53 protein-coding genes and 1 tRNA gene (1 of these 54 running past the window's edge) are annotated in these 56,502 nt (G+C 73.0%); 43 read left to right on the forward strand and 11 right to left on the reverse strand.

Annotated features, from left to right (window positions below):
* The 5 genes in view from ACIQVD_RS06900 to ACIQVD_RS06920 are tightly spaced (at most 14 nt apart) and all read right to left on the reverse strand, a layout consistent with a single transcriptional unit that may run on beyond the window.
* On the reverse strand, positions 1-656 hold the 5' portion of the coding sequence (locus tag ACIQVD_RS06900; protein WP_400681834.1) for an STM4011 family radical SAM protein. The gene continues 205 nt to the left of window position 1, outside the view; 656 of the gene's 861 nt are visible here — the first part of the coding sequence; its start codon is at positions 654-656; its stop codon lies beyond the left edge, outside the window.
* The gene (locus ACIQVD_RS06905; RefSeq protein ID WP_402286501.1) at positions 653-1,996 is read right to left on the reverse strand and encodes an STM4012 family radical SAM protein; all 1,344 of its coding nucleotides are present in this window, start codon (positions 1,994-1,996) and stop codon (positions 653-655) included. Before ACIQVD_RS06905 ends, ACIQVD_RS06900 begins: the two co-directional genes overlap by 4 nt.
* Positions 1,993-2,814 (reverse strand): STM4013/SEN3800 family hydrolase, encoded by an 822-nt coding sequence (locus ACIQVD_RS06910; protein ID WP_400682646.1) that lies wholly within the window; start codon positions 2,812-2,814, stop codon positions 1,993-1,995. Before ACIQVD_RS06910 ends, ACIQVD_RS06905 begins: the two co-directional genes overlap by 4 nt.
* Positions 2,815-2,822: 8 nt before the next feature.
* Positions 2,823-3,962 carry an STM4014 family protein gene (locus ACIQVD_RS06915; protein WP_402286504.1) on the reverse strand — a complete coding sequence of 380 codons (1,140 nt, stop codon included), beginning with the start codon at positions 3,960-3,962 and terminating at the stop codon, positions 2,823-2,825.
* A gap of 14 nt (positions 3,963-3,976) precedes the next feature.
* Positions 3,977-4,927 (reverse strand): STM4015 family protein, encoded by a 951-nt coding sequence (locus ACIQVD_RS06920; RefSeq protein ID WP_402286506.1) that lies wholly within the window; start codon positions 4,925-4,927, stop codon positions 3,977-3,979.
* A 216-nt stretch (positions 4,928-5,143) separates the two neighbouring features.
* On the opposite strand from ACIQVD_RS06920, the gene ACIQVD_RS06925 reads away from it, so the two are divergent.
* The 3 genes from ACIQVD_RS06925 to ACIQVD_RS06935 all read left to right on the forward strand — a co-directional run bounded on the left by ACIQVD_RS06925 (position 5,144) and on the right by ACIQVD_RS06935 (position 7,725).
* Positions 5,144-5,470, forward strand: a complete 327-nt coding sequence (locus ACIQVD_RS06925; protein WP_100836368.1) for a hypothetical protein — start codon at positions 5,144-5,146, stop codon at positions 5,468-5,470.
* Between the two features lie 79 nt (positions 5,471-5,549).
* Positions 5,550-6,659, forward strand: a complete 1,110-nt coding sequence (locus tag ACIQVD_RS06930) for a DUF6745 domain-containing protein (protein ID WP_400681825.1) — start codon at positions 5,550-5,552, stop codon at positions 6,657-6,659.
* A 226-nt stretch (positions 6,660-6,885) separates the two neighbouring features.
* Positions 6,886-7,725 carry a fumarylacetoacetate hydrolase family protein gene (locus tag ACIQVD_RS06935; protein ID WP_402286510.1) on the forward strand — a complete coding sequence of 280 codons (840 nt, stop codon included), beginning with the start codon at positions 6,886-6,888 and terminating at the stop codon, positions 7,723-7,725.
* A 32-nt stretch (positions 7,726-7,757) separates the two neighbouring features.
* On the opposite strand, the gene ACIQVD_RS06940 is transcribed toward ACIQVD_RS06935, so the two are convergent.
* On the reverse strand, positions 7,758-8,516 hold the full coding sequence (locus ACIQVD_RS06940) for a TetR/AcrR family transcriptional regulator (protein WP_400681819.1): 759 nt from the start codon (positions 8,514-8,516) through the stop codon (positions 7,758-7,760).
* A 107-nt stretch (positions 8,517-8,623) separates the two neighbouring features.
* Between ACIQVD_RS06940 and ACIQVD_RS06945 the strand changes: the two genes are divergently transcribed.
* The 5 genes from ACIQVD_RS06945 (at position 8,624) to ACIQVD_RS06965 (ending at position 14,849) form a co-directional block, all read left to right on the forward strand.
* Positions 8,624-9,304, forward strand: a complete 681-nt coding sequence (locus ACIQVD_RS06945) for a rhomboid-like protein (RefSeq protein WP_402286513.1) — start codon at positions 8,624-8,626, stop codon at positions 9,302-9,304.
* Positions 9,305-9,360: 56 nt separating this feature from the next.
* On the forward strand, positions 9,361-11,073 hold the full coding sequence (locus ACIQVD_RS06950) for a DUF885 domain-containing protein (RefSeq protein ID WP_402286516.1): 1,713 nt from the start codon (positions 9,361-9,363) through the stop codon (positions 11,071-11,073).
* A 203-nt stretch (positions 11,074-11,276) separates the two neighbouring features.
* Positions 11,277-12,773: an MFS transporter gene (locus ACIQVD_RS06955; RefSeq protein ID WP_400681812.1), complete on the forward strand. Its 1,497-nt coding sequence runs from the start codon at positions 11,277-11,279 to the stop codon at positions 12,771-12,773.
* A gap of 202 nt (positions 12,774-12,975) precedes the next feature.
* Positions 12,976-13,953 (forward strand): trypsin-like serine peptidase, encoded by a 978-nt coding sequence (locus ACIQVD_RS06960; RefSeq protein WP_402286518.1) that lies wholly within the window; start codon positions 12,976-12,978, stop codon positions 13,951-13,953.
* Between the two features lie 140 nt (positions 13,954-14,093).
* Positions 14,094-14,849, forward strand: coding sequence for a hypothetical protein (locus ACIQVD_RS06965; protein WP_402286520.1), 756 nt, complete (start codon positions 14,094-14,096; stop codon positions 14,847-14,849).
* A 7-nt stretch (positions 14,850-14,856) separates the two neighbouring features.
* Here the strand turns inward: ACIQVD_RS06965 and ACIQVD_RS06970 are convergent, their stop codons facing one another.
* The 3 genes from ACIQVD_RS06970 to ACIQVD_RS06980 all read right to left on the reverse strand — a co-directional run bounded on the left by ACIQVD_RS06970 (position 14,857) and on the right by ACIQVD_RS06980 (position 18,784).
* Positions 14,857-15,237, reverse strand: a complete 381-nt coding sequence (locus tag ACIQVD_RS06970) for a hypothetical protein (RefSeq protein WP_400681807.1) — start codon at positions 15,235-15,237, stop codon at positions 14,857-14,859.
* Between the two features lie 1,405 nt (positions 15,238-16,642).
* A complete protein-coding gene (locus ACIQVD_RS06975; RefSeq protein ID WP_402286523.1) occupies positions 16,643-18,163 on the reverse strand; it encodes a peptide deformylase in 1,521 nt (506 codons plus the stop codon).
* 231 nt (positions 18,164-18,394) lie between these two features.
* A complete protein-coding gene (locus ACIQVD_RS06980) occupies positions 18,395-18,784 on the reverse strand; it encodes a GntR family transcriptional regulator (RefSeq protein ID WP_402286525.1) in 390 nt (129 codons plus the stop codon).
* A 178-nt stretch (positions 18,785-18,962) separates the two neighbouring features.
* Between ACIQVD_RS06980 and ACIQVD_RS06985 the strand changes: the two genes are divergently transcribed.
* The 5 genes from ACIQVD_RS06985 to ACIQVD_RS07005 are packed head-to-tail and all read left to right on the forward strand — an operon-like array spanning position 18,963 to position 22,315.
* A complete protein-coding gene (locus ACIQVD_RS06985; RefSeq protein ID WP_402286527.1) occupies positions 18,963-19,283 on the forward strand; it encodes a hypothetical protein in 321 nt (106 codons plus the stop codon).
* Positions 19,280-19,498 carry a hypothetical protein gene (locus ACIQVD_RS06990; RefSeq protein WP_402286529.1) on the forward strand — a complete coding sequence of 73 codons (219 nt, stop codon included), beginning with the start codon at positions 19,280-19,282 and terminating at the stop codon, positions 19,496-19,498. The genes ACIQVD_RS06985 and ACIQVD_RS06990 overlap by 4 nt, the downstream gene beginning before the upstream one ends.
* Positions 19,495-20,919 (forward strand): replication initiator protein RepSA, encoded by a 1,425-nt coding sequence (repSA, locus tag ACIQVD_RS06995; RefSeq protein ID WP_402286532.1) that lies wholly within the window; start codon positions 19,495-19,497, stop codon positions 20,917-20,919. Before ACIQVD_RS06990 ends, repSA begins: the two co-directional genes overlap by 4 nt.
* Complete coding sequence (locus ACIQVD_RS07000; RefSeq protein ID WP_402286534.1) at positions 20,904-21,110, forward strand: excisionase family DNA-binding protein; 207 nt, start codon at positions 20,904-20,906, stop codon at positions 21,108-21,110. The genes repSA and ACIQVD_RS07000 overlap by 16 nt, the downstream gene beginning before the upstream one ends.
* The gene (locus ACIQVD_RS07005) at positions 21,110-22,315 is read left to right on the forward strand and encodes a tyrosine-type recombinase/integrase (RefSeq protein WP_402286536.1); all 1,206 of its coding nucleotides are present in this window, start codon (positions 21,110-21,112) and stop codon (positions 22,313-22,315) included. The genes ACIQVD_RS07000 and ACIQVD_RS07005 overlap by 1 nt, the downstream gene beginning before the upstream one ends.
* A gap of 76 nt (positions 22,316-22,391) precedes the next feature.
* Here the strand turns inward: ACIQVD_RS07005 and ACIQVD_RS07010 are convergent.
* A tRNA-Arg gene (locus tag ACIQVD_RS07010) sits at positions 22,392-22,466 on the reverse strand.
* A gap of 181 nt (positions 22,467-22,647) precedes the next feature.
* Between ACIQVD_RS07010 and ACIQVD_RS07015 the strand changes: the two genes are divergently transcribed.
* The 26 genes from ACIQVD_RS07015 to ACIQVD_RS07140 all read left to right on the forward strand — a co-directional run bounded on the left by ACIQVD_RS07015 (position 22,648) and on the right by ACIQVD_RS07140 (position 50,622).
* A complete protein-coding gene (locus ACIQVD_RS07015; protein WP_400681806.1) occupies positions 22,648-23,148 on the forward strand; it encodes a response regulator in 501 nt (166 codons plus the stop codon).
* Between the two features lie 117 nt (positions 23,149-23,265).
* Positions 23,266-24,921 carry an arginine--tRNA ligase gene (gene argS / locus ACIQVD_RS07020; RefSeq protein ID WP_402286538.1) on the forward strand — a complete coding sequence of 552 codons (1,656 nt, stop codon included), beginning with the start codon at positions 23,266-23,268 and terminating at the stop codon, positions 24,919-24,921.
* 97 nt (positions 24,922-25,018) lie between these two features.
* Positions 25,019-26,410, forward strand: coding sequence for a diaminopimelate decarboxylase (gene lysA / locus ACIQVD_RS07025; protein ID WP_402286540.1), 1,392 nt, complete (start codon positions 25,019-25,021; stop codon positions 26,408-26,410).
* A 133-nt stretch (positions 26,411-26,543) separates the two neighbouring features.
* The gene (locus ACIQVD_RS07030) at positions 26,544-27,836 is read left to right on the forward strand and encodes a homoserine dehydrogenase (RefSeq protein ID WP_400681799.1); all 1,293 of its coding nucleotides are present in this window, start codon (positions 26,544-26,546) and stop codon (positions 27,834-27,836) included.
* A 10-nt stretch (positions 27,837-27,846) separates the two neighbouring features.
* Positions 27,847-28,944 carry a threonine synthase gene (gene thrC / locus ACIQVD_RS07035; protein WP_402286542.1) on the forward strand — a complete coding sequence of 366 codons (1,098 nt, stop codon included), beginning with the start codon at positions 27,847-27,849 and terminating at the stop codon, positions 28,942-28,944.
* Positions 28,945-29,224: 280 nt separating this feature from the next.
* Positions 29,225-30,166, forward strand: a complete 942-nt coding sequence (gene thrB / locus ACIQVD_RS07040) for a homoserine kinase (protein WP_402286545.1) — start codon at positions 29,225-29,227, stop codon at positions 30,164-30,166.
* 515 nt (positions 30,167-30,681) lie between these two features.
* A complete protein-coding gene (gene rho, locus ACIQVD_RS07045; RefSeq protein ID WP_402286547.1) occupies positions 30,682-32,823 on the forward strand; it encodes a transcription termination factor Rho in 2,142 nt (713 codons plus the stop codon).
* Between the two features lie 142 nt (positions 32,824-32,965).
* Positions 32,966-34,129 carry an LCP family protein gene (locus ACIQVD_RS07050; protein ID WP_402286549.1) on the forward strand — a complete coding sequence of 388 codons (1,164 nt, stop codon included), beginning with the start codon at positions 32,966-32,968 and terminating at the stop codon, positions 34,127-34,129.
* A 124-nt stretch (positions 34,130-34,253) separates the two neighbouring features.
* Complete coding sequence (rpmE, locus tag ACIQVD_RS07055) at positions 34,254-34,478, forward strand: 50S ribosomal protein L31 (protein WP_033214688.1); 225 nt, start codon at positions 34,254-34,256, stop codon at positions 34,476-34,478.
* 135 nt (positions 34,479-34,613) lie between these two features.
* Positions 34,614-35,690: a peptide chain release factor 1 gene (gene prfA, locus ACIQVD_RS07060; RefSeq protein WP_400681789.1), complete on the forward strand. Its 1,077-nt coding sequence runs from the start codon at positions 34,614-34,616 to the stop codon at positions 35,688-35,690.
* A 24-nt stretch (positions 35,691-35,714) separates the two neighbouring features.
* Positions 35,715-36,581 (forward strand): peptide chain release factor N(5)-glutamine methyltransferase, encoded by an 867-nt coding sequence (gene prmC, locus ACIQVD_RS07065; protein WP_111554252.1) that lies wholly within the window; start codon positions 35,715-35,717, stop codon positions 36,579-36,581.
* A gap of 75 nt (positions 36,582-36,656) precedes the next feature.
* Complete coding sequence (locus ACIQVD_RS07070) at positions 36,657-37,304, forward strand: L-threonylcarbamoyladenylate synthase (protein ID WP_100836350.1); 648 nt, start codon at positions 36,657-36,659, stop codon at positions 37,302-37,304.
* A gap of 14 nt (positions 37,305-37,318) precedes the next feature.
* Positions 37,319-37,975 (forward strand): protein-tyrosine-phosphatase, encoded by a 657-nt coding sequence (locus tag ACIQVD_RS07075; protein WP_400682643.1) that lies wholly within the window; start codon positions 37,319-37,321, stop codon positions 37,973-37,975.
* Positions 37,976-38,140: 165 nt separating this feature from the next.
* Complete coding sequence (glyA, locus tag ACIQVD_RS07080; protein WP_400681785.1) at positions 38,141-39,403, forward strand: serine hydroxymethyltransferase; 1,263 nt, start codon at positions 38,141-38,143, stop codon at positions 39,401-39,403.
* Between the two features lie 162 nt (positions 39,404-39,565).
* On the forward strand, positions 39,566-40,960 hold the full coding sequence (locus ACIQVD_RS07085; RefSeq protein ID WP_402286554.1) for an MraY family glycosyltransferase: 1,395 nt from the start codon (positions 39,566-39,568) through the stop codon (positions 40,958-40,960).
* A 354-nt stretch (positions 40,961-41,314) separates the two neighbouring features.
* A complete protein-coding gene (locus tag ACIQVD_RS07090; protein WP_282202552.1) occupies positions 41,315-41,668 on the forward strand; it encodes a hypothetical protein in 354 nt (117 codons plus the stop codon).
* A 279-nt stretch (positions 41,669-41,947) separates the two neighbouring features.
* Entirely contained in the window at positions 41,948-42,760 is an 813-nt protein-coding gene (atpB, locus tag ACIQVD_RS07095; RefSeq protein WP_402286557.1) for a F0F1 ATP synthase subunit A, read from the forward strand.
* An 80-nt stretch (positions 42,761-42,840) separates the two neighbouring features.
* Positions 42,841-43,068 (forward strand): ATP synthase F0 subunit C, encoded by a 228-nt coding sequence (gene atpE / locus ACIQVD_RS07100; RefSeq protein WP_014138091.1) that lies wholly within the window; start codon positions 42,841-42,843, stop codon positions 43,066-43,068.
* Between the two features lie 41 nt (positions 43,069-43,109).
* Positions 43,110-43,667 carry a F0F1 ATP synthase subunit B gene (locus ACIQVD_RS07105; RefSeq protein ID WP_100836344.1) on the forward strand — a complete coding sequence of 186 codons (558 nt, stop codon included), beginning with the start codon at positions 43,110-43,112 and terminating at the stop codon, positions 43,665-43,667.
* Positions 43,664-44,479 carry a F0F1 ATP synthase subunit delta gene (locus ACIQVD_RS07110; RefSeq protein WP_402286561.1) on the forward strand — a complete coding sequence of 272 codons (816 nt, stop codon included), beginning with the start codon at positions 43,664-43,666 and terminating at the stop codon, positions 44,477-44,479. Before ACIQVD_RS07105 ends, ACIQVD_RS07110 begins: the two co-directional genes overlap by 4 nt.
* A 154-nt stretch (positions 44,480-44,633) precedes the next feature.
* Positions 44,634-46,208, forward strand: a complete 1,575-nt coding sequence (gene atpA, locus ACIQVD_RS07115; protein WP_033252986.1) for a F0F1 ATP synthase subunit alpha — start codon at positions 44,634-44,636, stop codon at positions 46,206-46,208.
* 33 nt (positions 46,209-46,241) lie between these two features.
* Positions 46,242-47,156: a F0F1 ATP synthase subunit gamma gene (locus ACIQVD_RS07120; protein ID WP_111554258.1), complete on the forward strand. Its 915-nt coding sequence runs from the start codon at positions 46,242-46,244 to the stop codon at positions 47,154-47,156.
* A 2-nt stretch (positions 47,157-47,158) separates the two neighbouring features.
* The gene (atpD, locus tag ACIQVD_RS07125; protein ID WP_111554259.1) at positions 47,159-48,613 is read left to right on the forward strand and encodes a F0F1 ATP synthase subunit beta; all 1,455 of its coding nucleotides are present in this window, start codon (positions 47,159-47,161) and stop codon (positions 48,611-48,613) included.
* Positions 48,614-48,829: 216 nt separating this feature from the next.
* Positions 48,830-49,213, forward strand: a complete 384-nt coding sequence (locus tag ACIQVD_RS07130) for a F0F1 ATP synthase subunit epsilon (RefSeq protein ID WP_100836339.1) — start codon at positions 48,830-48,832, stop codon at positions 49,211-49,213.
* 123 nt (positions 49,214-49,336) lie between these two features.
* On the forward strand, positions 49,337-49,837 hold the full coding sequence (locus ACIQVD_RS07135) for a DUF2550 domain-containing protein (RefSeq protein ID WP_199528111.1): 501 nt from the start codon (positions 49,337-49,339) through the stop codon (positions 49,835-49,837).
* A 212-nt stretch (positions 49,838-50,049) separates the two neighbouring features.
* Complete coding sequence (locus ACIQVD_RS07140) at positions 50,050-50,622, forward strand: cob(I)yrinic acid a,c-diamide adenosyltransferase (RefSeq protein ID WP_100836337.1); 573 nt, start codon at positions 50,050-50,052, stop codon at positions 50,620-50,622.
* Between the two features lie 16 nt (positions 50,623-50,638).
* Here the strand turns inward: ACIQVD_RS07140 and ACIQVD_RS07145 are convergent, their stop codons facing one another.
* Positions 50,639-51,169, reverse strand: coding sequence for a hypothetical protein (locus tag ACIQVD_RS07145; protein WP_402286566.1), 531 nt, complete (start codon positions 51,167-51,169; stop codon positions 50,639-50,641).
* Between the two features lie 123 nt (positions 51,170-51,292).
* Here ACIQVD_RS07145 and ACIQVD_RS07150 point away from each other — a divergent pair, with 123 nt between their 5' ends.
* The 4 genes from ACIQVD_RS07150 (at position 51,293) to ACIQVD_RS07165 (ending at position 56,366) form a co-directional block, all read left to right on the forward strand.
* Complete coding sequence (locus tag ACIQVD_RS07150) at positions 51,293-52,483, forward strand: sensor histidine kinase (RefSeq protein WP_402286569.1); 1,191 nt, start codon at positions 51,293-51,295, stop codon at positions 52,481-52,483.
* Positions 52,480-53,145, forward strand: a complete 666-nt coding sequence (locus ACIQVD_RS07155) for a response regulator (RefSeq protein WP_402286572.1) — start codon at positions 52,480-52,482, stop codon at positions 53,143-53,145. The genes ACIQVD_RS07150 and ACIQVD_RS07155 overlap by 4 nt, the downstream gene beginning before the upstream one ends.
* Before the next feature lie 436 nt (positions 53,146-53,581).
* On the forward strand, positions 53,582-53,917 hold the full coding sequence (locus ACIQVD_RS07160; RefSeq protein ID WP_100836334.1) for an STAS domain-containing protein: 336 nt from the start codon (positions 53,582-53,584) through the stop codon (positions 53,915-53,917).
* Between the two features lie 172 nt (positions 53,918-54,089).
* Entirely contained in the window at positions 54,090-56,366 is a 2,277-nt protein-coding gene (locus tag ACIQVD_RS07165) for an ATP-binding protein (RefSeq protein WP_400681771.1), read from the forward strand.
* The last annotated feature ends 136 nt before the right edge of the window (positions 56,367-56,502 follow it).

Consider the following 56,502-nt stretch of genomic DNA (forward strand, 5'->3'; position numbering starts at 1 on the left):
TCCACCGACACCACGCTCTCCCCGGTCCGGCACGGCAGCCCCGCGCTGCGGTGCGGGTGGCGGCTGTAGCCGAACAGCGGGTCCAGCTCCGCCCACCCGGCCGCCTCGGCGTCGGTGTACGTCAGCCCGTCGGCCGCGTTCACCCACAGGTAGACGCCCGCCGGCAGCGCCGCGCGCAGCCGCCGGGCCGCCGCCAGGTGCTCCGGCTGCCCGACCACGCCGACGCTGAACCGCACGCCCAGCGCGGTGAGTTCGGCGCACTTGGCGAGGAAGCGCCGCTCGCTCACCTGCCCCGGGTGGTACGTCACCCAGAGCGCCAGCTTCGCGCGGTCCGCCTCGGCCAGCCAGCCCGTCCGGCAGCTCGCGTTGGTCTGGATCGCCACCCGCTCCAGGTGCGGCAGCCGGCTCAGCTCCACCATCGCCCGCCGGTACCAGCTGCGCACCAGCCCCTCGCCCCACGGCGTGAACAGCACCGACAGCCGGCCGTGCCGGTACGCCGCCGCCCAGGCCGTGAACCGCTCCAGCGCCGCCCGGTCGGCGCGCAGCAGCTCCGGGGTGTCCCGCCGCTTGGCGAACGGGCAGTACGGGCAGTCGTAGTCGCAGGAGGACAGCGGGCCCCGGTACAGGATCGTCAACTCGCTCGTACGGTCGGTCACTTCGCCTCGTACTCCGCCATGTTGGCCCGCACCCCGGCCGAGAACAGCCGCGGCCCCACCGCGTCCGACCAGGCCAGGCCCTCCGGGCTCAGCAGCAGCCGCGCCGGGTCGTCCGCCGCCAGCCAGCCGCGGGCGGCGAACTCGGCCAGCTCGGCCGGGAAGTCCAGCTCCGGGGTACTGCCGAAGCGCTCCCGGTAGGCCGCCAGGTCGACGCCCTCGCCCTGGAGCAGCGACTGCACCAGGTGGCGGCGGCGGGTCTCCTCGTCCGTCATCACCCAGCCCAGCTCGGCCCGGGAGAAGTCCGACGCGGCCACGTAGTCGTCGATGATCCGGCGCACCTCGCGGGCGTCCACCGCGTAGTCGAAGGAGTAGTGCAGCCGCGAGGTGTACGAGCGGGCCCCGCAGCCCAGGCCCACCATGCCGTCGGTCTGGCAGGCGTACTCGCCCGCGCTCGCGCTCGCGGCGCCGGTCCGGCGGAACATCCGCATCGACACCTGCCGGTACCCCTCGGCCAGCAGGTGGTCGCGGCCCGCCCGGTACAGCGCCAGCCGCCGGGCGTCCCAGGCGGGGTTCGCCGCGGTCCCCGCGTGCCGGCCCAGGCCGGTCAGCGGGCGGACGTACAGCGGGTACAGGTACAGCTCCTCCGGCCGCCAGGCCAGCGCCGCGTCCAGGGACGCGATCCAGCTGGCCGGCGTCTGGCCGTCGATGCCGTAGATCAGGTCGATGTTCAGCACCGGGAACCCGGCGTCCCGCACCCGGCCCAGCGCCGCCTCCACCGCCGCCCGCTTCTGCGGGCGCACCGCGGCCCGCGCCTCCCCGTCCAGGAAGGACTGCACGCCCAGGCTCAGCCGGGTCGTCCCGCGCTCGGCCAGCACCCGCAGCCGGTCGGCCGTCGCGGTGTCCGGCGACGCCTCCACCGACAGCGGGACCGCCCGCAGGTCCGCGCCCGTCCCCGACTCGGCGATGTCGCAGAGCCGTTCCAGCTCGGCCGCGGTCAGGTAGGTCGGCGTCCCGCCGCCGAAGGCCGCCAGCGCGAACCGGGCCTCCGGCGCCAGCGCCTCCCGCACCTGCCGGGCCTGCCGCTCCAGCGCGTCCAGGTAGGCGGTGGTCAGCCCCTCCGGGCTGCCGATCCGGGTGAACAGGTTGCAGAACCCGCACCGCACCTCGCAGAACGGCACGTGCAGGTAGAGCGAGAGCGCGTCCTGCTTCTCGCCCCGCCACAGCTCCGCGAGCCGCGGGCGCTCCGGCAGCGGGCGGTAGGCCGTCTTGTGCGGGTACGCGTAGACGTAACTCTGGTACGGGGACTCGGTGCCGACGGTGGTGGCGGCGACGGTGCTCATCGGGGCTCCTGCGGGGTGGCCGGGAGGGTGAAGTGCGCGTAGGGGACGGTCCAGACCACCTCGTGGCCGATCCGGTGGCCGGTGTACCCGTCCTCGCCGTACGCGGTGCCGTGGTCCGAGCAGACGATCGCGAAGCACGGGCGCCGGGCGGTCATCGCCGCGAACAGCCGCCCGACGTGCGCGTCCACGTACTCCAGCGCGGCGGCGTGGGTGGCCCGGCTGTCCCCGTCCGCGCGGGTCGCCCCCGGCAGGTGGAACCAGTTCGGCTGGTGCAGCGCCGAGACGTTGACGAACAGGAACAGCGGCTGCCCGGGCGGCTGTTCGGCCGCCACCCGCTCGGCCACGGCCACCTGCGACTCGAAGGAGGTCGGCGACGGGACGCCCAGCTCCGGCGCCCAGTGGCTCTCCTGGAACAGGCCCGGCAGGACGGAGCCGAGCGGCCCCTGCTTGTTGAAGAACCCCACCCCGCCGACGCAGACCGTCCGGTACCCGGCCTGCGCCAGCCCCGTCGGCAGGTCGGGCGCGTCGAACACCCAGGTGCGCGGCTCGGTGCTCTCCGAACCCGCGAACCGCGCCGCGAACAGCCGCGGGTGCGGCCCGTCCGGCGAGGCGGGCGTCGGCAGGAACCCGGCCAGGATCGCCTGGTGCGCGGCGTACGTGAAACTCCCCGGCGAGTGCCGGCGCTCCCAACCGGTGGGCGGGAGCACCTTCGCCAGGTGGGGCAGCCGGCCGGCCGCGAGCAGCTCCGCGGCGACGTCGAAGCGCAGCGTGTCGAGGGTGACCAGCAGCAGGTCGTGCGAGCCGACCACCTCGTTCATGTCGGGGATCACCGCGCCTCCAGGATGCGGGGCAGGACGGCGGGCTCCCCTTCGCCCGCCGGAGGGCCGAACGCGTACGCCGGGGAGGCGAGTTGGGCCGCGTAGGTGTCGAGACCCGGGGCCGGTCCGTCGGGCAGGCCGGGGAGGTTCGGGAGCAGGTCGCCGAAGGCGTTGACCTCGCCGACCAGGGCGCGCCGCCAGCGGGCGTGCGGGAGGAGGTCGACGCCGACCATCGGGGAGCGGGGGAAGCAGCGCGCGGCGGCCTCCGCGGTGGCGAGCAGCCCGGGCCAGCGCTCCCCGGCGGCGGCCCGGACCGCCGCCGGCTCGCCGCGGACGCCGCCGAGGTGCAGGTTGGTCATCGGGTGCCGGCTGGTGCGGACCACCACGTGGGTGGCCCGGCCGCCGACCACCAGCACCCGCAGGTCCGCCGCCCGGCCGCCCTGCTCGGACTTCGGGACCCAGCGCTCGACGTGCAGCCCCTCGGGGGCGAGCCGGTCGACCAGCTCGGCGACCTCCGCCGCGGAGCGGTAGCGGCGCACCGCGAGCGAGTTGTGCAGCCCGTCCGGGGCGAGCTCCACCGAGGTGGTCGCCTGGACCCGGCCGCGCGGGCCGAACTCCAGGGCCACCACCCCGGAGGCGGACGAGCCGTGCACCGGCTTGAGGAACACCCGGCGCATCCCGGCGTCCGCCAGCCGCTCCCGCAACTCCCGCCAGGAGCCCGGGAGTCCGCCCGGCAGCGCGGGCGGCACCGGCACCCCGGCGGCGGCCAGCCGGGCGTGCGCGCGCCGCTTGTCGAACATGACGGCGATCTCGTCCGGATCGCCCAGCAGCCGCACCCCGGGCCGCTCGGCCAGGGCGCGCAGCGCCGCGGTGACGCCCGCGTACCAGGCGGGGCCGCCCTCGACCCGGGTCGGGGCGTAGCCCGCGCCGAGGACGGGGCCGCGCAGCAGCCGGTCGGCCGCCGGGTCCTCCCCGGGCGAGTCGATCCGGACCACCGCGCCGGGCGGCAGCTCGTACCGGCCGCGCAGCACGGCGGACCAGGGCAGCACGGCGGGCTCCGGCCGGCCGGCGGCGCGGGCCGCGGCGGCGAACAGGGTGGTCCGGCGGTGCCCGGGGGAGCCCAGGACGACCAGCTGGTGCGAGGTCACGTGCGCCGTCCCGCCTACTCGGAGATGGCGACGTAGCGCCAGTTGTCGCCCGGGTCCTCGGCGCCGGAGAGGTCGATCTCGACGCCGGGCAGGGCGTCCCGCAGGCGCTGCTGCATGCCCTCGGTGAGGTAGTGGTGGTGCAGGTCCAGGGTCTTCAGGTGGGTGAGCGGCTGGCCCTCCAGCAGCGCCCCCGCGCCCTCGTCGGTGAACGCGCCCATGGACAGCGACAGGCCGGTCAGCCGGGGCACCACGGGGGCCCGGGCGACCAGCGCGGCGATCTGGTCCTGGAACACCGAGTCCTGCAGGCCCAGGTACGTCAGCGCGGGCAGCTTGGTGCCGGACAGGAACGGGGCGAGGTCGTCCAGCGTCCAGTCGCCGCCGTAGTTGTCCACGCCGAGCCACAGCTCCAGCCGCTCCAGCGCCGGGAAGTCGCAGGCGCCGACCGCGCGGACGATGCTCGCGGGCAGGCCGCCGGACTCGAAGCGCAGCGCCTTCAGCGCCGCGTGCTCCACCGGCTGGAGGCCGAGCCGCTCGTTGTCCTCGTAGTCCTCGCCGGCGCCGCGCACCACCAGTTCCTCCAACCGCGGGAACGCCGCGAACACCGGGGTGATGTCGCACATCTGGATCCAGGAGATCTCGCACTCCTCGAAGGTGATGTCGCCCAGGAACAGGCCGCGCAGCGCGGGCAGCCGGTCGGCGGCGGCGAGGATCTGCGGCAGCGCCTTGGAGAGCGGCTCCGGCTCCTCCGGGAACCAGCGGCCGAGCACCAGCGCGGTGACCCGCTCCGGCTCGACGGTCTCCAGGAACTTCTGCCAGAGCTCGTCGAAGCCCTGCTCGTCGTCCCAGTCCAGGGCGATCCGCCAGGCGGTGGCGTCCGCCGCCGGCAGCTTCCCCTCCGCCGCGGCCGCCCGGAAGTCGGTCACCGGGAGGCCGTGGAACGCCTCGGCGTGCTCGTTGATGGTCATGCGCTGCTCCTCGTCGCTGGTCGCTGCTCGTCGTCCGTGGTGCTCGGCCGCCGTGCCGGTGGTGCTCGTGCGCGTGATGGCCGAGACCTGTCTACCAGCCGCCCGTGACGTTCACCCGCACGAAGGACCCGGCGGGAGCGGGGTTGTCGGTGGCGCGGCCTAGTTTTCCTGACGTGGCGTTCGGCAGCGGGCCGGACCCGACCACCGGGAGGCCCCGTGTACCGCCAGGGAGACGTACTGATCGTGCCGGTCGCGCAGAGCGCCGTGCCGGCCGCCGTCGCGCACATGGCCCGGCAGCCGAGGGACGCCCGCGGGCGGCTGGTGCTGGCCCTCGGCGAGGTCACCGGGCACGCCCACGCGGTGGTCGGCCCGGGCGAACTCGTCCGCGAGGGAGGCCCGTTCGGCTTCTCCTGGCTGCACCTGCCGGAGGGCGGCCGGGTGGTCCACGAGGAGCACGCCGCGATCGCCCTGCCCGGCGGCTGGTTCCGGGTGGTCCGCCAGCGCGAGTACACGCCGAACGCGGTCCGGGTGGTCGCCGACTGATCCCCCCGGGCCCCCGCCCGCGCGCGTACCCGCCACCGCACCCGACCCGCCACCCGCACCGCACGAGGACAGGAAACTGATGAGCAGCCAGCTGACGGGCCGACCGGCCGACCTCTCGGTGGCCCACTGGCGGGCCGTCGCCGCCGCGACCGGCCCCGCCGACCGGGCCACCGTGGAGCAGGCCGTCCGGGACGCCTACCGGGCCGCCGGCCTCGCCGAGCCCGCCGAGTTCCGCTGGTGCCCCTCGCCGCGCGCCGCCGTCGCCGAACTCCTTTCGCGCCGCGAGGAGTTCGGGGCGAGCGTGCGCGAGCAGGTGCGCACCGCCGCCTGGGAGCGGGCCCGCACCGCCGCCCTCGCCGCGCTCGGCCCCGGCGGCTGGGGCGAGCTGTGGGCCACCACCGGCGCCGAACTCGCCACCACCACCGCGCTGCCCGCCGAACGCGTCCGCGCCGCGCTGCTCGACCACTTCGCCCCCGAGCCCGAGCCGATCGACGACTGGACCGAGGCCCGCAAGCCCGAGAACCGGGCGGCCCGGCTGGCCGCCGCCGAACAGCGCGGCCGGGTCCGCCTGCTCCTGCTGGACGCGGTGGCCGGCCAGCACGACGCCGCCTGGCTCGCCGCCTTCGACACCGCCGGCACCGGCGACCCGGCGCTGGCCGCGCTGGCCGGCATCGCCCGCCAGACCGGCTGGTGGTGGCCGTACGAGCGCACCGTGCTGCTCAGCGAGCGCCCCGTCGCCCTGCACCGCGACGAGGCCGGCCGGCTCGACCGCGCCGACGGCCCCGCCCTCGCCTACGCCGACGGCTTCGCGCTGCACGCCTGGCGCGGCATGCCCGTCCCCGCCGACTTCCTCGACCGGCTGACCGGCCTCACCCCCGAGCGCATCCGCGCCGAGGACAACGCCGAGCTGCGCCGCGTCATGCTGGAGCACTTCGGCTACGACCGCTACCTGGCCGAGTCCGGCGCCGAACCGCTGCACCGGGACGAGACCGGCACCCTGTGGCGGATCCAGCTCCCGAACGACGAGCCGGTGGTGATGGTCGAGGTGCTCAACTCCACCCCCGAGCCGGACGGCACCCACCGCACCTACTACCTGCGCGTCCCGCCCGCCACCCGCACCGCGCGGGCCGGCGTCGCCTGGACGTTCGGCGTCGAGGAGGCCGAGTACCGCCCGCAGCGCGAGACCTGAGCGGCCGCCGGGCCGCCGTCACGGCTGCGGGCGGGCCGCCGTCGAAACTGCGGGCGGGCCGCTGTCAAGGGTGCGGGCCACCGAGCCGGTCCCCGCCCGAGCCCTCCGATCGGGAGGAATTCGCCGAATCGGAACCACTGTTCCGCAGGTGAGCGCCGCTGGTATACCTCGATGTCCCGGGGCGGGGGACCACCCGCCCCCGAGACGAATCAGGTGGTGACAGGCAGTGAAGCTCCTCCGTGTGGGCCCTGCGGGCGCGGAACGACCGGTCGTCCTCGCCCCCGACGGCACCGCCCGCGACCTCCGCCCCCTCACCCCCGACCTCGACGGCGTGTTCCTCGCCCGGTTCGACCCCGCGGCGCTCGACCCCGCCGACCTCCCCGTCACCGACCTCACCGGCGAACGGACCGGCCCGCCGGTCGCCCGCCCCGGCAAGATCGTCGGCATCGGCCTCAACTACCGCGACCACGCGGCCGAGGCCGGCGCCGCGATACCGGCCGAGCCGGTGGTCTTCCTCAAGCCCGCCAACACCCTGGTCGGCCCGCACGACCAGGTGCTCGTCCCGCGCGGCAGCCGGAAGACCGACTACGAGGTCGAACTCGCCGTCGTCATCGGCCGCACCGGCCGCTACCTCGACTCCGCGGCGGACGCCGCCGCGATCATCGCCGGCTACGCCGCCGCCAACGACGTCACCGAGCGCGCCTTCCAGCTCGACCGCGGCGGCCAGTGGGACAAGGGCAAGTCCGCCGAGACCTTCACCCCGCTGGGCCCCTGGCTGGTCACCCCCGACGAACTCGGCGACCCCCAGGCGCTCGGCCTGCGGCTCTGGGTCAACGGCGAGCTCCGCCAGGACGGCAGCACCGCCGACATGATCTTCCCGGTCCACGAGACGGTCCGCTACCTCACCCACTTCATGCGCCTCGACCCCGGCGACGTCGTCATCACCGGCACCCCCGCCGGCGTCACCCTCGGCCGCCCCGGCACGCCCTTCCTGCGCCCCGGCGACCGGCTCGCCCTCGAAGTCACCGGCCTGGGCCGCCAGGAGACCACCCTCGGCCAGGCGTAGGGGCCCCGCCGGGGCCCGAACACCGGCCCCTCCTACAGCCCCAGGTCGCGCAACCGCGCGATGAGCACGCCCGCCGGGCTGTCCGCCGTCTCCAGCTCCAGCCAGCCGTGCAGCACCTCCGCGGTCTGGTCGTCGCGGATCGCGGTGGCCGCGGCCATCACCACGAACTGGTCGACCAGCCAGGCGCAGAGCGAGTCGGCCGGGATCTGCCGGCCCTCGTCGAGCCAGCTGATCGCCGAGGCCTCGACCACCGAGATCCAGGAGCGCACCAGCAGGGTGAGCCGGGGCCCGGCCTCCCGGACGCCGAGGTGGCGCAGGGTGCGCCTCAGCGCCGCGCGGCGGACGTCGTCGACGATCGCCGAGGTGCGCGCGGTCTCCACGACCGAGCCGCCGCGCAGCAGCGCGCCGTAGCCGGCGGCGTGCTGGTCGACGAAGTCGAAGTAGCGGTGCAGGACGGCGCCGAGCTGCCGGGTGGGGGTGCCGTCGGCGGGCTCGACGGTGAAGCGGGTGGTGAGTTCGGCGGCGGCGCTGCGCAGCGCCGCCTCGTACAGCTGCTGCTTGCCGCCGGCGAAGTACCGGTAGACGAGCGGCCGGGAGGCGCCCGCGGCCTCGGCGACGTCGTCGAGGGAGACCTCCTCGGGCGGGCGGGCGGCGAAGAGTTCGAGGGCGACGGCGATGAGCTGGTCGCGCCGTTGCTGGACGGGCAGTCGCCGGTAGGCGGCGCGGCGGGGCCGCTCCGCGGCGGGGGAGTCGTCGACGGGCTCCTCGACGGGGGAGGGGGTCGCTGCCATGCGTGCCAGGGTAGACCTCGGGCGGGTCGGCGGACCCCCTCCGCACGGCCGCGACCGGCGGGTCCCCGCCGGGCGGGGCGCGGGGCGCGGCCGCAGACTGTGACCAGGTGCGGGTGGAGCGCGACGAGGAGCGGCCGGTGCGGTGGGTGCGGGCGGCGGGTCGGTGGGTCGGGAAGTCCCCGGGGACGTACGTGTGGCTGCTGCTGCTCGCGTTCACCAGTTTCGTGGTGGCCCGGATGGACCCGGCGACGCTGGACTACTTCCTGCAGAAACGCTCCACCAACCTGCACCAGCTCTCCTCGCACCCGGTGCACGCCCTGCTGGCCAGCCTGATCTGGACCGAGCAGGCGAACTTCCTGTTCTACTTCGTGGTCTTCCACGTCTTCCACGTGCCGGCCGAGCGCTGGCTCGGCACCCGCCGCTGGCTGACCGTCGCGCTGACCGCGCACGTGCTGGCGACCTTCGTCAGCGAGGGCGCGGTCGCCTGGGGCGTGCGCCACCACGTGCTGCCGGCGAACATGTCGACCACGGTGGACGTCGGCGTGTCGTACGCGCTGGCCGGGGTGGAGGGCGTGCTGACGTACGCGCTGGCCGGGGCGTGGCGCTGGGTGTACGGGTGCGGGCTGGTCGTCTTCTACCTGGTGCCGCTGCTGGTCTCGCACACGTTCACCGACCTGGGGCACTTCTGCTCGGTGCTGATCGGCCTCGCCTTCCGCCCGATCACCCGGGGCCGGCCGACCTGGGACCCGCGGCGCGGCGTCCGGCGCCCGGACCCCGTCCGGGGGTGACGACGCCGATACCTGACAGGGGTTGAATTCGCCTGCGGCTACGACAGGATGGCCGGATGGCTCATGAACTGAACACCCCTCACCCGAGCGGCCCCACCCCGCGCCGACTCGCCGACTCCTACGTCCACGCGCTCGCCGAGGCCGACCCGCTGACCGCGGTGTACCTCGGCCTCAACCCGGAGGACGACCGGCTGACCGACCTGTCCTCCGAGGGCATCGAGGCGACCGCCGAACTCGCCCGCCGTACCCTGGCCGCCCTGGACGCGCTGGAGGCGTCCGGCCCGGTCGAGGACGAGGCCGAACGCCGCTGCGCCCGGCTGCTGCGCGAGCGGCTGACCGCCGAACTGGCCGTCCACGACGCGGGCGAGGGCTACCGCAGCGTCCGCAACCTGGGCTCGCCGGTGCACAACACCCGCGAGGTGTTCACCCTGCTGCCCACCGACACCGACGAGGACTGGCAGCGGCTGGGCCGCCGGCTGGCCCGCTTCCCGCTGGCGATGGCCCAGTACCGGCAGAGCCTGGAGGAGGGCGTCCGGCGCGGCCTGCTGTCGGCGCCGCGCCAGGTCGAGACGCTGGTCGGCCAGCTCGGCGAGTGGATCGAGGGCGAGCTGCCCGGCGGCTGGTTCGGCGAACTGGTCTCCACCGCCCCCGCCCACCTGCGCGAGCCGCTGACCGCCACCGCCGTCGAGGCCACCGCCTCGCTCGCCGACCTGCGCGACTGGATGCGCGACGTGTACGGCCCGGCCGCCCAGGGCACCCCCGACGCGGTCGGCCGGGAGCGCTACACCCGCTGGGTGCGGTACTGGACGGGCGCCGAGCTCGACCTGGACGAGGCGTACCGCTGGGCCTGGGGGCAGTTCCACGACCTGGACGCCCAGATGCGGGTCGAGGCGGAGAAGGTCCGCCCCGGGCAGACCCCGATGCGGGCCATGAAGTGGCTGGAGACCGAGGGCCCGGCGATCCGCGGCGAGCAGCAGGTGCAGGAGTACCTGCAGGACCTGATGGACCGGGCCATCGAGGACCTCCAGGGCGTGCACTTCGACCTGGCCGAGCCGCTGCTGAAGGTGGAGGCGCGGATCGCCCCGCCCGGCAGCGCCGCCGCCCCCTACTACACCCAGCCCTCGCTGGACTTCTCCCGCCCCGGCCGGACCTGGCTGCCCACCCTGGGCCGGGAGGCGTTCCCGGAGTGGGACCTGATCTCCACCTGGTACCACGAGGGCGTCCCGGGCCACCACCTGCAGCTCGCGCAGTGGACGTACGTCGCGGACCGGCTCTCCACCTACCAGGTCACCCTGGGCGGGGTCAGCGCCAACATGGAGGGCTGGGCGCTGTACGCCGAGCGCCTGATGGACGAGCTCGGCTACCTGACCGACCCGGGCCACCGCCTGGGCTACCTGAACGCCCAGATGATGCGGGCGCTGCGGGTGATCGTCGACATCGGCATGCACGCCGAGCTGGACTTCCCCGCCGACTCGCCGTTCGCCCCGGGCGAGCCGATGCGGCCCGAGCGGGCCCGGGAGTTCTTCGGCGCCTACTGCGGCCTGTCCGCGGACTTCCTGGACAGCGAGCTGGTGCGCTACCTCGGCCTGCCCGGCCAGGCGATCGGCTACAAGCTCGGCGAGCGGGCCTGGCTGCGCGGCCGGGCCGCGGCCCGGGCGGCCGCCGAGGCGCGCGGCGCGGAGTTCGACCTCAAGGGCTGGCACATGGCGGCGCTGTCCCAGGGCTCGCTTGGCCTGGACGACCTGGTCACCGAGCTGGGCGCGCTGTAGCGCCGTCGCACGGACACGCGGACAGAAGCCGTGTCCCGGGTGGCCGATGCGGCCGGGCACCCGGGACGCCGTCCCCCTCGCGGGCCGTCCCAAATCTTGACAAGCACGACAATTCGCCTTGCCGCCGTCCCGTCGCGGGGTTTCCCTGGGAGGAGCGCCGTACGCGCCCAGCCCCACTCCCGATCGGCGGAAGGCGGCCCACGGTGACCTCCCGGAACGCCCCCGAAACCCCAGCGGCGGACCCGCGCCGCTGGTGGGCCCTGGCGGTCATCGCCATCGCCCAGCTGATGATCGTCCTCGACGCGACGATCGTGAACATCGCCCTCCCGTCCGCGCAGCACGACCTGGACATCTCCAACGGCAACCGGCAGTGGGTGATCACCGCCTACACGCTGGCCTTCGGCGGACTGCTGCTGCTCGGCGGCCGGATCGGCGACCTCTTCGGCCGCAAACGCACCTTCATCGTCGGACTGCTCGGCTTCGCCGCGGCCTCCTGCCTCGGCGGCTTCGCCACCAGCGGCGGCATGCTGTTCATCGCCCGCGCCCTCCAGGGCGCCTTCGGCGCGCTGCTCGCCCCGTCCGCCCTGGCCCTGCTGTCGATCACCTTCCGCGACCCGCGCGAGCGGGCCACCGCGTTCGGCGTGTTCGGCGCGCTCGCGGGCGGCGGCGCGGCGATCGGCCTGATCACCGGCGGACTGCTCACCGAGTACCTCGACTGGCGCTGGTGCCTGTACGTGAACGGCCCGATCGCCCTGATCACCGCGCTCGCCGCCTTCCGGCTGCTGCGCCGCGACCACATCGACCGCTCCCACCGGGTCCGGCTCGACCTGCCGGGCGCCGTGTTCGGCTGCGGCGGACTGCTGCTGATCGTCTACGGCACCTCCGAGGCGGTCAGCCGGGGCTGGAGCGACTGGCTGGTGCTCACCGCGCTCTGCGTGGGCGCCGCCCTGCTGGTGGTCTTCGCCCAGGTCGAGCGCCGCACCCCGCACGCGCTGCTGCCGATGCACCTGGTCCGGGACCGCAACCGGTCCGGCGGCGCGCTCTCGGTCGGCCTCGCGGTGATCGCCATGTACGGCCTGTTCCTGTTCCTGACCTACTACCTCCAGGTCATCAAGGGGTACTCGCCGATCCGGGCCGGCGTCTCCTTCCTCCCGATGACCGCCGCGATCGTGGTCAGCTCCGCCGGACTCGGCTCCCGGCTGATGACCCGGGTCCCCACCCGCGCGCTGATGGTCCCCGGACTGCTGCTCGGCGCCGGCGGCATGGCCTGGCTCACCCAGCTCCAGGTCGACAGCCCCTACACCACCCTGGTGCTGCCCGCCGAAGTGCTGCTCGGCTTCGGGCTCGGCCTGGTCTTCATGCCCGCCATCAGCCTGGCCACCCTCGGCGTCGCCCCGGAGGAGACCGGCGCGGCCTCCGCCATCATCAACAGCGCCCAGCAGGTCGGCGGCTCGATCGGCACCGCGCTGCTCAACACCATCGCCGCCAGCGCCACCGCCACCTACCTGGCCGCCCGCAACCCCACCGACCCGCTGGTCCAGGCCCAGGGCGCGGTGCACGGCTACGCCGTCGCCACCACCGTCGCGATGGGCATCCTGCTGCTCGCCGCGGTGGTCGCCTTCCTGATGATCAACCACCGCCCCGCCCCCGGCGAGGCCGAGGGCGAGGGCGCCGCGGCCGAGGCCCGGGCGGTGGTCTGACCCGCCCGGACGGACGCACCGACGGGTGACGGGCCCGCCCCGGACGGGTGGCGGGCCCTCCCGGACGGGTGGCGGGCGGCCGGAAATCTCACCGGGCTCCCAGGCGGCACTGACGGCTTTCCCAGCTCCGCGGCGGATATTGGAGGCCGGAGCGGGCACACGCGCACCGCCATGACCAGTACCGGCCGGAACGGGGCACCCGATGGGACGACACACCAGGCAGGACGGACGGCGCCCGCTGCGGTCGGCCGCCCTCACCTCGGTCCTCGCCGTCGGCGTCGTCGGCGCGATGGCCACCGCCGGGGTCTTCACCGTCCACCTGCGCCACCCCGGACGGCCCAGCACCGACACCGTGGCGATGACCGCCCCGGCGCCCGCCGCCACCGCCGCGCCCTCGTCGGCCCCGACGCCGACGCCGGCCCCCGCGGCCACGCCCGCCGCGGCGTCCGACCCCGCGGCCGGCGGCCCCGACACCGTGCAGCAGGCCGCCCCCGTCACCGCCCCCACCCTGCTCGCCCCGCCCGCCGCGCCGTCGGACACCGCCCCCGGCACCACTGCGACCGCCCCCGACGACGCCGAGTCCCGCCGGGTCGGCGCCCTGTTCTCCGGCCCGACCGGCCCCGGCCACCACTTCTGCACCGCCAGCGTCATCGACAGCCCCGGCCGCGACCTGATCCTCACCGCCGCGCACTGCCTCTCCTCCGCGAACGGCGTCACCTTCGTCCCCGGCTACCGCGACGGCCTTGCCCCGTACGGCAGTTGGCAGGTCACCGAGGTGTACACCGCGGACGGCTGGCGCAACGGCGGCGACCCGGACGAGGACTTCGCGATCCTCGCCGTCGCCCCCCGGGACGGCCGCCTGATCGAGGACGTGCTCGGCGGCAACCCGCTCGGCACCGACGCCTCCTGGACCGCCCAGGTCCGCCTCTACGGCTACCCCGCCGGTGCCGAACTCCCCCGCCTGTGCACCAACACCACCAGTCGGCAGGACACCTACCAGCGCCGCATCGACTGCCCCTCCTTCCCCGGCGGCACCAGCGGCGGCCCCTTCGTCGACACCGCCACCGGCCGGGTCATCGGCGTCATCGGCGGCTACCAGCAGGGCGGCGACACCGAGGACACCTCCTACAGCGCCGCCTTCGACCACACCGTCGCCGAACTCCTCGCCGAGGCGAGCTGACCGGGCGGGCCGAACCGGCCGAACCGGCCGGACCGGCCGAACCGGCCGAACCGGGCCCGCCGCCCGGCCGCGCCGCTGTCCGCCGCCCCGCCCGGGAGGCGACAATGGGGCGTCGACGCACAGGCACGGGGGGAGGCGCGGTGTTCCGGCGCTGGTGGTTTCTCAAGGTCGCGGCGGCCGTCCCGGTGAGCCCCGCCGCACCGCCGACCCGGCGCGAGGAGCGGGCCCGCCGGGCGCTGCTGCTGGGGGAGTGGGAGGCGCTGCGGGAACGCCTGCGGGAGACCGCCGCCGAGCGGGTGACCGCCGCCGGGGCCGTCTTCCGGGCCGCCGAACTGGAGCTGGGCGGCGAGGAGTCGGCCGCCAGGCTGGCCTACCAGTGGGCGCTGGAGGCGTACGAGGCCGCGGGGCGGCTGCTCGACCAGGCCGGGGACGCGGACACCGACCTGCCGGACCTGGCCGCCGCGATCGTGCTGGCCGAGCAGGCCGTCGAACGGCTCGGCGCCGCGCACCTGCTGCACGCCGGGAAGCGCCCCGCCCCGCTCCAGGTGCGCTGCTACTGGAACCCGCTGCACGGCCCCGCCGAGATCCCGCTCGCGCCGGGCCGGGGCAGCAAGGTGCGGCGGCGCCGGCACCTGTCGCCCCGGGAGGCCGCCGCCGAGCGCCGCCCCGCCTGCCGCTCCTGCCGGGCCGCGATCCTCGCGGGCCAGACCCCGGACGTGCTGCCCGCGCTGCTGCCCGCGAAGGCCGCACCGGGCCGCAGGGGGCCGGTGCTGGTGCCCTACTTCGCCGTCCCCCGCCAGTGGTCGCCGTGGTCCACCACGGCCTGCGGCGCGTACGACCGCGGCGCCCCGGCGCTGGTGCTGCGCGGCGGGCACCGCCGGCCCGGGCCGCGCTGACGCCCCGTCAGGCCGCCGTCGCCGCGGCGAACCCGCCGCGGGAGCCGCCGTCGAGCAGGGCGGGCCAGTCGAGCGGGCCGGTGAGCGCGGCCGGGTCGGGCAGCGAGACGACGAGCGCGCCGCCGGCCCGCTCGACCTCGGCGCACCAGTGGGCGACGCCGTCGGTGCCGGAGGAGCCGCCCAGGGTGGGGAAGAGGCAGCCCGCGTCGCCGGGGCCGTCCAGCACGCACATGGTCGGGCTGGCGAACACCGACCAGCCGTCCAGTCCGGGCACCGCGCCGTCCGCGACCCGCAGCACCGGCAGCGCGCCGTGCACCGGGGCGCCGCCCAGCAGCAGGATCGGCGCGGACGCCCCGGACACGAGTCGGACCTGCTCAGCGGAGATCATCACCCCGGTACCCTGCCACACCCCGGCGGCCGGCCCCGTGCCGGAAGCCCGCGGGCGGGGCGGGAGTTCAGCGCCGCGCGCGCTCCTCGGCGGCCGGCCGCCCGACCTCGGCCAGGAACCGCTCCGGGACTTCGCCGGTGGCCCGCAGGTGCGCCCGCTCCCCGGACGGAAGCCGCCGGGCTCCCCGCCAGTGCGGCCTCCCGCCCGCGCCTGCCGCCCCGGAAGGCGAACAGCGCGGTCGGCCGGCCGACCGCCCCGGGCCCGGCCGCCGTCCGGCCCGACTCGCCCCGGACGGCCAGCCGGCACAGCCGTTCGTCCGGCAGGTTCGGGACGGGCTCCGTCCTGGTCACTGCGCCACCCCCTCGGTCTCCGGCCGTGCGCTCGCGCGGCCGGACCGGCGGGGAGCCCGGCGGCTGCCGTCCGGGGGGGCACCGGGGCAGCCCGGGGACAGCGGAAAGGCCCAAGTCCGTTGGACTTGAGCCTTGTTCGACACTTCCTGCGAAGTGCCCCCGGTAGGATTCGAACCTACGCACCCGCCTCCGGAGGGCGGAGAGTGGCCACCTGCGCTGACCTGGCCTTACGCCGCCTGGGGTTCCACCCTAGGCCGAACCGTAGCCAACCGCTCTTGCCCGTGGTTCCCCGTTCAATCGGGCATGGCTGGGGGCACGACACTCAGGTGGTTTGGCGATGTTCTGCGTTGTGAACTTGATCGGGAGTGCAGCCGCCGTCACATTGTCGACCTGATGCACGCCCCACCACCTTCTTGGTGCCAGCCTCCACTTGGAACCTGCCGTACTCTGTCCGGCCACAGTTTGCACAGGTTCCTACTGGTCTCCAAACGTCCTCAACATCGGTACTGGCCATATCTCAACGCTATGACGGGTTGCTGAACGCTGCCTGCTGGCACAGTTCGGGCTGAGCGGGTGGTTCCCTCCTCGACCGGGCAGCTTCGCCGCACCCGGGTTCTCCAGGGGCCGCCAAGGCTCACCGGGTGACGCTTGCGCTTGGCCTTGGCGGCCCCTGGAGGTTCCGGGTACGCCCTTGGGTGGCCGGTCGAGGAGGGGGCCTCCCGCGACCCGTCCACGATGAACCACATCGAGGCCGCACCTGTGCGCATGTCCTCGGTCCCCTCCGAGGAGGGCCGGGGTTTGGGGCAGCGCCCCATTGCTCTGACGCCCGCTGGTCCTCTGGCGGACTCTCACTTCTCGGCATCCCTGGCGGCACGCTCGCGTGCGCGGCTGGCCGCCGCCGGCGCGGGGCGAAGACAGGAGCGGAGGCGAGCGGCCAGGGCCGCGCGCTGGCGCGCTGTGCGCGCCTTGATGAAGTAGCGAAACTCGTAACCAGCTCTCCCACCCCCTGAACCTCTCCTCCCCGCCGTTGGGTTCGGCGTGGTGCTTCGCTTGGGCTACCGCGCCTCGTTCTTCGCGTCGTAGGTCCAGCCGCTGCCCGTGCCTCGGTATTCAGAGACGGGGATGGGCTCCACTCCCGGCCGCATACGAGCGGTGTAGAGGGTGCCCTCCAAATGGTCGATCTCGTGGGCGACGAGACGGGCTACGGCGTTCTCGAAGATCGTGATCCGGTGTTGGCCGTCAACATCCTGGTGCGCAACGGTGATGCTTCGAGGCCGAGGGACCATGCCACGCACGTCGAAGAAGCTCCAGCAACCTTCGTACTGCTCGTCGGCCTCAGCGGACTCCTCGATCACCTTGGGATTGAGCAACGTGAGGGTCTCACCGTCAGCGGTGCGGACGATGGCTGCTGCCCGGTCGATTCCGAGCTGCGGAGCCGCGACACCCATGCCCTTGCTGAACACGTGGATTTCCGCTGCGCGCTCCGCTGCGGCGTTCAGCTCCGCTACGACCCGCCGAACGTCTTCGGCTTCCGCCGGCAGATCGAAGGCTCGGGCCTGACCGGTCAGGATCGGATCTCCCGCCTGGACAACACCGATCGACCGCATCTTTTCGCTGGCGCTGGTGGTGGTCATGGCCGGGCTGTTCTCCTCGGTGTTCGGGCGGGCGCGAAACTTCCACTCCAGTCGATACCTCGCGTGGAGCGGTGGGTCCTCTGTGGTCCAGGAGAAGGTACGCCGGTCCTGGGCGACGTCCTGGTGAATCGCGGTTCGGAACGGGAAGGCAGCCGCGGTCATGGTGGTCTCAGTCCCCCAGACCGCCGGGTCGAGTTCAGCGGGGAAGTCGAGCCGGACGCTCAGCCGCTCAGTGGGAAGTCTGACTGCCCGCTGGAACCACGTTCCCCACTTCTCGTCACCGACGGTGTACGAGTACTCGATCCAGGTGCTTTCCCCTGGATAGAGCGGGTAGCGGCCGTAATCGCTCTCGAACAGCAGCCACAGCTCCTTGAAGGCGTCCCGGTCGTGCTGAACCCTCCAGCCGATGGGTTCGTTGCCTACCTTCGCGCTGAGGTCGATCTCTTCCCACGTCAATGGGTTCTCGCGGTAGAGACGGTTCGAGCGCTCCGGGTTCCCTGGGAAGCGGTCGACGGAAATTCGGATCAGATACCGGGTGATCGGGTCCGAGCTGGCGTTGTAGAGCCACCGGCGCTGAGTCGCGCGATAGCTCCGGCCGTCGTAGTACAGCTCGGCGTCGTCGTGCTTGACGATCAGGCTTGTCGGTTGGCTGTCACCGGCCGAAGGCTCGAGCGCTGCCGGATGGGGCATCGCCGATTCGAGTCGTCCCTGTGCTTCGGCCTCAGTGAACGCCCGATGGAGTGCGCCGCCGGCCTGGAGCACCCGGTCTGCCTGTTCGGCAAACGACGCTGACGGCCGCTGCTGGCCGCTCTCGACCTTCGAGACGTAGGACGGTGTGTAACCCACCAGCTTCGCCAAGGCGGACTGCGACTTACCTCGTACGTCCCGCCAACGCTTCAACTCAGCGATGAACGGCTCATTTCCTGGCGTCTCGCTTGGCATCGCGCCCCCTGCGGTTGTGCCTGTGAGTGATCTATGAGTGATCGTGTCTCAGCCTGTAGACACTGCTCCAACGTGCGCTTCACTGACCGTATCTGAACGGAAGTAACCGGACCCGAAGACAGTCAGCAGTCGCAGAACGGGAGGAACGAAACAAGGACGCCAACGCGCCCAATCTACCCATCCAGAGATCATCAGGATTAGATCGACCAACTACTGCGACGAGGAACCAAATCAATCCTGAGCTTCGATCAGGCTCTCAAGGCGAGCTACCCGCTCCGCAAGGCTGCGGACGGTCGAGTCGAGTACCTCTAGGTGCCGGATGAGGGCTGCATAGTCAGGTGACCCTTGCGCCGAGGTCTCCGACTCTTCCGCATCCCAATCAGGAGCGTCTGCATCACTGACAAAGTATCCACGGTTGGGCACCGACACGACCAAGCCCTCATCGATGAGGATCTGCAAGGCACCCGACACCGTCACTGCAGTGACACCGAACCGGTTGGCGAGCTCTCTAAGCGACTGAAGCTTGTATCCCGCAAGCGGCTGACCATCAGCGATCTCCGCTCGGATGGCGTTTGCGATCTGCATCTTCTTTGAGATCGGAGCATCGGAAGAGATGGTCATGCTCCGAGCGTAGCCAATCAGGATGCCCTAGCACACCCTGATACACCACAGCCCTTGTGCACTATGTCGGCATAGTGCACCATAGGTCGTGCCGCCAAGCACGTGAAGCAGGGGACGGCGCTCATGCCGCCAAGCCGATGCGCCGTCCCCTTCGCCCCTCTCTCAAGGGAGCTCCATCATGCCTGCAACGCTGCTTCCCTCGCTCTTGCCCACTCAGCCCGCCCACCTCTGCCCGGCCTGCTTCGGGACGCTTCGGGTCGCCGACCCTGACGGCGCGTTGTCCGGCGCGGTCGGCCTGCTGGTGCCGTGCGACTGCGTGAGCCACCTGTACGGACAGGACGACCGGTGCCCGTGCCACATCGCGGTGTGGGGCGAGAACGACGGCCACACCGGCTGGGTGCCGATCCCGCCGGAGGAGTTCGAGGACGACGGCCCGTTCTTCCGCCCCTGCGCCGTCCACGCCCCGGCCCTGCTGCCCGTGCTGGCGGTGGCGGCATGAGCGCCCTGCTGTCCTGGTCCGAGCTGGACGAACCCCGCCGCGACCGCTGCCCCCGCTGCTCGACCCGCGTCCCGGCCTGGCGCTGGGTGCGCGCCGACGGACTGAGGGTCCTCACCCACGACGGCAACACCCTCTGCCCCGCCGACCCGACGTTCGGCACCCTCACCGGTCCCGAACTGGCCCCCACGGCAAGGCCGTTGGCGGTGGCCGCGTGACCCGCACACTGCCCGGCGGGGCGGACCGGCTCGCTGTCGCGGACCTGGCCCGCCTCGCCTCCCGGGGCGACCTGCCCAAGCTCGCCGAGCAGATCCGCCGCACCGGCGGCTGCGCGAACCCGATCCACCTCAAGGGCTTCCGCACCCTCACCCACGCCCCCACCGGCGCGGTGTGGCACCGCTACTCCACCGACCACGAGCCCGGCCACCGGTTGAAAGTCGCGTGCGGCAACCGCCGGGCCTCCCGCTGCCCGGCCTGCGCCCGCACCTACTCCGCTGACACCTTCCACCTGATCCGTGCCGGGCTCGCCGGAGACGACTCCAAGGGCGTCCCGGACACGGTGCGCCAGCACCCCCGTGTGTTCGCCACCCTCACCGCCCCCAGCTTCGGACCCGTGCACAACCGGCCCGACAAGGGCGTCTGCCGCTGTGGCTTCGCCCACCCGGCCGCCTCGCCGCTGCTGGGCACGCCGCTCGACCCCGAGACCTACGACTACGCCCACGCGGTGCTGTGGAACAACCACGCTCCCGACCTGTGGCGGCGCTTCACCATCTCCCTGCGCCGGGAAGTCGCCAAGCGGGCCGGGCTCACCCGCACCGAACTGCCCGAGCACGCCCGGATCTCGTACGGGAAGGTCGCCGAGTACCAGCGGCGCGGCGCCGTGCACTTCCACGCCGTGATCCGCCTCGACGGCCCCGAGGGTGCCGACAAGCCCCCGCCCTCCTGGGCCACCGTCGTGCTCCTAGACGACGCGATCCGGGCCGCCGCCCGCCGCGCCGGCGTCCCCGTCGGCGTCGCAGGCAACCAGCCTGCCCGCGTCCTCAAGTGGGGCACCCAGGTGGACGTCCGCCCGATCGGGGCCTTCGCTGCTGGGGAGATCTCGGAGCGGGCCGTTGCCTCCTACGTCGCCAAGTACGCCACCAAGAGTGCGGAGACCACCGAGACCGTTGACCGCCGCATCCTGGAGCGCCACGAACTCGACCGCCACCAACTCCCCACCCACACAAGGCGGTTGATCGAAGCCTGCTGGGACCTGGACGCGCTCTACCCTGAACGTCTCCTCGCCCACTGGTCGCACATGCTCGGCTTCCGGGGCCACTTCTCCTCCAAGTCCCCCACCTACTCCACCACCCTCGGCGCCCTGCGCCAGGTCCGCGCCGACTTCCGCGCCGAACAGGCCCGCGCCGACCTCCGCGAACGCCTCCTCGCCCAGGGACTCCCGGACCTGGACGACCTGCCCGAAGCCGAAACCCTCGTCGTCGCCCACTGGGCCTTCGCCGGAGCGGGCAACTCCCCGGGCGAGTCCATGCTTGCCGCCTCGATCGCCCGGGACCTGAACGAACGCCGCACCACAGACCGACAGGAAATGCGCGCACAGCTCGCGCGAGAAGAAGGGGAAGCAGCATGGACCGTTTGCTGAGTGTGGGGGAGGTGGCGGAGCGGCTCGGTACTACCGACCGGTTCCCGCGCCGCCTGATCGAGGAACGCCGGATCGCCTTCGTGAAGGTCGGCCGCCACGTCCGTATCCCGGAGACGGCCCTCGCCGCCTTCGTGGCGGCAAACACCGTCCAGCCGGTCACCCGGTCCCGTCGACTGCGGGCGGTGGCCTGATGGCTGGCAAGAAGCGCTTCGGGTCAGTTCGGCAGCTCCCGTCCGGCCGCTGGCAGGTCCGCTACCGCGACCCGGCGACCGGACTCCGGCGGCCCGACGAGAAGACCTACCCCACCAAGACCGACGCCGAGATCAGGCTCAGCCAGCTCGAAGCCGACATCACCCGGGGCAAGTGGGTCGATCCGGATGCCGGGAAGACCAACTTCGGCGAGTACGCGGATACCTGGCTCAAGGAGCGGGGCCTCGCCGATCGGACGCTGGAGCGGTACGAGGGCGTTCTCCGGCTCTACATCAAGCCGACCTTCGGCGCGGGCTTCGTCGGCGAGATCACCACTGCCAAGGTGCGCTCCTGGCGCGCGAAGCTCCTGGAGGCCAAAGTGGGCGGCGCGACCGTCGCCAAGTCCTACCGGGTGCTGCGGGCTGTCCTGAACACCGCTGTGGACGACGAGCTGATCGACCGCAACCCGTGCCGGATTCCCGGGGCTGACAAGGAGGACTCCGCCGAACGGCCGGTCCTGACCATCGAAGAGGTCTACGGCATCGCCGACGCGATCGAGCCCCGCTATCGGGCGCTGGTCCTGATGGCGGCCTTCTCCACCCTGCGTTTCGGCGAGTTCGCCGCACTCCAGCGCCGGGATATCGATCTGGAGCTGGGCATTGTCCGGGTCCGCCGGGCCCAGGCCGAACTCCAGACGGGCCAGCTCAAGGTGAAGCGGCCCAAGAGCGAAGCGGGCGTCCGTCCAGTGGCCTTCCCCGCCTCGATCGTCGGCGAGTTGACAGAGCACCTGCGCTGGTTCGGCGAGCCCGGCTCGGCCGGCCGGGTCTTCGTCGGCCCCCGTGGCGGCCGTCTGCGGCGCAGCAACTTCCACGACGTCTGGACGGCAGCCCTGGACAAGTCGGGCCTCGACTTCGCCCATGTGCTGGAGGAGACCGGGGCCGACAGCGTGCGCTTCCACGACCTGCGGCACACCGGGAACAACCTGGCGGCTGACACCGGGGCCAGCACCCGCGAACTCATGCACCGGATGGGGCACTCCACCATGGACGCGGCGCTGCGCTACCAGCACATGCGCGGCGATCGGGACCGCCTGATCGCCAAGGGCATGGACGACGCGATCAAGAAATCGGGGATCAAGCCCAAGAAGCCTCGCGGCCGGCGGAAGCCCCCGGAAGACCCCAAGGGCACGGCTGGGGCACGCGACTGAACCGAACCTGAACGCAACGAAGGCCCGGGTCTGCGGAACGATTCCGCTGACCTGGGCCTTTGCCTCATTTGCACACTGGTGCCCCCGGTAGGATTCGAACCTACGCACCCGCCTCCGGAGGGCGGTGCTCTATCCCCTGAGCTACGGGGGCCTTGGGCTGACCTCGCGGTGCTGCCCGGCCTGACGGGGAAAACACTACCAGGGAAACTCCGTGCTCCGTGCACGGGTTTCCCCGGCCCGGTCGGGCGCCGCCCCGACGCCCCGTCAGCGGGTGACCGGCAAGTAGCCGAAAGGCCGGACGCGAAGGGCGGGGCGCGGCTACCCTCGGTGAGGTGGCGGCGACGTCGGGGCGGGTCCTCGTGGTGGACGACAGCGAGGTGATCCGCCAGTTGATCAGGGTCAACCTGGAGCTGGAGGGCTTCGAGGTGGTGACCGCCGCCGACGGTGCCGAGTGCCTGGAGGTGGTCGGCCGGGTCGCGCCGGACGTGGTCACGCTGGACGTGGTGATGCCCCGGCTGGACGGTCTGCGCACCGCGGCCCGGCTGCGCGCGGCGCGGGAGACCGCGCACCTGCCGATAGCGATCGTGAGCGCCTGCACGCCGGCCGACCTGGAGCGCGGCGAGTCGGTCGGGGTGGACGGCTACCTGGCCAAGCCCTTCGACCCGGTGGAGCTGGTCGCGCTGGTGCGGCGGCTGCGGGCGGCGGCGGCCGGTCGGCGGCGGTTCGCCTACGACTTCGGGGGACAGGCGCAGGCGCTCGCGCAAACCTGCCGCGATTCCGCCCTGAGCGAACAGGCGCAGGAACTCGTCCGGCCGGAGGAGCCCCACCCGTGAGATGTGCCCGCCAGCGGTGACGTCCGACGAGACGAAGCACGCCCGGCGGCGCGGCGCGGCCCGCCGCGGGCAAACCGAGTGGCGGCCGGGTCCCCCCTCTCGCCTACGCTTGGCACCGTGACACCCGCAGAACTCTCCCAGGCAGTCCAGGCCGCCGTCAGCGCCGCCGCCCAGGCCGGCGAGCTGACCGTCGACGTGCCCGCGCACGTCACGGTCGAGCGGCCCAAGAACAGGGACCACGGCGACTACGCCACCAACGTGGCCCTCCAGCTCGCGAAGCCGGCCGGCAAGCCGCCGCGAGCCGTCGCGGAGGTCCTGGCCGGGCGGCTGCGAGAGATCGCCGGCGTCGCGAAGGTCGACATCGCCGGTCCGGGCTTCCTGAACATCACGCTGGACGCCGCCACCCAGGGCGAGCTGGCGCGCACCATCGTCGAGGCCGGCGAGGCGTACGGCCGCAACGAGGCGCTCAAGGGCCTGCGGATCAACCTGGAGTTCGTCTCGGCGAACCCGACCGGCCCGATCCACATCGGCGGCGTCCGCTGGGCCGCCGTCGGCGACTCGCTGGCCCGGGTGCTCAAGGCCACCGGCGCCGAGGTGTCCACCGAGTACTACCTGAACGACGCCGGCGTGCAGATCACCAAGTTCGCCACGTCGCTGAAGGCCGCCGCCAACGGGCAGCCCGTCCCCGAGGACGGCTACGTCGGCGAGTACATCTCCGACATCGCCAAGGCCGTCACCGACGGCGTCCCCGGCATCCTCGACCTGCCCGAGGTCGAGCAGCTCCAGGTGTTCCGCACCGAGGGCCTCAAGCTGATGGTCGCCGAGATCCAGCGCTCGATGGCCGAGTTCGGCGTGCACTTCGACACCTGGTTCTCCGAGCAGACGCTGCACGACTCCGGCGCGGTCGAGAAGGCCATCGAGCGGCTCCGCGAGCAGGGCCACGTCTTCGACCGGGAGGGCGCGATCTGGCTGCGCACCACCGACTTCGGCGACGACAAGGACCGCGTCCTGATCAAGGCCGACGGCGAGACCACCTACTTCGCCGCCGACGCCGCCTACTACCTGAGCAAGCGGGACCGCGGCGCGGAGGTCTCGGTCTACATGCTCGGCGCGGACCACCACGGCTACGTCAACCGCCTCAAGGCCATCGCGGCCTGCGCGGGCGACGACATGGACCGCAACATCGAGGTGATGATCGGCCAGTTCGTGAAGATGCTGCGCGACGGCAAGGAGGTCCGGCTCTCCAAGCGCGCGGGCAACATCATCACGATCGACGACGTGATCGACTGGATCGGCGTGGACGCGGCCCGCTACATGCTGGTGCGGCAGTCCACCGACTCCACCATCACCATCGACATCGACCTGGTGACCAGCACCTCCCGGGAGAACCCGGTCTACTACGTGCAGTACGCGCACGCCCGGATGTGCTCGGTGCAGCGCAACGCGGTGGAGAAGGGCATCACCCGCAGCGCGGACTTCACACCGGAGCTGCTCGACTCCGAGTGGGAGAACGCCCTGCTCGGCCAGCTCGGCGAGTTCCCGCGGGTGCTGGCCAAGGCCGGCGAGCTGCGCGAGCCGCACCACGTGGCCACGTACCTGGAGGAACTGGCCCGCGCCTACCACCGGTTCTACGACAACTGCCAGATCCTGCCGAAGGGCGACGAGGAGGTCACCGACCTCACGCACGCCCGCCTCTGGCTGGCCGACGCCACCCGGACGACGCTGGCCAACGGCCTCCACCTGCTCGGCGTCTCGGCGCCCGAGCGGATGTAGGCACCCCACCCCCGAACGCGCAGCACAGCGGGGGGCGGCGACCGGTCGACGGCGACCGGTGGCCGCCCCTCGCCATAGGTCGAGGAAGTCGCGAAAGATGAGTCGCTCCGCCCACCCCGCAGGCCCCCGGCACGGCGACGTGCTGCCCGAGGGCCATTACCAGGCCCCGCCGGCCGACCTCAACGCACTCGACCCCAAGGTCTGGTCGCGCACCGTGGCCCGCGACGCCGACGGCGTCGCCACCGTCGGCGGCGTCGACGTGCGCACCCTGGCGGCCGAGTTCGGCACCCCCGCGTACGTGATGGACGAGGCCGACTTCCGGGCCCGGGCCCGGGCCTGGCGGGACGCCTTCGGCGCGGACGCCGACGTGTACTACGCGGGCAAGGCGTTCCTCTCCAAGGCCGTGGTGCGCTGGCTGCACGAGGAGGGCCTGAACGTCGACGTCTGCTCGGCGGGCGAGCTGCACGTGGCGCTGGCGGCCGGCATGCCGGGGGAGCGGATCGCGCTGCACGGCAACAACAAGTCGGTGCCGGAGCTGGAGCAGGCGGTGAAGGCCGGGGTCGGCCACATCGTGGTCGACTCCTTCCAGGAGATCGAGCGGCTGGCGGAGATCGCCGACGCCCAGGGCGTCCGGCAGCCGGTGCTGATCCGGATCACCGTCGGCGTCGAGGCGCACACCCACGAGTTCATCGCCACCGCGCACGAGGACCAGAAGTTCGGCCTGTCGCTCTCCGGCGGCCTGGCCGCCGAGGCGGTCCGCCGGGTGCTGGCCCGGCCGTCCCTGGAGCTGCGCGGCATCCACTCGCACATCGGCTCACAGATCTTCGACTTCGCCGGGTTCGAGGTGGCCGCCCGCCGGGTGGTCGGCCTGCTCGCCGAGGTCCGCGACGAGCACGGCGTCGAGCTGCCGGAGATCGACCTCGGCGGCGGCCTGGGCATCGCCTACACCCCCGAGGACGACCCGCGCGAGCCCGCCGAGATCGCCGCCTCGCTCAGCGAGATCGTCCGGCGCGAGTGCGCCGCCGCCGAGCTGGCCGTCCCCCGGATCTCGGTCGAGCCCGGCCGGGCGATCGTCGGCCCGACCGCGTTCACGCTGTACGAGGTCGGCACCGTCAAGGAGTTGGAGGGCCTGCGCACCTACGTCAGCGTGGACGGCGGCATGTCCGACAACATCCGCACCGCGCTGTACGACGCCGCGTACTCGGTGGCGCTGGTCTCCCGCACCAGCGAGGCCGAGCCGATGCTGGCCCGGGTGGTCGGCAAGCACTGCGAGTCCGGCGACATCGTGGTCAAGGACGCCTTCCTGCCCGCCGACCTGGCCCCCGGCGACCTGATCGCGGTGCCCGCGACCGGCGCCTACTGCCGCTCGATGGCGAGCAACTACAACCACGCCCTCAAGCCCCCGGTGCTGGCCGTCGCGGACGGAGCGGCCCGGGTGATCGTGCGCCGCGAGACGGAGGAGGATCTCCTGCGGCTCGATATCGGCTGACGAAATTTTCGTCTCAGAACGTGGACCAGCCGTAGATCCGTGCGGAAAGTCCCGGAGACTGGTGGGAAACAGGCAAGCCCCCGGGGGCGACGGAACACCCCGACGGGGACCGAAGAATGCAGAGCGGAGTCGGATGATGCGTACGCGCCCGCTGAAGGTGGCGTTGCTGGGCTGTGGTGTGGTGGGCTCCGAGGTGGCGCGCATCATGACGACGACGGCCGACGACCTCGCCGCGCGCATCGGCGCCCCGGTCGAGCTCGCCGGCATCGCGGTCCGCCGGGCCGGGCGCCCCCGCCCCGGGGTGCCCGAGCACCTGCTCACCACCGACGCCGAGGCCCTGGTCGGCCGCGACGACATCGACGTGGTGGTCGAGGTGGTGGGCGGCATCGAGCCGTCCAGGTCGCTGATCCTCAAGGCCTTCGCGGGCGGCGCCTCGGTGGTCTCCGCCAACAAGGCGCTGCTCGCCAAGGACGGCGCCGAACTGCACGAGGCCGCCGCCGCGGCCGGCGTCGACCTCTACTACGAGGCCGCCGTCGCCGGCGCGATCCCGCTGCTGCGCCCGCTGCGCGAGTCGCTGGCCGGCGACAAGGTGAACCGGGTGCTGGGCATCGTCAACGGCACCACCAACTTCATCCTCGACAAGATGGACTCCTCCGGCGCCGGGTACTCCGAGGCGCTGGAGGAGGCCACCGCGCTGGGCTACGCCGAGGCCGACCCGACCGCCGACGTGGAGGGCTTCGACGCCGCCGCCAAGGCCGCCATCCTGGCCGGGATCGCCTTCCACACCAAGGTCACCGCCGCGGACGTCTACCGCGAGGGCATCACCGAGGTCACCGCCGCCGACATCGCCTCCGCCAAGCAGATGGGCTGCGTGGTCAAGCTGCTGGCGATCTGCGAGCGGGCCGCCGACGGCGCCTCGGTCACCGCCCGGGTGCACCCGGCGATGATCCCGCTTAGCCACCCGCTGGCCTCCGTCCGCGAGGCGTACAACGCGGTCTTCGTGGAGGCCGAGGCGGCCGGCCGGCTGATGTTCTACGGCCCCGGCGCCGGCGGCTCGCCGACCGCCTCCGCGGTCCTCGGCGACCTGGTCGCGGTCTGCCGCAACAAGGTGAACGGCACCACCGGCCCCGGCGACTCGGTGTACGCCGCGCTGCCCGCCAAGCCGATGGACCAGGTGGTCACCCGCTACCACGTCAGCCTGGACGTGGACGACCGCGCGGGCGTGCTCGCCCAGGTCGCCTCGGTCTTCGCCGAGCACGGCGTCTCCATCGACACCGTGCGCCAGCAGGGCCGCGACGGCGACGCCGCGCTCGTCGTGGTCACCCACCGCGCCACCGACGCCGCCCTGTCGGCGACGGTCGACAAGCTCCGCGCACTGGACAGCGTGCGCGACGTGGCCAGCATCATGCGGGTCGAAGGGGAATAGGAAAGCCGCCATGAACGCCATTGCCGAAAGCACCGTCCGAGGCAGCCACACCCACCAGTGGCGCGGCCTCATCGAGGAGTACCGCGACCGCCTCCCGGTCACCGGCTCCACCCCGGTGGTGACCCTGCTGGAGGGCGGCACGCCGCTCGTCCCCGCCCAGGTGCTCTCCGAGCGCACCGGCTGCGACGTCTACCTCAAGGTCGAGGGCGCCAACCCGACCGGCTCCTTCAAGGACCGCGGGATGACCATGGCCATCTCCAAGGCCAAGGAGGAGGGCGCCCAGGCCGTCATCTGCGCGTCCACCGGCAACACCTCGGCCTCCGCCGCCGCCTACGCGGTGCGGGCCGGCATGGTCTCCGCCGTGCTCGTCCCGCAGGGCAAGATCGCCCTCGGCAAGATGGGCCAGGCGCTGGTGCACGGCGCCAAGATCCTCCAGGTCGACGGCAACTTCGACGACTGCCTGACGCTGGCCCGCGAACTCTCCGAGAAGTACCCGGTCGCCCTGGTCAACTCGGTGAACCCGGTGCGCATCGAGGGCCAGAAGACCGCCGCCTTCGAGATCGTCGACATGCTCGGCGACGCCCCCGACATCCACGTCCTCCCGGTCGGCAACGCGGGCAACATCACCGCCTACTGGAAGGGCTACCGCGAGTACGCGGCGGACGGCCTGGCCGCCCGCACCCCCCGGATGTGGGGCTTCCAGGCGGCCGGCTCGGCCCCGATCGTGGACGGCGCCCCGGTGCTCAAGCCGCAGACCATCGCCACCGCGATCCGGATCGGCAACCCGGCCTCCTGGGACTACGCGCTGGCCGCCCGGGACGACTCCGGCGGCCTCATCGACAAGGTGACGGACCGTCAGATCCTGTCCGCCTACCGCCTGTTGGCCGCGCAGGAGGGCGTCTTCGTGGAGCCCGCCTCCGCCGCCTCGGTGGCCGGCCTGCTCGCCAAGGCCGAGGCCGGCCTGGTCGACCCCGGCCAGCGGATCGTCTGCACCGTCACCGGCAACGGCCTCAAGGACCCGGACTGGGCGGTGGCCGGCGCGCCGCAGCCGCAGGTCGTCCCGATCGACCCGGAGACGGCCGCCCGCCGCCTCGGCCTGCTCGACTGACCCACCCCTGACCGAGCGTCAACCCGGCGAGCGGACCGCCCCCGAGGGCGGCCGCTCGCCGCCGCTTTCCGGTCAACCCACCGGCGCTTTCGCGCTGCTTGCGGCAACACGGAAGATCCGGGCCGGGCGGGGTGTACCGCTCCGGAACCTCTCTTCGATACGCTTGACCCCGGCGGGCCGCGCCATGCTGCGCGCCCCTTTCGAGACCCCGCCGCCACGTACCACCGCAGGCCCCGTCGTCCGGGCCTCTCCCCCCACCGTTCAGGAGTGTGTCCACCGCATGGCCGGTCCCGCGTTCCGCGCCGCCGCCGTCCGGGTCCGCGTCCCCGCGACCAGCGCCAACCTCGGCCCCGGCTTCGACGCCTTCGGCCTCGCCCTGGGGCTCTACGACGACGTGGTGGTCCGGGTCGCCGACTCCGGCCTGACCGTGGACATCGCCGGCGAGGGCTCCGAGGACCTCGCCCGCGACGAGCGCCACCTGGTGGTCCGCGCGATGCGGGCCGCCTTCGACCGGCTCGGCGGCCAGCCCCGCGGCCTCGAAGTGGTCTGCGCCAACCGCATACCGCACGGCCGCGGCCTGGGCTCCTCGTCCGCCGCGATCTGCGCCGGCATCGTCGCCGCCCGCGCCGTCACCATCGGCGGCGCCTCCGCGCTCGGCGACGACGCGCTGCTCGCCCTCGCCTCCGAGCTGGAGGGCCACCCGGACAACGTCGCGGCCTGCCTGCGCGGCAACTTCACCGTCGCCTGGACCGAGGACGACGGCGCCCGCACCATCACCCTGGACCCGTCCGACCGGGTCGTGCCGGTCGTGTTCATCCCGTCCACCGAGGTGCTCACCGAGACCGCCCGCGGCCTGCTGCCCAAGACCGTGCCGCTGTCCGACGCCGCGGTCAACGCGGGCCGCGCGGCCCTGCTGGTCGAGGCGCTCACCCGCCGCCCGGAGCTGCTGCTCACCGCCACCGAGGACCGCCTGCACCAGGACTACCGGGCCTCCGCGATGCCGGACAGCGCGGCCCTGGTCGCCGCCCTGCGCACCGAGGGCGTCCCCGCCGTCATCTCGGGTGCCGGACCGACCGTGCTCGCCCTCACCGACGAGGCCCACGTCGGCAAGGTGATGGAGTTCGCCGCCGGCGGCCGCGGGTACGGCGCAGGTGCGCAGTTCGCGGCGCACCGGCTGGAGCTGGACCGCACCGGGGCGACCGTCCTGCCGCTCGACATGTGAGACGGACACGATTGACAAGCAAAGGGCTGGGGAATGTGTCAGGGGGTAGGTAGTGTTAACCTCATTGCTGCACCAGATGCCCTCCGGGCGCCGGTGCGACGCATCCCGATCCCGTTCCCCCGTCCGCACGGGGGCCGGAAGCTCGGGAGCACGATTCTCCGGGAGCTCGCCACACCGCGTACGCAGCCTGCCTGCGCAAGTGGGGCCCATCCCGAAGCCGTGACGGCACCGGACTCCCCCCTCCAGCCTCCGCACTGAGGCCAGGCCGGGCGGGGCCCGCGCCGCCGCCGCGCGACGGGGGCCCGGGCATCGAACAAGGCGCAGCGAGGTCGGCACCAGAAACCCGGCCGTCCGCGCCGCTTCGCACCACAGTGCACCGCACTCCGCAGCTCCCCGGGAGGACCAGCCTCCCGCGGGAATCCAGCCCCTGACCAGCGCGAAGAGACGCCGGCCAGGACAGCACAACCGGTCGCCGTGCCAGACAGGCCGACGTCCGCTCCAGGGAAGGACCCTTAGTGAGCGACACCACCGATCTGATGGGCGCGCGCCCGGACGCCGAGGCGTCGGACGCAGCCGCCCCCGCGGCTCCGGCGCGCCGTCGTCGTACCGCCGCCGCCGGCCTGGACGGCCTGGTGCTGGCCGAGCTCCAGAAGCTCGCCTCGTCCCTCGGGATCAGCGGTACCGGACGGCTGCGCAAGAGCCAGCTGATCGAGGCGATCAAGGAGAAGAGCGGCGGGGACCCGCTGCTCGCGGGCGCCTCCGGCGCCGCCGCTCCGGCCGCCAAGAAGACCGCCAAGACCGCCGCCCCGGCCGCCGAGACCGAGGCCGCCCCGGCCGCCCCGGCCGAGGAGCAGGGTGAATCGGCGGCCGCGCCGCGGGCGGCCCGCCGCACCCGCGCCGCCGCCACCGCCGAACCGCAGGCGCAGATCGAGATCCCGGTGCAGGCCGCCGCCGAGACCGCGGCCGCCACCGCCCGGGCCGAGCGCCCGCGCCGCCGGGCCACCGCCGCGGCCGGCGCCCCGACCGCCGAGCCCGGCGCCGTCACCGCCACCGAGCAGGCCCCCGCCGAGGCCAAGGCCGAGGCGCAGCGCCCGGCCGCCGCCGACGGCGAGGCCCGCGCCGAGCGCCGCGAGCGCCGGGACCGCCGCGAGCGCGGCGACCGTCCCGAGCGGGCCGACCGTCCCGAGCGCGCCGAGCGGGCCGAGGCCCCCGCGGCCGACAACGACAACGAGGTGCGCGAGTCCCGCCGGGACCGCCGCAACCGCCGCGAGCGCGACCGCGCCGACCGCCAGCAGGGCGGCGGCCAGCAGCAGGACGGCGGCCAGGGCCGCCAGCAGGGCGGCAGCCAGCAGCAGGGCGGCGGCGCCCAGCAGCAGGGCGGCAGCCAGCAGCAGGGCGGCTACGACGACGACGAGTTCGGCGACGGGCGCCGCGGCCGCCGCGGCCGCTACCGCGACCGCCGGGGCCGCCGCCGCGACGGCTTCGAGGGCGCGGGCGGCCCCGAGGTCCCGCTGAGCGACGACGACGTCCTGATCCCGGTCGCCGGCATCCTGGACATCCTCGACAACTACGCCTTCGTCCGGACCTCGGGCTACCTGCCCGGCCAGAACGACGTCTACGTCTCGCTGGCCCAGGTCCGCAAGCACGGCCTGCGCAAGGGCGACGCCATCACCGGCGCGGTCCGCCAGCCCAAGGACGGCGAGCGCCGCGAGAAGTTCAACGCCCTGGTGCGGCTGGACTCCGTCAACGGCATGGACCCGGACAGCGGCCGCGGCCGCCCCGAGTTCGGCAAGCTGACCCCGCTGTACCCGCAGGAGCGGCTGCGCCTGGAGACCGACCCGGGCGTGCTGACCACCCGGATCATCGACCTGGTGTCGCCGATCGGCAAGGGCCAGCGCGGTCTGATCGTGGCCCCGCCGAAGACCGGCAAGACCATGATCATGCAGGCGATCGCCAACGCGATCACCCACAACAACCCCGAGTGCCACCTGATGGTCGTCCTGGTGGACGAGCGTCCGGAGGAGGTCACCGACATGCAGCGGTCGGTGAAGGGCGAGGTCATCTCCTCGACCTTCGACCGCCCGGCCGAGGACCACACCACCGTCGCCGAGCTCGCCATCGAGCGCGCCAAGCGCCTGGTGGAGCTGGGCCACGACGTGGTGATCCTGCTGGACTCCATCACCCGCCTGGGCCGCGCCTACAACCTGGCCGCGCCCGCCTCCGGCCGCATCCTGTCCGGTGGTGTCGACTCGACCGCGCTGTACCCGCCGAAGAAGTTCTTCGGCGCCGCGCGCAACATCGAGAACGGCGGCTCGCTGACCATCCTGGCCACCGCGCTGGTCGACACCGGCTCGCGGATGGACGAGGTGATCTTCGAGGAGTTCAAGGGCACCGGCAACATGGAGCTCAAGCTCGACCGGAAGCTCTCGGACAAGCGCATCTTCCCCTCCGTCGACGTGGACGCCTCCGGCACCCGCAAGGAGGAGATCCTGCTCGGCCACGAGGAGCTGGCCATCACCTGGAAGCTCCGCCGGGTGCTGCACGCGCTGGACTCGCAGCAGGCGATCGAGCTGCTGCTGGACAAGATGAAGCAGACCAAGTCGAACGCCGAGTTCCTGATGCAGATCGCCAAGAACACCCCCGGTTCGGGCGACTGACACCGGTGGCACCACCCGGGCCCCGCACCGCCGCCAGGCGGTGCGGGGCCCGCCGCTTTCCCGGGCCCGGCCCGGAAACCGATCACCGTACCGGTCCGTCACTTATGCTCGATAGGTCGCACTGTGGGCGAAATGAGGCGATATGGCCGAGCACACCAAGCACCGCACCCCGCGCCGCCGCGGGCTGCGGATCGCGCTGTTCGCGCTGGCCGGCCTCGTCCTGGTCGGGGCCGGACTGGGCGGGATCGCCTACTGGAAGCTGAACCGGAACATCCACGGCGTCGACATCTCCGGGCAGCTGGGCACCGCCCGGCCGCCCGCCTCCACCGGCGGGGCGTTCAACGTCCTGGTGCTGGGCTCCGACTCGCGCTCCGGCACCAACGGGAGCCTGGCGGGCGGCGACACCGGCGACACCGCCCGTTCGGACACCGCGATGGTGGTGCACGTCAACCAGGCGCACACCGCCGCCTCGGTGGTCTCGATACCCCGCGACACCCTGGTGCCCCGCCCGGCCTGCACCGGCGACGACGGCAAGCAGGTCGCCGCGGCCCGCAGCGCGATGTTCAACTCCGCGTACGAGGTCGGCGGCCCGGCCTGCGCGGTGAGGACCGCCGAGCAGCTCACCGGGATGCGGATGGACCACTTCGTCGAGGTGGACTTCACCGGCTTCGCCGCGCTGATCGACGCGATCGGCGGGGTGGACGTCACCACCACGGTGCCGATCGACGACAAGGACAGCGGCCTGCGCCTGGACGCCGGCACCCACCACCTGGGCGGGCAGCAGGCACTGGCCTTCGTCCGGACCAGGCACGGCGTCGGCGACGGCAGCGACCTGGGCCGGATCGAGCTCCAGAAGGAGATGGTCCGGGCGATGCTCGGGCAGGTCGGCGCGCTCGGCCTGGGCTCCAACCCGGTGGCGATGTGGCAGCTCGGCGACAAGCTGACCAGCTCGCTGACCACCGACTCCGACCTGGCCTCGGTCAACTCGCTGGTCGGCATGGCGCAGACCGTCAAGAAGATCGGGCCGGACCAGCTCACCATGGTCACCCTGCCGGTGGCGTACTCGGTCAGCGACCCCAACCGGGTGGTCCCGAGCAACCCGGAGGCCCAGCAGCTGTGGGCGGCGCTGCGGGCCGACCGGGCGGTGCCGCCGCAGGTGCTCCAGCAGCAGCCGGCCAACCCGGCGCAGGCCGACCCGTCCGCCCCGGCGAGCGCCGGGGCGGGAGCCTCCGCCGGCGCCGCCGCCGGTGCCTCGGCCGAGCCCTCCGCGGACGCCCTCGCCGATGCCTTCGAGGGGGCGGAATAGCGGGCTCCGCCTCCCGGTTTGGGAAGAAGCGGGCAGTGCTGGCACACTGGTCCGTCGGTCCCGGTTCACGAGCGGCTGCCCAGTCCGCCGACCCGGTGCCCTCCCGATCAGCTAGGAGAATCCCTTGAAGTCCAACGTTCACCCGGAGTACGTGCTCACCAAGGTGACCTGCACCTGCGGCAACGAGTTCACCACTCGTTCGACCGAGACCAGCGGCGAGATCCGCGCCGAGGTCTGCTCGAACTGCCACCCGTTCTACACCGGCAAGCAGAAGATTCTGGACACCGGTGGCCGCGTGGCCCGCTTCGAGGCGCGCTTCGGCAAGAAGCTCTCCGGCGGCAAGGCCTAGCGCTTCCACGGCGCCGGTCTCGGACGTCCCCGTGCTCGTGCACGGGGGCTTCCGGACCGGCGCCGTTCGCGTCTCCCCCCTCTCGCTCCCCCCGCCACCCCCGCTGCGGCACACTCACGGAAGTAGGACAGACCGATGTTCGAGGCAGTCGAAGAGCTCCTCGTCGAGCACGCCGACCTCGAGAAGAGGCTGGCCGACCCGTCGGTGCACGCCGACCAGGCGAACGCCCGCAAGCTGGCCAAGCGGTACGCCGAGCTGACCCCGATCACCCGGACGTACCTGGCCTGGAAGCAGGCCGGCGAGGACATCGCCGCCGCGCGCGAGCTCGCCGTGGAGGACCCGGACTTCATCGCCGAGGCGAAGAGCTCCGAGGCCCGCCAGGAGGAGCTGACCGAGGAGCTGCGGCTGCTGCTGGTGCCGCGCGACCCCAACGACGACAAGGACGTCATCCTGGAGGTCAAGGCGGGCGAGGGCGGCGAGGAGTCCGCGCTGTTCGCCGGCGACCTGCTCCGGATGTACCTGCGCTACGCCGAGCGGCTGGGCTGGAAGACCGAGATCATCGACGCCAACGAGTCCGACCTCGGCGGCTACAAGGACGTCTCGGTGGCGGTCAAGACCAAGGGCAACCCGGAGCCGGGCCACGGCGTCTGGGCGCAGCTGAAGTACGAGGGCGGCGTGCACCGGGTGCAGCGGGTGCCCGCGACCGAGTCGCAGGGCCGGATCCACACCTCCGCCGCGGGCGTGCTGGTCACCCCGGAGGCCGAGGAGGTCGAGGTGGAGATCCACGCCAACGACCTGCGGATCGACGTCTACCGCTCCTCCGGCCCCGGCGGGCAGTCGGTGAACACCACCGACTCCGCGGTCCGGATCACCCACCTGCCGACCGGTATCGTGGCGTCCTGCCAGAACGAGAAGAGCCAGCTGCAGAACAAGGAGCAGGCGATGCGCATCCTGCGGTCGCGGCTGCTGGCCGCCGCGCAGGAGGAGGCCGAGCGGGAGGCGTCCGACGCCCGCCGCAGCCAGGTGCGCACCGTGGACCGCTCCGAGCGGATCCGGACGTACAACTTCCCGGAGAACCGCATCTCCGACCACCGCACCGGGTTCAAGTCGTACAACCTGGACCAGGTGCTGGACGGCGAACTCAACGCGGTGATCCAGTCCTGCGTGGACGCCGACGCCGCGGCCAAGCTGGCCGCCGCGCAGGAGAACTGAGCCGAGGCTAAGGGGCCCGAGGGTATGAACCTGCTGCTCGCCGAGGTGGCCCAGGCCACCCAGCGCCTGGCCGCGGCCGGCGTGCCCTCGCCGCGCTTCGACGCGGAGGAACTCGCGGCGCACACCCACGGCGTGAAGCGCAGCCAGCTGCACACCGTGCCGGACGGGGACTTCGACGCCCGGTACTGGGAGGCGGTCTCCCGCCGCGAGCAGCGCGAGCCGCTCCAGCACATCACCGGACGGGCGTTCTTCCGCTACCTCGAACTGGAGGTCGGCCCCGGGGTGTTCGTCCCTCGGCCGGAGACCGAGTCGGTGGTCGAGTGGGCGATAGACGCGGTCCGCGCGATGGACGTGGCCGAGCCGCTGGTGGTCGACCTGTGCACCGGCTCCGGGGCGATCGCGCTGGCCCTGGCCCAGGAACTGCCCCGCTCCACCGTGCACGCCTTCGAACTCGACGAGGGCGCCCTCGCCTACACCCGCCGCAACGTCGAGGCCAGCCCCGACCGCGCCCGGGTCCACCTGCACCAGGGCGACGCCACCCTGGCCTTCGCCGACGACCGCGGCTGGGACGGCCGGTTCGACCTGGTGATCAGCAACCCGCCGTACATCCCGCTCACCGAGTGGGAGTACGTGGCCCCCGAGGCCCGCGACCACGACCCGCAGCTGTCGCTGTTCTCCGGCGAGGACGGCCTGGACACCATCCGCGGCATCGAACGCGTCGCCGCCCGGCTGCTGCGCCCCGGCGGCGCGGTGGTGATCGAGCACGCGGACACCCAGGGCGGGCAGGTCCCGTGGATCTTCCGCGAGGAGGGCGGCTGGACGGACGCCGCCGACCACCGGGACCTCAACAACCGGCCGCGCTTCACCACGGCCCGGAGGGCGTCGTTGTGAACACCGGGCACAGCACCACAGCCCGTCGCGCTTCGCTGTAAGTACCACTGACACCACCGGAAGGGGATTGCTCCGATGAGCCGCCGATACGACTGCTCCGACGCCCAGGACCGCGCGAGCGGGCTGCGTGAGGCCGCCACGGCGATCCGCCGCGGGGAGTTGGTGGTGGTGCCGACCGACACGGTGTACGGGATCGCCGCGGACGCCTTCTCGCCGGAGGCGGTCGCCGCCCTGCTGGACGCCAAGGGCCGGGGCCGGAACATGCCCTCGCCGGTGCTGGTCGGCTCGCCGACCACGCTGCACGGGCTGGTCACCGACTTCTCCGAGCAGGCCTGGGAACTGGTGGACGCCTTCTGGCCCGGCGGCCTGACCCTGGTGGCCCGGCACCAGCCCTCGCTGCGCTGGGACCTGGGCGAGACCCGGGGCACCGTCGCGGTCCGGATGCCGCTGCACCCGGTCGCGCTGGAGCTGCTGAACGCCACCGGCCCGCTCGCGGTCTCCTCCGGCAACAAGACCGGCGGCCCGTCCCCGTCCACCTGCGACGAGGCCGAGGCGCAGCTCGGCGACGCGGTGTCGATCTACCTGGACGGCGGGACGGCGGACTACGGCACGCCCTCGACCATCGTCGACGTCACCGGCAAGGTGCCGGTGGTGCTGCGGGCGGGCGCGATCGGCGTCGAGCAGCTGAGGGAGGTCGTTCCGGACGTGGAGGCCGGCAGTTGACCGCCGCCGCCCCCCTGTACGGAGCGCGGAGCACCCGGGCCCCCTTCGCGGAGCCCGGGCCGCTCCCGCTGGACACCTTCCGCATCCTGTTCGTCTGCACCGGGAACGTCTGCCGCTCGCCGATCGCCGAGCGGCTCGCCCGGCTGGAGCTGGACTCCCGGCTCGGGGTGCGGGTCGGCCGCCGGATCGTGGTGGAGAGCGCCGGCACCTGGGGCCACGAGGGCGCCCCGATGGAGGCGCACGCGGCGACGGTGCTCGGCGAGTACGGCGCGGACAGCGCGGACTTCGCCGGGCGGGAGCTGCTGGACGAGCACGTGATCGACGCCGACCTGGTGCTGACCGCGACCCTGGACCACCGGGCGCAGGTCATCTCGATGGGCCACGCGGCGGGACTGCGCACCTTCACCATCAAGGAGTTCACCCGTCTGGTGCAAAGGGTCGACCCGCGCACCCTGCCGGACCCCCGGGACGGCGCGCGGCTGACCGAGCGCGCCCGCGCGCTGGTCCGCTCGGCCGCCGCCCTGCGCGGCTGGCTGCTGGCCTCCGCACCCGAGTTCGACGAGCTGAGGGACCCTTACGGGGCACCGATCGGGATGTTCCGCAACTGCGGCGAGGAGATATTCGACGCGCTGGACCCGGTGGTGACCGCCCTGACGGGCGTGGCCCGCTGAGTTGAGCGCCCTCCACTAAAGTTTCCGTGGGGGATTTGTGAAGACTGCGTGCGCAGGCGATGGCGGCAACCGGAAAGGCGCAAGCCCGCGCGTTCGGGCGGGCCGGGCGGTGGGGGCCGACCTACGCTGGAAGGACCTGCCCGCACCGCAGCCTGGAGCCGCACCATGACGGTCGCCGACGCCCCATCCGTCCACTGGGAGGCCGCGGAGGCCCTGCGCACCGCCGACCCGCTGATCGCCGACCTGCTCACCGCCGAGGCCGAGCGCCGGGCGGACTCGCTGCAACTGCTCGCCGGGGAGAACCTGGCCACCCCCGCCGTCCTGGCCGCGCTGTCCGGCCCGCTGGCCGACAAGTACGCCGAGGGCTACCCGGGCCGCCGGCACCACACCGGCTGCGCGCCCGCCGACACCGTGGAACTGCTGGCGATCGACCGGGCCCGCGAACTGTTCGCCGCCCCGCACGCCAACGTCCAGCCCCGCTCCGGGACTTCGGCGATGCTGGCGGCCTACGCCGCGCTGCTGCGGCCGGGCGACGCGGTGCTCGCCATGTCGCTGGAGCACGGCGGCCACCTCAGCGCCGGCTCGCGGGCCAACTTCTCCGGCCGCTGGTTCCGCTTCCACGGCTACGGGGTGCGCGAGCAGGACGGCCGGATCGACCTCGACCAGGTCCGCGCCCTGGCCCGCGAGCACCGCCCGAAGGCGATCGTGGCCGGCGGCATCTCCTACCCGCGGCACGTCGACTGGGCCGCCTTCCGGGAGATCGCCGACGAGGTGGACGCCTACCTGATCGCCGCCGCCGGACAGACCGCCGGCCTGGTCGCGGCCGGCGCCGCCCCCTCCCCGGTGCCCTACGCGGACGTCACCGTCGCCACCACCCACAAGCTGCTGCGCGGCCCGCGCGGCGGGCTGCTGCTGTGCACCGCCGAGCTGGCGGACCGGATCGACCGCGCGGTCTTCCCGTTCACCCAGGGCGGGGCGGCGATGCACGAGGTGGCCGCCAAGGCGGTCGCGCTGGCCCAGGCCGCCACCCCCGCCCACACCGGCTACGTCCGGCGGGCGGTCTCCGGCGCCCGGGCGCTGGCCGCCGCGCTGGCCGCGGCCGGGGCCCAGCCGCTCACCGGCGGCACCGACACCCACCTGGTGACCGCCTCGGTCCGGGCCCTCGGCCTGACCGGCGTGGAGGCCGAACGCCGCTGCGCCGCGGCCGGGTTGCTGCTCGGCCGGTGCGCCGTCCCGTACGACCCGGCGCCGCCGACCGAGACCTCCGGCATCCGGCTGGGCACCGGCACCTGCGCGGCCCAGGGGATGGGCGAGGAGGAGCTCGGCGAGGTCGGCGCCCTGCTCGGCCGGGTGCTCGCCGGGGACGGCCCGGAGCCGGTGCGCGGCCGGGTGCGGGAGCTGGCCCGGGCCTTCGCCGGGCGGCGCTGAGCCGCCCGGCGGAGGGTTCGGGGCCGTCGGGGAGAACCGCGATGCGGGGCCCGGGCGTCGGAGTCAATAAGGTGTGGTCCGTGGCGACGCACCTCGAATCCCGAACCAGCGCGGGAGTACCCTGCGTACTCGTCCGTCCGAGCGCGACCCTGGAGGCCAGTGGTGCGTGAGTATCTGCTGGTCATGTTCGTCTCGGCGGCGGTGACCTACCTGCTGGTCAGCCCGGTCCGCAAGTTCGCGATCGCGGCCGGCGCGATGCCCGCCGTCCGGGCGCGCGACGTGCACCGCGAGCCCACGCCGCGGCTCGGCGGCATCGCGATGTTCGGCGGCCTGCTGGCCGGCCTGCTGGCGGCGTCCCAACTGACCAACCTCGGGCGGCTGTTCGTGCAGAGCGCGGACATCAAGGCGCTGCTCTCCGGGGCCGGGATCATGTTCGTGCTGGGCGTCCTGGACGACAAGTGGGGCGTGGACGCGCTGGTGAAGCTCGGCGGGCAGATGATCGCCGCCGGCGTGATGGTCTGGCAGGGCATCACGGTGATCGCCATCCCGGTGCCCGGCTACGGCTCGGTCCCGGTCACCCCGACCCAGGGCATGCTGATCTCGGTCGTGCTGGTGGTCGTGATGGTCAACGCGGTCAACTTCATCGACGGCCTGGACGGCCTGGCCGCCGGCATGGTCTGCATCGCCGCGATGGCCTTCTTCCTCTACTCGTACCGGCTCTGGCTCGGCTACGGGATCAACGACGCCGCGCCCGCCGCGCTGTTCACCGCGGTGCTGATCGGCATGTGCCTGGGCTTCCTGCCGCACAACCTGCACCCGGCGCGGATCTTCATGGGCGACTCCGGCTCGATGATGCTCGGCCTGATGCTGGCCGTCGCGGCGATCTCGATCACCGGCCGGGTCGACCCCGACCTGATCACCGAGCAGGTCGGTTCGCAGACCACCGCCGTGCACGCCCTGGTGCCGATCTACATCCCGCTGCTGCTGCCGCTGACCGTGATCGCGCTGCCGCTGGCCGACCTGCTGCTGGCCGTGGTGCGCCGCACCTGGGCGGGCAAGTCGCCGTTCGCGGCGGACAAGCAGCACCTGCACCACCGGCTGCTGGAGGTCGGGCACTCGCACAGCCGGGCCGTGCTGATCATGTACTTCTGGGCCGCGCTGATCGCCTTCGGCACCGTCGCGGTGTCGATCACCAACACCGGCCGCGCGGTGGTGCTCACCATGGCGGGCCTGTGCCTGGTCGGCCTCGCGGTGCTGCTGATGCCGCGGTTCAAGCCGCGCGCGCCCAGGGCCGTCCAGTCCTTCGTGCCGCCCCGCTACCGGGACGGCGAGCCGGGCCGGGCGCAGGCGGTGGAGCCGGTCGCGTCGGTCGCGCCGGTCGCGTCGGCGGGGTCCGCGGAGTCGGTCGCGTCGGCGGAGCGCGCGCAGAGCGCCGAGAGCGCCGAGAACGCCGAGCCGGCCGCGATGGCCGAGCTGTCGGCCGAGGACAAGGCCCTGCTGGGACGGCTCGGGACGGGCGCCACGGCGGCCGGGCAGCGCGGCGAGCGGCGCTCCTGACGGAGGGTCAGTTCCCGTTGGGCCGTCCGGCGGCACCCGTTCGGAGGCACTTGTCCGCCCTTGGTGTGACAGGTACCACACCTTCATGGTAAAGCTCTCATCAAATAGTTTGTGATACCGTTCACGAGTACCGAGAACACGCCGAAAGACCTGACAGGTGGAGGACTTCCGTCCCTGGTCGGTCTCCCTCGACGGACGCGCCGTCCAGGCGGCTGTCCGCGGCGCGTTCCGCGCACCCCCCGTGTCTCTGCCCCCCGTTTCCGACATGCCGCCGGAGTTGCCGACATGCCGTCCCACGACGCCCGGATCCTCCGTGGCGCCGCAATCCCCACTGCGGTCGCCGGAGTGGTCGCCATGGCGATCGCCTTCGCCGTCGCCCAGGGGAAGGGTCTGCTCGGTGCCCTGCTCGCGACGGTGGTCGTGATCCTGTTCTTCGGCGCCGGCCAGATCGCGCTCGACCGGCTGGGCCGGAACAACCCGCAGATGCTGATGCCGGTCGCGATGCTGGTCTACACCACTCAGATCCTGGTGGTCGGCGTCCTGCTCGCGGTGGCCAAGCACCTCACCTTCTTCGACCACAAGGTCTTCGGCCTCTCGCTGCTCGGCCTGGTGATCGTCTGGATGGGCTTCCAGGTGCGGGGCTGGCTGAAGGCCAAGACCTTCTACGTGGAACCCGACGGCAAGCCGAAATCCGGGCGTCAATCGTGAGCGGGGCATACCGTCCCCCTCACGAGGGGGGCGGTGTTTATGCCCTCCTGACGGGCTGCTATCGTCCGTCCCGACGGCGGAGTACGGGAAGCGGCCAGGTCCCTCCGAGAATCGGACGGATCGCCCCCCGGCTCCACGAAGCTTTCGAAGATCCCGCGGTGGGGATATGCGCCGCGCCGGGTCAGCGAGAAATCCAACTAGTCCCAGTGCCGCACCGTGGCCGACGGCCACGCCGACACACCGAGGTTGCCGTAACCATGCGTCAGAACGAAGGAGTCTGTGGTGGGTGCTGACGTCCAGCTCGCCTCCGAGGCCGGTTGCCACCTGAACTCCGGCTGCGGCTTTCCCGCCCCCGGCCTGAACGAGTTCGAGTTCAAGCCGATCTTCTCGGTCGGGAGCGTCGACTTCACCAAGCCGATGCTGCTGTCGATCATCTGTGCGCTGCTGGTGGTCGGCTTCTTCTGGGCCGCGTTCGCCAAGCCGAAGCTGCTCCCGGGCAAGCTCCAGCTGGTCGGCGAGATCGGGTACGACTTCGTCAAGCGGAGCATCGTGCTGGAGACGATCGGCAAGAAGGGCGAGAAGTACGTCCCGATGCTGGTCTCGATGTTCTTCTTCGTGTGGATCATGAACATCATGTCCATCGTCCCGTTCGCCCAGTTCCCGGTGATGTCGCGCATCGCGTTCCCGGTCGGGCTCGCGGTGATCGTGTGGATCACCTACATGGCGCTGACCTTCAAGAAGCACGGCTTCGTCGGCGGCATGAAGAACCTCTGCTGGCCGTCGGGCATCCCGGGCTGGGTCATGTTCATCCTGGTGCCGATCGAGTTCTTCTCGAACATCTTCGTGCGCCCCTTCACCCTCGCGGTCCGAGCCTTCGCCAACATGTTCGCCGGTCACCTGCTGATCGTCGTCTTCTCGGTGGCCTCCTGGTACCTGCTCAGCCCCAGCATCGGCGCCCTGTACGGCTCGGTGTCCTTCGTGGTGGCCGTGGGTCTGACCGCCTTCGAGCTGCTGGTGCAGTTCCTGCAGGCGTACATCTTCGTGATGCTCGCCAGCAGCTACATCGCCGGTGCCCTGGAAGAGGCGCACTGAGCCCCGCGGCCCCGGCCGCGCCCCGAACTCCCGGTGGCCAACACCCACCGGTATCCCATCCCCGCAAAGGATTAGCTGAGATGTCCGCTCTCGCTGAGGTTTCCGGTTCCGTCGCTTCCATCGGCTACGGCCTCGCCGCGATCGGCCCCGGCATCGGTGTCGGTCTGATCTTCGGTAACGGCGTGCAGGCGATGGCCCGTCAGCCCGAGGCTGCCGGCCTGATCCGCTCGAACATGTTCATCGGCTTCGCGCTGACCGAGGCCCTCGCCCTGATCGGCATCGTCATGCCGTTCGTCTACGGCCAGTGAGCCGGACGTTCCGGTAGCCAATTCCGACGAAAGGTTCTGATATGGCCCCCGAGGTTCTCCTCGCGGCAGAAGAGAAGATGAACCCTCTTCTCCCCGCGTGGCCCGAGGTCATCATCGGCCTGCTCTGCTTCTTCATCGTCTTCGGCATCCTCGGCAAGAAGCTCCTCCCCAGCATCGAGAAGGTGCTGGGAGAGCGCCGCGACGCCATCGAAGGCGGCATGAAGCGCGCGGAGACCGCTCAGGCCGAGGCCCAGGCCCTGCTGGAGCAGTACCGCGCCGAGCTCGCCGAGGCGCGCCACGAGGCCGCGCGGATCACCGAGCACGCCCGTGAGCAGGGCGCCGCCCTGATCAACGAGATGCGCGAGGAGGGCCAGCGCCAGCGCGAGGCCATCGTCGCCGCCGGCCACGCCCAGATCGAGGCCGACAAGAAGCAGGCCACCGCGGTCCTGCGCCAGGACGTCGGCTCGCTGGCCTCCCAGCTGGCCTCCCGCATCGTCGGCGAGTCCCTGGAGGACCACGCCCGCCAGAGCGGTGTCATCGACCGCTTCCTGGACGAGCTGGAGTCCAAGGCCACCGCTGCCCAGGGTGCGTCCAAGTGATCGGCGCGAGCCGTGAGGCACTCGCCGCCGGCCGCGAGAACCTGGAGAGCCTGACCGACAACACTTCGGTGGACGCGGCCAAGCTCGCCGGGGAACTCGCCGCCGTCACCGCGCTGCTGGACCGCGAGGTCTCGCTGCGCCGGGTGCTGACCGATCCGTCCCGGTCCGGTCAGGACAAGGCCCAGCTGGCCGCCTCGCTGCTGAACGGCCAGGTCTCCGGCGAGAGCGTCGACCTGGTCTCCGGCCTGGTCCGCTCGCGCTGGTCCGGCCCGCGCGACCTGGTCGACGCGGTCGAGCAGCTCGCCGCGTACGCCGAGGTCATCGCCGCCGACAGGTCGGGCGCGCTGGACGACGTCGAGGACGAGCTGTTCCGGTTCGGCCGGGTGGTGGCGGGCTCGCACGAGCTGCGCGCCGCGCTGACCGAGCCGAAGGCCGACGCCGCCGCCAAGGCCGCGCTGGTGCGCAGGCTCCTCGGCGGCCGCGCCAACGCGGGCACCGTCCGCCTGGTCACCAGCCTGGTCACCGCCCCCCGGGGCCGTAGCCTGGAAGGTGGCCTGGAGACCTACTCCAAGCTCGCCGCCTCCCGGCGGGGCCGCGTGGTGGCCCTGGTCACCACCGCGATCCCGCTCTCCGACCGCCAGAAGGACCGCCTCGCCGCCGCGCTGGCCGGTCTCTACGGGCGGCAGGTCCACCTGAACATCGACGTGGACCCCTCGGTCCAGGGCGGTGTCCGGGTGCAGATCGGCGACGAGATCATCGACGGCACCGTGTCGAGCCGCCTGGAAGGCGCTCGCCAGGGTCTCGAAGGCTGAGCACCAGCACTATCCGACCCTCGGTCGGGCGTCGGTCCACACCAGGTGGGCCGGCAAAACGTACGGCCGGTTCACCCGACCCGGCCGAGAGTCGAGCACTTGCGGCCCTCAATGGCGGGCCGAGGATCGCAAACTAGGAGAGCAGGGAAGCCTGATGGCGGAGCTTACGATCCGTCCGGAGGAGATCCGGGACGCGCTGGCCGACTTTGTCCAGTCGTACCAGCCGGACGCGGCCTCGCGTGAAGAGGTCGGCACGGTCACCGAGGCCATGGACGGTATCGCCAAGGTCGAGGGCCTGCCCTCGGTCATGGCCAACGAGCTGCTGAAGTTCGAGGACGGCACCCTCGGCCTCGCGCTGAACCTCGACACCCGCGAGATCGGTGTCGTCGTCCTCGGTGAGTTCTCGGGCATCGAGGAGGGCCAGACGGTGCAGCGCACCGGCGAGGTCCTCTCCGTCCCGGTCGGCGACGGCTACCTCGGCCGTGTCGTGGACCCGCTGGGCAACCCGATCGACGGCCTGGGCGAGATCGCGGCCACCGGCCGCCGCGCCCTGGAGCTGCAGGCCCCCGGCGTCATGGCCCGCAAGTCGGTCAAGCAGCCGCTGCAGACCGGCATCAAGGCGATCGACGCGATGACCCCGATCGGCCGCGGCCAGCGCCAGCTGATCATCGGTGACCGCCAGACCGGCAAGACCGCCGTCGCCGTCGACACGATCATCAACCAGCGCGACAACTGGCGCTCGGGCGACCCGGAGAAGCAGGTCCGCTGCATCTACGTCGCCGTGGGCCAGAAGGGCTCCACCATCGCGTCCGTCCGCGGCGCCCTGGAGGAGGCCGGCGCGCTGGAGTACACCACCATCGTGGCCGCTCCCGCCTCCGACCCGGCCGGCTTCAAGTACCTCGCCCCGTACACCGGTTCGGCCATCGGCCAGGAGTGGATGTACGACGGCAAGCACGTCCTCATCGTCTTCGACGACCTGTCGAAGCAGGCCGAGGCCTACCGCTCCGTCTCCCTGCTGCTGCGCCGCCCGCCGGGCCGCGAGGCGTACCCGGGTGACGTCTTCTACCTGCACTCCCGCCTGCTGGAGCGCTGCGCCAAGCTGAACGACGCCCTCGGCGGCGGCTCGATGACCGGTCTGCCGATCATCGAGACCAAGGCCAACGACGTCTCGGCGTACATCCCGACCAACGTCATCTCGATCACCGACGGCCAGTGCTTCCTGGAGTCCGACCTGTTCAACGCCGGCATCCGCCCGGCCGTGAACGTCGGCATCTCGGTCTCCCGCGTCGGTGGCTCCGCCCAGATCAAGGCGATGCGCTCGGTCGCCGGCCGCCTGCGCCTGGACCTCGCCCAGTACCGTGAGCTGGAGGCGTTCGCCGCCTTCGGTTCCGACCTGGACGCGGCCTCCAAGGCCCAGCTGGAGCGCGGTGCGCGCATGGTCGAGCTGCTGAAGCAGGGCCAGTACCAGCCGTTCCCGGTCGAGGAGCAGGTCGTCTCCATCTGGGCCGGCACCACCGGTCAGCTGGACGACGTCCCGGTGGCGGAGATCCGCCGCTTCGAGCGCGAGTTCCTGGACAACGTCCGCCTGGAGCACAAGGGCATCCTGGCCGGCATCGTCGAGACCGGCCTGCTGGAGCAGGGCACCATCGACGCGCTGACCGCCGCGATCACGTCCTTCAAGCAGGGCTTCACCACGGCTGACGGCAAGCTGCTCTCCGAGCAGGCCTGAGTCCGGTAGCGAGGGAAAGGACGTAACGACCCAATGGGAGCACAGCTTCGGGTCTACAAGCGCCGCATCCGCTCCGTCACCGCGACGAAGAAGATCACCAAGGCGATGGAGATGATCTCCGCGTCGCGCATCGTCAAGGCGCAGCGCGCGGTGGCCGCCTCCACTCCGTACGCCGACGAGCTCACCCGCGCGGTGACCGCGGTGGCCACCCGGTCCACCGCGAAGCACCCGCTGACCACCGAGAACCCGAACGCGCAGCGCGCGGCCGTCCTGCTGATCACGGCGGACCGCGGCCTGGCGGGCGGCTACTCGACCAACGCCATCAAGCAGTCGCTGGCGCTCGCCGCCCGCCTCCGCGAAGAGGGCAAGGAAGTGGTCACGTACATCGTCGGCCGCAAGGGCGTGGGCTACTACGGCTTCCGCAACCTGGCGGTGGCGAACTCCTGGACCGGCTTCTCCGACAAGCCGACCTACGGAGACGCCAAGACAGTCGCGGCGGACCTGATCGAGGCCTTCACCGCGGAGACCGGCGGCGTGGACGAGCTGCACCTGGTGTCGACCGAGTTCGTGTCGATGCTGACGCAGAACGCCATCGACCGGCGCCTGCTGCCGCTGCGGCTCGACGAGGTCGAGCTCAGCGACGCGACGCCGGCCAAGGACCAGATCTTCCCGCTCTACGACTTCGAACCGTCGGCGGAGGGCGTCCTCGACGCGCTGCTGCCGCGGTACGTCGAGAGCCGGATCTACAACGCGCTGCTGCAGTCGGCCGCTTCCGAGCACGCCGCCCGCCGCCGCGCGATGAAGAGCGCGACGGACAACGCCGGCGAGCTCATCAAGTCGCTCACGCGGCTTGCCAACTCGGCCCGACAGGCCGAGATCACCCAGGAAATCAGCGAGATCGTCGGCGGTGCCAACGCCCTCGCCGACGCTAGCCGCGGGAGCGAATGAGTATGACCACCACTGTTGAGCCGACGGGCGCCGGACTGGCCACGGGCCGCGTCGCCCGGGTCATCGGCCCGGTCGTCGACGTGGAGTTCCCCGTCGACGCGATTCCCGACATGTTCAACGCCCTGCACGTCGAGGTGGACAACCCCGACGGCACGGGCAGGAAGACCCTGACCCTCGAGGTCGCCCAGCACCTCGGCGACGGCCTGGTCCGCGGCATCTCGATGCAGCCGACCGACGGCCTGGTCCGCGGCTCGCAGGTCACCGACACCGGTTCGGCGATCTCCGTCCCGGTCGGCCAGATCACCAAGGGCAAGGTGTTCAACGCCCTCGGTGAGGTGCTGAACGTCGACAAGGCCGAGTTCGACGCCCAGGTCGAGGTCAAGTGGCCGATCCACCGCAAGGCCCCGAACTTCTCCGAGCTCGAGTCCAAGACCGAGATGTTCGAGACCGGCATCAAGGTCATCGACCTGCTCACCCCGTACGTCACCGGTGGCAAGATCGGCCTGTTCGGTGGCGCCGGCGTCGGCAAGACCGTGCTCATCCAGGAGATGATCTACCGCGTCGCCGAGAACTTCGGTGGTGTGTCGGTGTTCGCCGGTGTCGGCGAGCGCACCCGTGAGGGCAACGACCTCATCGACGAGATGGTCGACTCGGGCGTCCTGGACAAGACCGCGCTGGTCTTCGGCCAGATGGACGAGCCGCCGGGCACCCGACTGCGGGTCGCGCTCTCCGCGCTGACCATGGCGGAGTACTTCCGCGACGTCGAGAAGCAGGACGTGCTCCTCTTCATCGACAACATCTTCCGGTTCACCCAGGCCGGTTCCGAGGTGTCGACCCTGCTCGGCCGCATGCCCTCCGCGGTGGGCTACCAGCCGAACCTGGCCGACGAGATGGGCCTCCTCCAGGAGCGCATCACCTCGACCCGCGGTCACTCGATCACCTCGATGCAGGCGATCTACGTCCCCGCGGACGACCTGACCGACCCGGCGCCGGCCACCACCTTCGCCCACCTGGACGCGACCACCGTGCTGTCGCGCCCGATCTCGGAGAAGGGCATCTACCCGGCCGTCGACCCGCTGGACTCCACGTCCCGCATCCTCGACCCGCGGTACATCACGCAGCTCCACTACGACACGGCCGTCCGCATCAAGGGGATCCTGCAGAAGTACAAGGACCTCCAGGACATCATCGCGATCCTCGGCATCGACGAGCTGTCCGAGGAGGACAAGATCACGGTGCAGCGGGCCCGCCGCATCGAGCGCTTCCTCTCGCAGAACACCTACGTGGCGAAGCAGTTCACCGGTGTGGACGGTTCGACCGTGCCGCTGTCGGAGACCATCGAGGCCTTCAACGCGATCGCGGACGGCAAGTACGACCACGTCCCGGAGCAGGCGTTCTTCATGTGCGGTGGCATCGACGACCTCGAGCGCAACGCCGCCGAGCTGCTGAAGAAGTAACCGCAGGCCGGTTGCACGGCAGACCGAACCGTTGAGGGGTGGTCCCCGGCTCTCGTCGGGGGCCACCCCTCACCGCTGGATCTGCTGTGATCCCGGTCATTTACGGGCCCCTGGTTTCGTTCCGGGGGCGCGTGACCGTTATTCTTACCGAAACTGCCGAGATCGCCGCCCGTTCGCCCGGGCGTCCGATGGCCGGCAAGAGCCAAGGAGCCCACGTTGGCTGAGCTGCACGTCGAGCTGGTCGCAGCCGACCGCAAGGTGTGGTCCGGTGCGGCCACCATCGTCGTCGCCCGTACGGCCTCCGGTGACACCGGCATCATGCCCGGCCACACCCCGGTGCTGAGCGTGCTGGAGACCGGCCCGGTCACCATCCGCACCGCCGACCAGGGCACTGTCGTGGCCGCGGTGCACGGCGGCTTCATCTCGTTCGCCGACAACAAGCTGTCGATCCTCGCCGAGATCGCCGAGCTGGCCGACGAGATCGACGTCGCCCGGGCCGAGCGGGCGCTGGAGAACGCCAAGACCGAGGCCGACTCGCACGCCGAGCGCCGCGCCGAGGTCCGCCTGCTCGCCGCCGGCGGGTTGAAGGCGCACCACTGAGCCTGGTCTCAGCGACGGTCCCGGGGACGCCTGGAGCGTGACCCCGGGACTGTCGTATCAGTTGGTAGGAATGAGCGGCCGTGGGTCGGCCGCCACGGGGAAGCAGCGAGGAGGTAGGTGAGCATGGTCCTCGCCCTTGTGGTGTGCGCGGTGGTGGTGGTCCTGGCCATCGCCGGGCTGGTCGGCTTCGCGGTGCGCCGCCGCCTCATCCAGCGGGTGGGCGGCACCTTCGACTGCTCCTACCGGTTGAAAATGCCGGCCGACGCCTCCACGCAGCCGGATCTCGACGAGAACGGCCAACCCACCTCCGCCCCGGTCCCGCAGACCGACGGCAAGGGGTGGGTTTTTGGTATCGGCCGCTACAGCGGCGACTCGATCGAGTGGTTCCGGGTCTTCTCCTACGCCCCCCGGCCGCGCCGGGTGCTGCCGCGCACCGAGATCGAGGTGCTGGGCCGGCGCTACCCGCAGGGCCAGGAGGAACTCGCCCTGCTCTCGGGCTCGGTGGTGCTGCGCTGCCTGCACAAGGGCGCCCCGCTGGAGCTGGCGATGAGCGACGACGCGCTGACCGGCTTCCTGGCCTGGCTGGAGGCGGCGCCGCCCGGACAGCGGGTCAACGTCGCGTAGCGACGGACCCGCTGGTGGGGGCACCCCCGGCCGAAGGCTGGGGGATGGGTCAACGTCGCGTAGCGACGGGCCCGCTGGTGGGGGCACCCCCGGCCGAAGGCTGGGGGATGGGTCAACGTCGCGTAGCGACAGGCCCGCTGGTGGGGAGCCGGATCAACGTCGCCTGGTGAGGCGCTGTTAACGGCCGTGAACCTGCGCGCTAGGCTGCGGGCATGGTGAACCTGACGCGCATCTACACCCGGACCGGGGACGACGGCACGACCGCGCTCGGCGACATGAGCCGGACCACCAAGACCGACCCCCGGCTGATCGCGTACGCGGACACCAACGAGGCCAACGCGGCGCTCGGCGTGGCGCTGGCCGCCGGGCAGTTGGACGAGGAACTGGTCACGGTGCTGACCCGGGTCCAGAACGACCTGTTCGACGTCGGCGCGGACCTGGCCACCCCGGTCGTCGAGGACCCGAAGTACCCGCCGCTGCGGGTCGAGCAGTCGTACGTCGACCGGCTGGAGGGCGACTGCGACCGCTTCCTCGCCGAGCTGGAGAAGCTGCGCAGCTTCATCCTCCCCGGCGGCACGCCCGGCGCGGCCCACCTGCACCTGGCGTGCACCGTGGTGCGGCGGGCCGAGCGGTCGACCTGGGCGGCGATCGAGGCGTACGGCGAGGGCGTCAACCCGCTGACCGCGAAGTACCTCAACCGGCTGTCCGACCTGCTGTTCATCCTGGCCCGCACCGCCAACAAGGAGCGCGGCGACGTGCTCTGGGTACCCGGCGAGAACCGCTGACCCGCCTGGCGGCGGGTCACTTCTCCCGCTTCGGGAAGACCGTGTAACTGGCCGCGATCAGCAGGTTGACGCCGACCACCAGGCCCATCCGCGGGTACCAGGTGCCCAGCGCCGCGGTGCGGGCGTCGTCGCCGACCAGCCACCGCACGGCCGCGACCAGCGCCACCGTGATCACCGCGGCGAGCAGCGTCAGCGCGCACACGCCCCACTCGTAGCGGGCCCGCGGCGCACCGTACCGGGGCGTCCCGGCGGGCTTCGGGCCGCCGGCCAGGCGGTGCGCGGCGTGCCCGTCCGCCCAGCGGACCAGGCGGCGGCCGTAGGCGAGCGAGAAACCGACGTACGCGGCGGCCAGGCCGTGCGTCCAGTCGGCGGTGGCGCCGCCGCGCAGGTCCGCGACGGTCGCGCCGAGGATCACCAGGTCGACCACCGGGAGCAGCGCCAGGAGCACCGCGCCCGTCCGGCGCAGGCGCAGCGCGTACCGGGCCAGCAGCCCGGCCGCCAGCACCACCCAGAAGCCGATCTCACCGGCGACGATCAGGGAAACCATGCTTCGATCCTGCCGCGCCCCGGGCGCCCGGTCATCGTCCGGCCAGTCGACACCGGTGTGCGACTTTCGTCGGACGGCGGGTCGTCCGACCGGTCGTTCCGGCGGGTCGGAAGGAGTGCTGGGATGGTGCCCGTGAGGCTCACCGCCCGCCAGGAGGACCTGGCCATCGCCGCCGCCGGGCTGCTCGGCGGCCTGCTGCTGCTCGCGTTCGGCGCCTACGACGCCCGGCCCGGGCTGCCGGTGTGGGCGGTGGCGCTGCCGCTGGCTGCGATGGCGGCGCTGGAGACGGTGCGCCGCCGGCGGCCGGTCTGGACGGTCTGCCTGGGCGGCGCGCTGTTCGGCGCCGGGGTGTACCTGGGCTCGCTGACGGCCACCCTGCTGATGTACACCGACCTGCTGTACGCGGCGACCCTGTACGGCCCGGTCCGGATGAGCAAGGTGCTGCAACTGACCGGTGCCGCCGCCACGTTGGTGCTCTCCGGGTTGACCTGGCGGTACGGGTCGGTGCCCGGGGCGCTGCTGGTCGCGGTGTTCTGCGGGCTGGTCTTCCTGGCCCCGGTCTGGACGGCCGACCTGCTGCGCCGCCACCGGGACCGTGCCGAGGCCGCGTGGCTGCGGGCCGAACAGACCGCGCTGCTGGCCGAGTTGGACCGGCGCGGCGCGGTGGCCGCGGAGCGCGCCCGGATGGCCCGCGAGCTGCACGACGTGATCGCCAACCACCTGTCGGCGATCGCCATCCACGCCACCGGCGCGCAGGCGGTGGCGCGCCGTCAGCGGCGCGAGCCGGACGAGCCGCTGGTGCAGGCGCTGGCGGTGATCCGGGAGAACAGCGTCCAGGGGCTGGCCGAGATGCGCCGGATGATCGGCCTGCTGCGCGGGAGCGGGCCCGAAGAGCCGTCCGTGGCACCGCGGTTGGCCGCGGTGGACGTGCTGCTGGAGCAGGCCCGGGCGGCCGGGCGGGCGGCCGGGCTGCGGTTCGAGGCGCGGGAGCTGGGCGAGCGCGGCGAGCTGTCCGCGCCGCTGGAGCTCGCCGCGTACCGGATCGTCCAGGAGTCGCTGACCAACGCGGTCAAGCACGCCGCGCCCGGCCCGGTGCGGCTGGAGATCCGGTACGGGGAGCGGGAGTTGGCGATCTCGGTGGAGTCCGCGTACCGGGCCGGGGCGGGCCGGCCGGTGCCCGGGGCGAGGGCCGGGCTGGTCGGCATGGGCGAGCGGGCCCAGCTGCTCGGCGGCCGGTTCGCCGCCGGGCCGGAGGGGGAGCGGTGGGCGGTGCGGGCGGTGCTGCCGCGGACGGCGGGCGGGGAGCGGGCGTGATCCGGGTGCTGGTGGCCGAGGACCAGGCGGCGGTGCGGGCGGCGCTGGTGATGATCCTGCGCGCGGAGGACGACCTGGAGGTGGTCGGCGAGGCCGCCGACGGCGAGCAGGCCGTCCGGCTGGCCCTGGAACTGCGGCCCGACGTGGTGCTGATGGACGTCCGGATGCCCCGGCTGGACGGCGTCGCGGCGACCCGGCGGGTGGTCGCCGCCGGGGCCGGGCAGGTGCTGGTGCTCACCACCTTCGACCTGGACGAGTACCTGTGGGGCGCGCTGCGGGCCGGCGCCGCCGGGTTCCTGCTCAAGGACCTGGAGGCCGAGGCGCTGGTCGACGGCGTCCGGGCGGTGGCCCGCGGCGACGGGATGCTCGCGCCGTCCGTCACCCGGCGGCTGATCGCCTCCCTCGCCCGGCCGGGCGGGCCCGGCCCGGCGGCTCCGGCGGGCGCTGCGGAGCCGGCGGAGCTGACGCCCCGGGAGCGGGAGGTGCTGGGCTGCCTCGGGGCGGGCCTGTCCAACGCCGAGATCGCCGCCCGGCTGCACACCGCCGAGGCCACCACCAAGACGCACGTCAGCCGGATCCTGGCCAAGCTCGGCCTGCGCAGCCGGGTGCAGGCGGCGATCCTCGCCCGGGAGCTGGGGGTGCCCGGCCCGGGGGAGCAGTGAGGGCGGGACGCGGCCGGGGCGGGGCGCGAGGGGCACAGATCACACCCGTCCCGGCGCAGATCACACTGCCGGAACGCACCACGGCGGGCGCGCTCCCACTAGAGTCCGGCGAGAGCGCTGCCGCTCCCGCGGTCGGTCCGTACTGCCCGGGTGCGGGACGTTCTGGGCGGCTGGGTGAGTTTGCTCACGGTCCGCCCGCAGACGGGTGATTTGGGCGGCAATCGAGCGTAGGTGTGAGGTGTTCCTGCGTATATTCCCTCGGACGGGTGAAGTTGAGGGGCAGTCCGGCGGGTGACAGCAACCTGCGGAACTGGTTCACCGTCAGATTCAGAAGGGGCCGGTGCGCGGACACGGCCCCGTGGAGCACGGACGTTCCCCGAGGTGCGGGCGGCACCGTGGAGCGGACGCCCGGCGGACGGCCGAGGAGGAGGACAGCATGCGCATCACCGGCGACCACACCGGACTGGCCATCGAAGGGCGGCTCGACGTGCGCAGCGCCGCCGACGCCAGGGCACTGCTGCACGCCGCCGTCGACGGCGGCGAGGGAGACCTGGTCCTCGACCTCGGACGCCTGGAGTTCTGGGACGCCACCGGGCTCGGCGTCATCATGGGCACCCACCGCCGGGCCGGCCGGGTCGGGCGTCGGCTGGTGCTCCGGGAAGTGCCGGTCCAGTTGCAGCGCCTGCTGGTGGCGACCCGGCTGCACCGCATCCTGGCGGTCGAGGGAGCGGTGCAGGACCCCTGCGGGACGACGCTTCCCGCGCTCGGCTAGCGCGCTCCCGGCCGGCCCGCGGGCGACGGCCGCGGGACGGTCGGGAGGCGGGCGGCGCACGGCCGGGTTCGTGTGCGGACGGCTCGGCGCCGGAACCACCCCTGTGTGGTGACCCGTCGTGTCCATGTGGGAAAGTCTCCGCTCAGGTGTCCGAGTGGCGGGGAGCAGCGACGTGGGTCAGCCGAGCGGGGAGTTCCGGGGGGACGGGGTGCGCCCGCGGAGCGGGGAACTGGTCAGCGGTGAACGGCTGGTGGTGGTCGGCGGCCCGGAGGGCTCCGAGGCCAGGCACTGCCCGGACGAGTGGATGCCGCAGCCCCGCCGGATCCGCGGCCTCGTGCAGGCCCGGCCGGAACTCGGCCCCAGCCCGGCCGTCGGCCCGCTCGCCCTGGGCGCCGGCCCCGGCGACCTGCGGCTGCTGGACCGCGACGCCGACATCGCCGCCCTGCTGGAACAGCTCCGGGCCGGACGTTCGGTGCAACTGCTCGGCCAGGCCGGCTCGGGCCGCTCCGCGCTGCTCGCGGCCGTCGCCGAGGCGGCCGGGGAACTCGCCCCGGACGGCGTGGTGCGGCTGAGCGGCTACCGGCGCACCACCGCCGACCTGCTCCAGGACCTGTTCGCCGCCACCCACCAGGCCCCCGACTTCCGCCCGGACCGCGAACAGCTGGCCGAACTGCTGGCCGGCGTCGCCGCGGTGGTGGTGATCGACGACGTCGAGCCGTCCGGCGAGGAACTGGAGGAACTGCTCGCCCTCGCCCCCGAGTGCGCGTTCCTGCTGGCCACCCTCCCCGACACCCCGCCCGCGCCCCCCGGCTCCCGGCTGCGCGACCACCTGGTGGCCGGCCTGTCCCGCCCCGCCTGCCTGACCCTCGCCGCCCGCCTGGCCGGACGCCCGCTGGACGAGGCCGAACGCGCCTGGGCGGTGGACCTCTGGTTCGAGTCCGAGGGCCTGCCGCTGCGCTTCGTCCGGGCGGCCGCGCTGCTGCGCCAGCGCGACGTCACGGTGGACGCGCTGATCGCCGCGCAGGAGGACCGGCGGAGCGTGTTCGGCTCCGTCCAGGAGTACGAACTGCCCCGCGACCCGGCCGAGTTGGAACGCGAGCTGCGCCGCCAGGTGCCGCTGCCCTCGGTGGGGGAGAGCGCCGCCCCGGCCCGCCGCCTGGTCCAGGGGCTGAGCGAGTCGGCCCGGCTGGTGCTGCGCCTCGCGCTCGCCCTCGGCGGGGAGTGCCCGACCGCGCCGCACCTGCCCGCCCTGGTCGACGTCGGCCTCGGCGAGAGCGCCCTGCAGGAACTCGTCGAAACCGGACTGGCGGTCTCCGTCGGCGGCCACCACCGCCTCACCGAGGGCGTGCTCGACGCGCTGCTGCCCGAGGTCGAGGACGACGGCAACGGCCTGCCCGCGCCGTTCGCCCCCGGCGGGATCGCGCACGGCGCCGCCGAACACCTCGCCTGGTGGGTCGGCCACGCCTCGGTCTCCACCCGGCAGGTCGCCGCCGAGGCCGAGGTGATCCTCGCCGTGCTGCTCGCCGAACGGGACGCCGACCGCCCCGCCGAGGTGCTCCGGCTGGCCCGGGCCGCCGCCCCCGCGCTCGCCCTGTCGCTGCGCTGGGGCGCCTGGGAACGCGCCCTGCAACTCGGCCTGGAAGCCGCCAGGATGCTCGGCGCACCCGCCGAACAGGGCTGGTTCCACCACGAGTTGGGCGTGTACGCGCTCTGCGCGGGCAGCCCGCAGCGGGCCGCCGCCGAACTGGAGGCGGCGATCGCGCTGCGCGCCGCCGCGGGCGAACAGCGCGGCGGGGCCGCGGCCCGCCGGATGCTCGACCTGATCCGGCTGGAGGAGACCGCCGCACTCACCGCCGGCCCCGACAGCGAACCCGCCCGCCGCCGCCGCGCCATCCGGGCGATCGCCCAGGTGGTGCCCGGCCGACTCCGCAAGCGGGCCCCGCGCGGCGCCCGCAAGACCGTCCTGCTGGCCGGCGCCGCCGTGATGGCGCTCGGCGTCCTCGGCACCGCGATCGGCGTCGCCGCCGGCGGGGACGACCACCCCGGCGGCGACCGCACCGGCAACTCCGCGGACGACCTGCCCCCGCTCGACCCCACCACCTCCCCCCGCCCCAGCAGCTCCCCCGCGCCCGCGCCCTCCGGCAGCGAGAGCCCGTCCGCGACGGACCCGGGCAGCCCGAGCGAGAGCCCGTCCCCCTCCACCAGCGGCCCGGCCACCACCAGCCCGTCGGCCACCCACCGGCCCGGCAGCACCCCGAGCGCCACGAGCAAGCCGGGCACCACGACCAATCCGGGTACGACGCCACCGCCGACCACCACGACCCCCAAGCCCACCGACACGGCGAAGCCGACGAACACGCCCACGACCACCGACCCGACGCCGCCCACGCCGACCGGTAGCGCGACCACCACGCCCACCGCCACGGCGACACCCACCAGCACCCCCTAGCGGCGGCCATGACGGCCCGTCAGAGCAGCAGCTGCTCCAGGGTCGCGTCCCCGCGGGCGAGGCGGCGCGCGTACGCGGCCCAGGCCGGACGGGCCGGCAGCGCGTCCAGCGGGTCGGGGGCGTCCGGGCCGAGGGC

It is taken from the genome of Kitasatospora sp. NPDC090308 (assembly GCF_044769485.1).
Classification (GTDB): Bacteria; Actinomycetota; Actinomycetes; order Streptomycetales; family Streptomycetaceae; genus Kitasatospora; species Kitasatospora fiedleri.

What these genes read in the sequence shown, in the direction of transcription:
- ACIQVD_RS06905 (WP_402286501.1), bottom strand. Translation starts at nt 1,996, where the DNA reads ATGAGCACCGTCGCCGCCACCACCGTCGGCACCGAGTCCCCGTACCAG.
- ACIQVD_RS06910 (WP_400682646.1), bottom strand. Translation starts at nt 2,814, where the DNA reads ATGAACGAGGTGGTCGGCTCGCACGACCTGCTGCTGGTCACCCTCGAC.
- ACIQVD_RS06920 (WP_402286506.1), bottom strand. Translation starts at nt 4,927, where the DNA reads ATGACCATCAACGAGCACGCCGAGGCGTTCCACGGCCTCCCGGTGACC.
- ACIQVD_RS06930 (WP_400681825.1), top strand. Translation starts at nt 5,550, where the DNA reads ATGAGCAGCCAGCTGACGGGCCGACCGGCCGACCTCTCGGTGGCCCAC.
- ACIQVD_RS06940 (WP_400681819.1), bottom strand. Translation starts at nt 8,516, where the DNA reads ATGGCAGCGACCCCCTCCCCCGTCGAGGAGCCCGTCGACGACTCCCCC.
- ACIQVD_RS06950 (WP_402286516.1), top strand. Translation starts at nt 9,361, where the DNA reads ATGGCTCATGAACTGAACACCCCTCACCCGAGCGGCCCCACCCCGCGC.
- ACIQVD_RS06960 (WP_402286518.1), top strand. Translation starts at nt 12,976, where the DNA reads ATGGGACGACACACCAGGCAGGACGGACGGCGCCCGCTGCGGTCGGCC.
- ACIQVD_RS06970 (WP_400681807.1), bottom strand. Translation starts at nt 15,237, where the DNA reads ATGATCTCCGCTGAGCAGGTCCGACTCGTGTCCGGGGCGTCCGCGCCG.
- ACIQVD_RS06975 (WP_402286523.1), bottom strand. Translation starts at nt 18,163, where the DNA reads ATGCCAAGCGAGACGCCAGGAAATGAGCCGTTCATCGCTGAGTTGAAG.
- ACIQVD_RS06980 (WP_402286525.1), bottom strand. Translation starts at nt 18,784, where the DNA reads ATGACCATCTCTTCCGATGCTCCGATCTCAAAGAAGATGCAGATCGCA.
- ACIQVD_RS06985 (WP_402286527.1), top strand. Translation starts at nt 18,963, where the DNA reads ATGCCTGCAACGCTGCTTCCCTCGCTCTTGCCCACTCAGCCCGCCCAC.
- ACIQVD_RS06990 (WP_402286529.1), top strand. Translation starts at nt 19,280, where the DNA reads ATGAGCGCCCTGCTGTCCTGGTCCGAGCTGGACGAACCCCGCCGCGAC.
- ACIQVD_RS07000 (WP_402286534.1), top strand. Translation starts at nt 20,904, where the DNA reads ATGGACCGTTTGCTGAGTGTGGGGGAGGTGGCGGAGCGGCTCGGTACT.
- ACIQVD_RS07005 (WP_402286536.1), top strand. Translation starts at nt 21,110, where the DNA reads ATGGCTGGCAAGAAGCGCTTCGGGTCAGTTCGGCAGCTCCCGTCCGGC.
- lysA (WP_402286540.1), top strand. Translation starts at nt 25,019, where the DNA reads ATGAGTCGCTCCGCCCACCCCGCAGGCCCCCGGCACGGCGACGTGCTG.
- ACIQVD_RS07030 (WP_400681799.1), top strand. Translation starts at nt 26,544, where the DNA reads ATGATGCGTACGCGCCCGCTGAAGGTGGCGTTGCTGGGCTGTGGTGTG.
- thrC (WP_402286542.1), top strand. Translation starts at nt 27,847, where the DNA reads ATGAACGCCATTGCCGAAAGCACCGTCCGAGGCAGCCACACCCACCAG.
- thrB (WP_402286545.1), top strand. Translation starts at nt 29,225, where the DNA reads ATGGCCGGTCCCGCGTTCCGCGCCGCCGCCGTCCGGGTCCGCGTCCCC.
- ACIQVD_RS07050 (WP_402286549.1), top strand. Translation starts at nt 32,966, where the DNA reads ATGGCCGAGCACACCAAGCACCGCACCCCGCGCCGCCGCGGGCTGCGG.
- prfA (WP_400681789.1), top strand. Translation starts at nt 34,614, where the DNA reads ATGTTCGAGGCAGTCGAAGAGCTCCTCGTCGAGCACGCCGACCTCGAG.
- prmC (WP_111554252.1), top strand. Translation starts at nt 35,715, where the DNA reads ATGAACCTGCTGCTCGCCGAGGTGGCCCAGGCCACCCAGCGCCTGGCC.
- ACIQVD_RS07070 (WP_100836350.1), top strand. Translation starts at nt 36,657, where the DNA reads ATGAGCCGCCGATACGACTGCTCCGACGCCCAGGACCGCGCGAGCGGG.
- glyA (WP_400681785.1), top strand. Translation starts at nt 38,141, where the DNA reads ATGACGGTCGCCGACGCCCCATCCGTCCACTGGGAGGCCGCGGAGGCC.
- ACIQVD_RS07090 (WP_282202552.1), top strand. Translation starts at nt 41,315, where the DNA reads ATGGCGATCGCCTTCGCCGTCGCCCAGGGGAAGGGTCTGCTCGGTGCC.
- atpE (WP_014138091.1), top strand. Translation starts at nt 42,841, where the DNA reads ATGTCCGCTCTCGCTGAGGTTTCCGGTTCCGTCGCTTCCATCGGCTAC.
- ACIQVD_RS07105 (WP_100836344.1), top strand. Translation starts at nt 43,110, where the DNA reads ATGGCCCCCGAGGTTCTCCTCGCGGCAGAAGAGAAGATGAACCCTCTT.
- atpA (WP_033252986.1), top strand. Translation starts at nt 44,634, where the DNA reads ATGGCGGAGCTTACGATCCGTCCGGAGGAGATCCGGGACGCGCTGGCC.
- ACIQVD_RS07120 (WP_111554258.1), top strand. Translation starts at nt 46,242, where the DNA reads ATGGGAGCACAGCTTCGGGTCTACAAGCGCCGCATCCGCTCCGTCACC.
- atpD (WP_111554259.1), top strand. Translation starts at nt 47,159, where the DNA reads ATGACCACCACTGTTGAGCCGACGGGCGCCGGACTGGCCACGGGCCGC.
- ACIQVD_RS07135 (WP_199528111.1), top strand. Translation starts at nt 49,337, where the DNA reads ATGGTCCTCGCCCTTGTGGTGTGCGCGGTGGTGGTGGTCCTGGCCATC.
- ACIQVD_RS07140 (WP_100836337.1), top strand. Translation starts at nt 50,050, where the DNA reads ATGGTGAACCTGACGCGCATCTACACCCGGACCGGGGACGACGGCACG.
- ACIQVD_RS07145 (WP_402286566.1), bottom strand. Translation starts at nt 51,169, where the DNA reads ATGGTTTCCCTGATCGTCGCCGGTGAGATCGGCTTCTGGGTGGTGCTG.
- ACIQVD_RS07150 (WP_402286569.1), top strand. Translation starts at nt 51,293, where the DNA reads ATGGTGCCCGTGAGGCTCACCGCCCGCCAGGAGGACCTGGCCATCGCC.
- ACIQVD_RS07160 (WP_100836334.1), top strand. Translation starts at nt 53,582, where the DNA reads ATGCGCATCACCGGCGACCACACCGGACTGGCCATCGAAGGGCGGCTC.